This is a genomic window from Streptomyces sp. DH10, from assembly GCF_029813805.1.
GTDB lineage: Bacteria > Actinomycetota > Actinomycetes > Streptomycetales > Streptomycetaceae > Streptomyces > Streptomyces coeruleofuscus.
In genome coordinates this window covers 458,025-512,411 of sequence record NZ_JARVKU010000005.1, presented here as the reverse complement: position 1 = coordinate 512,411, position 54,387 = coordinate 458,025, and the positions used below count along the sequence as shown (strand labels likewise).

Here is a 54,387-nt window from a genome sequence, read left to right as displayed (position 1 = left end):
GGCACGCACAGTGCCGGGCCGGCCCCTTTTTCTGGCCGAATGACCGAGGCGCGGGCCCGTGTACCCGGGGCAGAGTGGAGCGACTTCCCACCGATCCCCCAGGAGTACGAGATGCAGCGCGGTTTCCTCGCCGGTGCCGTCGGCGGTGTGGTCGCCATGGCCGCCGGGGGCGGGGTCCTCACCCATCTCCTGGCCGGCGAGGACGTGCAGCACACCACGATCGACGCCGTCCCCCGCCGGTTCTACGTGAAGGTGGACGGCCACCCGGCGGTGGAGAGGACGATCCTTCAGGCCCGTATCGAGGGCTGGTACCACCCGCTGCCGTGGGTCGGCGAGGACATCGGCGAGGTGTCCTGTCCGGCGCATCTGAAGGCGGTTGTCGGTGCGAGCGGGACGTGCACGGCGCGGGCCGGGGGCGAGCGGGTCTCGATTCCCGTCCGCGTGACCAGGGTCGAGGGCGACCCCGTGACACCGCGGGTGACCTGGAAGTTCGAGCGCTGACACATACCCACCGACGTGACGACGCACCGACCGGGCGGAGGCCCGGTCGGTTACGGGCGTCGCCCCTCAGCGCGTACTGCCGGCCATCTCCCGGACAGGCGTGTCGAGGGCGTCCAGGCTGCGCAGGATGTCCTCCACCCGCTGCTTGGCGTCGCCGAAGAGCATCTGGCTGTTCTCCCGGAAGAACAGCGGGTTCTGCACACCGGCGTACCCGGCGGCCATCGACCGCTTGAAGACGACCACGTTGGCCGCCTCCCACACGTGCAGCACCGGCATCCCGGCGATGGGGCTGGCCGGGTTGTCGGTGGCGGCCGGGTTGACCGTGTCGTTGGCGCCGATGACCAGCACGACCGAGGTGGCGGCGAAGTCGTCGTTGATCTCGTCCATTTCCAGGACGATGTCGTACGGCACGTTCGCCTCGGCGAGCAGCACGTTCATGTGCCCGGGCAGCCGGCCGGCGACCGGGTGGATGCCGAAGCGCACCTCGACGCCCCGCTCGCGCAGCTTGCGCGCCAGCTCGGCGACCGGGTACTGGGCCTGGGCGACGGCCATGCCGTAGCCCGGCGTGATGATCACCGAGGAGGCGTCGCGCAGGAGTTCCGCGGTCTCCTCCGCGCTGATCTCCCGGTGCTCCCCGTGCTCGCCGTCGTCGGCCGCCGCGGCCGGCGTCCCGAAGCCGCCCGCGATCACCGAGATGAAGGAGCGGTTCATCGCCTTGCACATGATGTACGACAGGTAAGCACCCGAGGAGCCGACCAGCGCACCGGTGACGATGAGCAGGTTGTTGGCGAGCAGGAAGCCCGAGGCGGCGGCGGCCCAGCCGGAGTAGCTGTTGAGCATGGAGACGACCACCGGCATGTCACCGCCGCCGATGGAGGCGACCAGGTGCGCGCCCAGGGCGAGGGCGATGACGGTGACCGCGACGAGCAGGCCGATGTGGGGGCGTGCCACGAACGCGGCGGTGAGCGCGACGAACGCGACCAGGGCGCCCACGTTGAGGACGTGCTTGCCGGGCAGCGTGAGCGGGCGGGAGTTGATGCGTGCCGAGAGCTTCAGGTACGCGACGACGGAACCCGTGAAGGTGACGGCGCCGATGAACACCCCGATGAACACCTCGGCGTGGTGGATGCCGAGCAGCGAACCGGTGAGCTCCTCACCGCCGTGGCTCGAGGCGTCGACGTCGAGGTAGCCGTTCCAGCCGACGAACGCGGCGGCGAGCCCGACGAGGCTGTGCATGATGGCGATCAGCTCCGGCATGCCGGTCATCTCGACCACCCGGGCCCGCCACAGCCCGATGCCCGCGCCGACGGCCGTGGCGACCGCGATCAGCACGAGTCCGGTGGCGGTGATGCTCTTCGAGGCGAGACCGACGGTGGCCGCCAGGGCGACGACCATGCCCGCGATGCCCCAGACGACTCCCGAGCGGGAGGTCCGGTGCTGCGAGAGCCCGGCGAGGCTGAGGATGAACAGCAACGCGGCGACGACGTAGGCGGCTTCTGAGGCCGTGACTGTGGTCATCCGTGATCAGCCCTTCGAGAACATGCCGAGCATCCGGCGGGTGACGGCGAATCCGCCGAAGATGTTGATGCTCGCCAGCAGGATCGCGGCGAACGACAGCACGGTGACGGCGGTGTTCCCGTGCCCGATCTGGAGCAGCGCGCCGACCACGACGATCCCGGAGATGGCGTTGGTGACCGACATCAGCGGGGTGTGCAGGGCGTGGTGCACGTTGCCGATGACGTAGAAGCCGATGACGATCGCCAGCACGAACACCGTGAAGTGGCCGATGAGCTGGCTCGGCGAGAAGGCCGTCACCAGGAACAGCGCGAGCGCCCCGGCACCGACGAGGGCGTACGACGACCACGCGGGGCGTGCGGGCTTCGCCGGCGGCGTGGCGGGCGCCGCCGGTTCGGTACCGCCGGCGGGAGCCGGTGCGGGGGCGGCGGACACCTGGACCGGGGGCGGCGGCCAGGTCTTCTCGCCGTCGCGGACCACGGTCATCGACCGCTGCACCACGTCGTCGAAGTCGAGGACGAGACGGCCGTCCTTGCCCGGCGTGAGCAGCTTCATCAGGTTGACGACGTTGGTGCCGTACAGCTGCGAGGCCTGGGCCGGAAGCCTGCCGGGCAGGTCGGTGTAGCCGATGATCGTCACGTCGTTGTCGGTGACGACCGCCTTCCCGGCGACCGTGCCCTCGACGTTGCCGCCCTGGGCCGCCGCCATGTCGACGATCACGCTGCCGGACTTCATCCGCGCCACGTCCTCGGCGGTGATCAGCCTCGGCGCGGGGCGGCCCGGGATCAGCGCGGTGGTGATGATGATGTCGACGTCGGCGGCCTGCTCGGCGTACAGCTGCGCGGCGAGCCGGTCGTAGTCCTCCGAGGTGGCCCTGGCGTAGCCGTCGGTGCTCACCTCCTGCTCGACGCCCACCGTCAGGAACTCCCCGCCCAGCGAGCGGACCTGCTCGGCGACCTCGGGCCGGGGGTCGGTGGCGCGGACCACGGCACCGAGGCTGCGGGCGGCGCCGATCGCGGCGAGTCCGGCCACCCCGGCCCCGGCCACCAGCACCTTGGCGGGCGGCACCTTGCCGGCGGCGGTCACCTGGCCGGTGAAGAAACGGCCGAAGGCGTGCGCGGCCTCGACCACGGCCCGGTATCCGGCGATGTTCGCCATCGAACTGAGCACGTCCAGGGACTGGGCGCGCGAGATGCGCGGCACGGCGTCCATGGCGAGCACGGTGATCGGCCGCCGCGCCAGTTCGTCGACCAGTTCCGGGTGCAGCGCGGGGCCGATGAGCGCGATCAGCGTCGCCCCGTCCCGCAGCCGGCCGATCTCCTCGCCGGAGGGGCCGTTCACCTTGAGCACGATCTCCGCCTGCCACGGGTCGCCGAGCCGGGCGCCCGCCTCCTCGTAGGCCGCGTCGGAGAAGCGGGACGAGGCTCCCGCCCCCGGTTCGACCACCACCTCGTAGCCGAGCGCGGCGAGTCTCCCCACGGTGGCCGGCGTCGCCGCCACCCTGGTCTCGCCCGCAGTGGACTCGGCGGGTATGCCGATCCGCTGGGGTTCCGGTTCCGCTGGGACCATCGTCTGCCTCTCCGTCGTTCGGGTGCCTGTCCTCCTTGGTGCCCGCATCCTGCACCCTCGACGCGGCATAGGTGGCGGGCCGTGGTCACATGGCCGAGGAGGCCGTCCTCACATCGCCGGGGGCTTGCCGTGAGGCGCTTTCGGAGGTATCGCTGTGCCGGCAGGGACGGAGGAGACCGGCGGGGCAGGAAGAGTCTTGTGGTGCGTCCTGCCGCCGCCGGGCGCAGACTGAGTGCGTGAGCAGCACGCGCCCGGGGCGCGGCGGGCCCGCGTCCCCCTCCCGAACGATGTCGCAGCAGACCGTGGCGCTGGCGGCGATGATGTTCGCCGTCGCCATGACCTTCATCGACCAGACCATCGTGTCCATCGCGGCACCGGACATCGTCCGGGAACTGGATCTGTCGTCGTCCGGCATGCAGTGGGTGGTGAACGCCTACCTGCTCTCCCTCGCTGCGTTCTTCGCCCTGGGCGGTCGTCTCGCGGACCTCTACGGGCCTCGCCGGATCGTCGTCATCGGCACGCTGGTGTTCGTCGTGTCGTCGGTGCTGTGCGGCTGCGTCCCCGACGGCGGTGCCGCGCAGACCTGGCTGATCGTGTTCCGCGCCACCCAGGGGCTCGGGGCCGCCCTGCTCTTCCCCGCGGCACTCGCCGTGGTGGTGGCGGTGTTCCCGGTCGAGCGGCGCGGACGCGCCCTAGCCCTGTTCTTCGGCGTCTCCGGCGCCCTGACGGCCCTCGGCCCGCTGCTGGGCGGCTGGCTCACCGGCTGGACGTGGCGGGCCGTGTTCTGGGTCAACGTGCCGGTGGCGATCGTGGCGCTGGTCCTCACGGCCCTGGCGCACCTCTCCGACCGGCGGCGGTCCGGGACCATGGACGTCCGTGGCGCCGCCCTGATCGCGGTCGGCATGGGCCTGAGCGTCCTCGGCTTCCAGCAGGCCTGGTCCTGGGGCTGGGACAGCTGGGCGACCTGGGTGTGCGTCGCGGGCGGCCTCGCGGTGCTCCATGGGTTCGTCCGGTTCGAGCGCCGGGTCCGGCATCCGCTGATCGATCTGCGGGTCTTCCGGGACAAGGCGTTCACCGTGGACGCGGCGGTGCTGTTCTTCGCGATGCTCGCGTTCGTCCCGGTGTTCTTCTTCATCTCGGTGTACGCCCAGGTCTCCCTGAGCGCCTCGCCGAACCAGGCGGCCCTGTTCCTGCTGTACTTCTTCGCGGGCTTCGCGATCGCCTCACAGTGGGGCGGCCGGATTCTCGACAAGCAGGGCGCGCGTCCGGCCCTGAAGCTGGGCACCGCGGTGGGGTGTACCGGGTTCGCCCTGTGGGCGAACAAGCTCACCGACCTGTCCATGCACGACCAATGGCCCTACGCGGCCCTGGCCGGGGCGGGGATCGGCTTCGTCCTCGCGCCCGCCTCGACGGACGCCGTCAACCGGGCCATCGGCGCCTCGTACGGCGAGGTCACCGGCATCACCCAGACCGTGCGCAACTACGCGGCGAGCGTGGGCCTGGCCGTCTACGGCACCGTCCTGACGCACGTCACGACCGACAAGGTGGTGCAGACCCTGCGATCCCGCGGCATGCCCGCCGGTGACGCGGACACCGTGGCCCGGGACATCACCGAGTCGGTCACGGGCAACGGCGACTCGCGGCCGCCCGCCGGCACCGGCCCCGCCGCCGAGGCGACACGGGACGCCATGAGCGCGGTCCGCATGGACTTCGCCGAGGCCAACCAGTGGGTGTTCTACGGCATGGCCATCGCCCTGGGCATCGGCTTCCTGTGCGCCCTGCGCCACCCGGGCGGCCGGGTGGCCACGGCGGCGGAGCAGGGCGAGCCGGTCGGACGGACACGCTGACCGCCGTACGGCGAACTCGTCAGGTGAACAGGTCGGTCGTGCGCTTCTGGATCTCCTGCGGGGTCAGCTCCTCGATCGTCTGGGAGATCATCCAGAGATGGCCGAACGGATCGGCCAGACGGCCGCCGCGCTGCCCGTAGTGCTGGTCGGCGACCGGATACACCACCCTCGCCCCGCCCCGCAGCATGGCCTCGGCCACGGCGTCGGCATCGGACACGTCCAGGGCCATGATCACCGGGCTGCCGCCGAGCGAGTCCGGCGCCGGGTCGCTCTCGTCGGCGTCCTTGACCGCGATCACCGCGTCGCCGAGCCGCAGCATGGCGTGCACGATCTTCCCGTCGGGGCCCGTGTACCGCTCGATCTCCTCGGCGCCGAACGCGGTCCGGTAGAAGTCGATCGCCCGGGGCCCGTCGGAGACCACGAGGCGGGCGTAGAGCCGGGTGAGGGACAGAGTGCCGTTTGTGTTCGTCATGCCTTCACGATGGCCGGATCAGGGCGGCCGTGGATTGTAGAAAACGGTCGGCCGGGCTGGACCCGTCACCCGCCGAGCGGAACGTGGTTGCGTTCCCGGGGCGAGCGCGGCGCGTACGCGGTCGGGGTGATCCCGGCGAGCGCGCGGAACTCGTGGATCAGATGGGCCTGGTCGTGGTAGCCGCACTCGGCGGCGAGGACCGCCCAGTCCGGCTCCCCGGACCCGGCGTTCACCCGGCCCAGCAGCCGCTGGAAGCGCCGTACCCGCGCATACCGTTTCGGCGGGAGTCCCAGCTGTTCGGTGCACCGGCGGGCCAGCCGCCGGGAGGTCCAGCCGAGCCGGTCGGCGACCTCGCCCACCGGCGTTCCGCGGTCGAGCAGCGCCGAGGCGAGACGGATCGCCGGGTCGGGCTCCAGGGGACGTTCCCACCGCCGCTGCAGGACCGTCTCCAGCTCCCGCAGGCATGCCTGGGGGCCACCGGCGGCCATGGCCTCCAGCAGCCGCTCGCGCAGCACCGCACCGTCCGTGCCCCACAGCTCGTCGAGCCCGGCGAGCCGGTCACGGAGCGCGCTGACCGGCACGGAGAGGAACGGATACGCCCCCGCGGGACGGAACGCCACCCACAGGACCGAGCGCTGCTGCGCCGGGTCGATCACCGCCGGCCCCGTGTACGGCCCCTGGAGAGCCGCTCCCCGGGTCCGCCGGTCCGACGAGCCCAGGGTGTCCCCGTCGAGGTTCACCAGCAGCTGCGCCCCGCCCGTCGGCAGGGACAGCTCGGCGGAGTGCGCGAACCGTCCCTCGGCATAGCCGAGCGCACCGATCAGCGGCGCGAGTGCCGGCGCCGACGGCCGGACCGTGAGCGAGACGGGAATCTCCTCCGCCGTGCGAGCCATACGCCCAGCCTAGGATCCCCGCTACACCGCCAGCCACACCGCCTGGTCGGGCCCCAGCAGGCCGTCTTGAAGCGGCCCGCTGGTCAGGAGGAGCTCGGAGTGTGCGGGCAGCTTGCACGGCTCCGTCGAGAGGTTGACCAGGCATGCGAAGCCCGGCTCGCGGCTGAAGGACAGCACCCCCTCCGGGGCGTCCTGCCAGGTCATCGTGCCGTCGCCCAGCGCGGGGTGTTCGCGGCGGATGCGCAGGGCCGTGCGGTAGAGCTCCAGCATGGAGGCGGGGTCGCCGGTCTGGGCCTCGACGCTGAGTGCGGCCCAGTCGGCGGGCTGGGGGAGCCAGGGATCGGCCGTGGTGTCGTCGGGGCTGAAGCCGTAGGGAGCGGCCTGGCCCGACCAGGGGATGGGCACGCGGCAGCCGTCACGGCCGCGGTCGGTGTGGCCGGAGCGTTCCCAGATCGGGTCCTGGAGGGCGGATTCGGGCAAGTCCTCGACCTCGGGGAGGCCGAGTTCCTCGCCCTGGTAGACGTAGGCGCCGCCGGGCAGGGCGAGCATCAGCAGGGCGGCGGCCCGGGCACGCCGGGTGCCGAGCTCCAGGTCGAGGGAGCCGTCGGGCTCGAACCGGGCGTTGGCCATCCAGCTCCGCGCGGCGGTACGGCCGTAGCGGCTGGGGTGGCGCATGACGTCGTGGTTGGACAGCACCCAGGTGGCGGGGGCGCCGACGGAACCCAGCATGGCGAGGGAGTCGTCGACGACCGCGCGCAGGTCCTTGGCGTCCCAGCCGCACATGAGGAAGTCGAAGTTGAAGGCGGTGTGCAGGCCGTCCCGGCGGACGTACGCCGCCAGCCGTTCCGGTGTGTCCGCCCAGGCCTCGGCGACGAAGGAACGGTCGCCGGGGAACTCGTCGGCGACCTTGCGCCAGGCCCGGTATATCTCGTGCACCTCGTCCCGGTCCCAGTGCGGGTGGTCGAGGTGCCGGCGGATGGGCCCGTCCGCCTCGTCCCGGCCGGTGAGCGGGCCCGTCACCGCGGGTACGGCGCGGGGCGGCAGGTCGGGCAGCTCAGGGTGTTTGACCAGGCCGTGGGCGACGTCGATGCGGAAGCCGTCGACGCCCCGGCTGAACCAGAACCGCAGGATCGACTCGAACTCGGCGCGGACTTCGGGGTGTCGCCAGTTGAGGTCGGGCTGCTCGGGTGCGAACAGGTGCAGGTACCACTCGCCGTCGGGCAGCCGGGTCCAGGCCGGGCCGCCGAAGCAGGACACCCAGTCGTTCGGGGGTTCGGCGCCGTCGGGTCCGCGGCCGGGGCGGAAGACGTAGCGCTCGCGTTCCGGGCTGCCCGGTCCGGCCGTCAACGCCGCCTGGAACCAGGTGTGCTGGTCGGAGGTGTGGTTGGGCACGATGTCGGGGATGACGCGGATCCCGTGCTCGTGCGCATCGGTGATGAGCCGCTCGGCATCGGCCAGGGTGCCGAAGCGCGGGTCGATGGCGCGGAAGTCGGCGACGTCGTAACCGTGGTCGGCCATGGGGGACTTGTACCAGGGGTTGATCCAGATGGCGTCCACGCCGAGGGACTTCAGATACGGCAGCCGGGAACGGATGCCGGCGATGTCGCCGACGCCGTCGCCGTTTTCGTCGGCGAAGCTGCGGATGTAGACCTGGTAGATGACGGCACTGCGCCACCAGGGTGCGGTGAAAGACACCTGCTGTGACTCCTTCTGCGGGGGCGGGTCTACTTCGCGGCGCCGGCCGTGAGCCCGGCGACGATGCGGCGCTGGAACAGCAGCACCATCACGACCAGCGGGATGGTCACCACGACGCCCGCGGCCATCTGGCTGCCGAACGGCGTCTGGTACGTCGTCGCCCCCGAGAACTTGGAGATGGCGACGGTCGCGGTCTGCATGCTGGGCTTGTTGGTCATCGACAGGGCGATGAGGAACTCGTTCCAGGCGGCGATGAAGGTGATGATCGCGGTGGTGAAGATGCCCGGCGCGGCGAGCGGGACGATGACCTTGCGGAAGGCCTGGCCACGGGTGCAGCCGTCGACCATCGCGGCGTGTTCCAGCTCGTCCGGCATCTGCCGGAAGAACGTGGTCAGGTTCCACACCGCCAGCGGCAGCGTGAAGGACATGCTGGGCACGATCATGGACTGGTAGGTGTTGATCCAGCCGATGTCGGTGAACAGCTTCAGCAGCGGGACGACGATCGACACCACCGGGAACATCGAGGTGGCGATGATCAGCGTGAGGATCAGCCGCTTGAAACGGAAGTCCAGCCGGGCCATCGCGTAGGCGGTGAACGTGGCCAGCAGCAGCGACAACGCGGTCGTGATGCCGGCCACGACGAGGCTGTTGAGCAGCGCCCTGGTGAAGCCCTGTCCCGGGCTGAACACCGACCGGTAGTTCTCGAACGACACCGAGGAGGGGAACAGGGAGGTGCTGAAGATGTCGCCGGTGTCGCGGAGGCTGGAGACCAGCATCCAGTAGAAGGGGGCCAGGCAGTAGGCCACCACCACGGCGATGCCCAGATGGGGCAGCCACTGCCGCCACTTGGCCGTGAGGGTCATGCCGTCACCTCCCGTACGCGGCGGCGCGGCACCCTGACCGCGTGGCTCCTGCGCTTCTTCGTCCCGTCGGCGCCCCCGATGAGGTCGGCGCCGAGCAGCCGGACGAAGGCGAGCGCGATGAGGAAGACGTAGAGGAAGAGGAGGACCGCGTACGCGGAGGCCGGTCCGAAGCGGACGTTGGACGCCTCGTTCTGCGCGAGCATCGACAGCGTCTCGACGGAGCCCTTCTGGGCGCCGATGAGGATGTAGGGCAGGTCGAACATCCGCAGCGCGTCCAGGCAGCGGAACAGCACCGCCACCATCAGCGCGGGTTTCACCAGCGGCAGGGTGATGCGCCGGAACTGCTGGAGGGCGCTCGCCCCGTCGAGCCGGGCCGCCTCGTAGACCTCCTTCGGGATCACCTGGAGGCCGGCCAGGACCAGCAGGCCGATGAAGGGGGCGGTCTTCCACACGTCGGCGATGACGACCGCGATCTTGGCGGAGAAGCCGTCGGCGGTCCACAGGACCTGGTGGCCGATGAGGACGTTGGCGATTCCGTCCGCGTTGAAGATCCACTTCCAGAGCAGTCCGGAGATGGCCGTGGGGATCGCCCAGGGGACGAGGATGCCGGCCCGCACGACGGACCGGCCCCGGAAGGCCCGGTGCATGACGATCGCCATGGCGACGCCGATCACGGTCTCCAGCGACACCGTGACGACGGTGAAGAAGGTGGTGTTCCAGAAGGCGTTCCAGAAGCGGCCGCCGGCCTGGGTGAAGATGTCGGTGTAGTTCTTCAGCCCGACGAACGGCTCGCTGTTGCTGATGAATCCGGTCTTCGGGTCCAGCCCCTTCGGCCCGTACAGGGACTCGTCGAGTGCCATGAGCGTCGGGTAGAGCACGACGACCGTCAGCACCAGCAGGGTCGGGGAGACCAGGAGCGCGGCCAGGCGGCCGGTGCCCGCGGTGGCCCGGGAGGGTGGATGACGCCGGGGGCGCTCGGGGGCCGGGGGCCGCCCGGGGCGGCGGCGGGCCGCCGTCCCGGGCGCGTGCGGGGCGGTGTCGGGCGGGATCGCGGTGCCGGCCATGACCCGCGGCCTCACTGTGCCGTCAGCTTCTGGAGGTCCCCCTGGAGGTCCTTCAGCGCCTGTGCGCTGCTCTTCTTGCCGGTGAGCGCGGCGTAGACCTCGTTCTGGATCGCGGCGGTCACGTCGCCGTACTGCACGACGCGCGGGCGCGGCACGGCCTTCGTGATCGACTGCTTGAGGTCGGGCAGGTACGGATACTGCTTGTCCAGCGCCGCGTTGTCGTAGAGGTCGGCGTAGGGCGGGGCGAGGGAGGCGTTCTTGAGGAAGTAGGTCGCGCTCTCCTGGCTGGTGAAGAACTTCATGAAGTCCAGCGCCGTGGCCTTGTTCCTGGCGAAGGACGACAGGGCCAGGTTGGAGCCGCCGAGGCTGGAGGCGCCGGGGCCGTTCAGGCCGGGCAGGGGTGCGACGGCGAACTTGCCCTTGACGGGGCTCTTCTGAGCGAGGGAGTACACGTAGGGCCAGTTGTTCAGGAAGATCAGTTTGCCTGCCTGGAACGCCTGGCGGCCGTCCTCCTCCTGGTAGGTGATGGCCTCCTTGGGGATGGTCTTGTCCTTGAAGGAGTGGACGAGGAAGTCCAGGCCCTTCCTGGCCTGCGGGGTGTCGACGTCGGGCTTGCCGCTCGCGTCGACGATCTGGCCGCCGGCGGAGTTGACGGCCTCGGCGAAGTTCACCGTGAGGCCCTCGTACTTCTGGAACTGCCCGGCGTAGCAGGACATGTCCTTGGCTGCGGGCAGCTTCCTCACCTTGGCGCAGGCGGCGGTCATCTGGGCCCAGGTGGTGGGCGGTCGGGTGACGCCGGCCTTCTTCAGCAGGTCGGTGCGGTAGAACAGCAGGCCGCCGTTGGAGCTGCCTGGGACGGCGTAGAGCTTGCCGCGGTACTTGGCCGTCTCCACCACCGGCTGGAGCATCTTGCCGAGCGGGAACTGATCCGCGGGCAGCGGCTCGATCCACTGGTGGGCGGCGAACTCCGACGTCCACACGACGTCGGTGGCGAGCACCGTGTAGGCGTCGGACTTCGTCTCCGCGTTCTGGATCATCTGCTGGCGCTGCGAGTCGGCGTCCGTCGGCAGCTGGATGAAGGTGACCTTCTCCTTGGGGTGCGCCTTGTTCCAGCGGCCGATGATCGTCTGGACGGTGCCGGTGGTGTCCTTGCCGGCGACGTACGTGATGGGGCCGCGGCCCTTGAACGACGCCGCCGCGGCCGGCGCGGACTGTCCGGAGCCGCTGCCGCCGGACGAGCCGCAGGCGGTGAGGAGGAGTCCGGCGGCGGTGAGCGCTGCGGAACACTGAATCGCTCTGGCGGTGCTGGTCTTCACTGTCTCTCCTGGTCGTGACGTACCGAAGTCGTGTCTGTTCCCCCGGAAAGGCTTTGGTCATGAGATTGCGTTGCCACGGCATTCCACTGATAAAAACCGCAGTTCACAGCAGGTAGGAGGCGTCCATCCGAGGCGACTTCGAACCTGTCGAGACAACGTTTGCACGCTAGGAGCGCTCTGGCGGGAAGTCAATGCGTCATACCGTGGTAAGAAGGCAAGAAGTTGGTGAGACAGCGCTGTCACCAACTGCCGGTGAGGGCGGTGTCCCTGTTAGCGTCCGGCGCATGCCACCAGGTCAGCGGCACCCCACGATGGCTGACGTCGCCGTACGGGCCGGGGTCTCCACCTCCACGGTCTCGCGCACCCTGCGCGGCCTGTCCACGGTCTCGCCGGAGGTCCGCGCCCGCGTCGAACGGGCCGCCCGGGAGCTGAACTTCGCGGTGTCGCGCCACGCCGCCAGCCTCGTGACGGGCAGGACGTGCAGCGTCGCGGTGCTCGTGCCCACGCTCAGTTCGTGGTTCGTGGGCTCGGCCCTGTCGGGTCTCGCGCTCGTCCTGCGGGCGGCCGGCATGGAACTGACGGTCTATGTGATCCCCGGCATGGCCGAGCGCACGGCGTTCTTCGAGCATCTCCCCGCGCGGCGCAACGCCGACGCGCTGCTGGTGTTCTCCTTCGACCTCACCGAGGAGGAGACCGCCCGGCTGGACGGCATCGGCATGCCGGTCGTGTACGTCAGCCAGCACGTCGACGGACGCCCGAGCGTCTACGTCGACGACGTGGCCGGTGCCCTGCGCGGCACCCGGCACCTGCTCAACCTCGGCCACCGCCGGATCGCCTACGTGCGGACGGTGGGCACCGGCGGCTTCTCCTTCAGCTCGCAGGAACGGCTGGTCGGTTACCGGCAGGCGCTGGCCGAGGCCGGCCTGCCCCTGGACGACGAGCTCGTGGTCGCCACCCCGGCGGGCGACAAGCGCGGCGCCGCCGAGGCGGTCGGCAGACTGCTGGGGCTGCGGGAGCCGCCCACGGCGGTCTTCGCCGAGCAGGACGAGGTGGCCGTCGCCGTCATCTGGACACTGCGCGCGACGCGCGTCGAGGTGCCCGGGCAGGTGTCCGTCGTCGGCTTCGACGACCAGCCGGTGGCCCAGTGGTTCGATCTGACCACCGTGGCCCAGTCACCGTCGGCCATCGGCCGGGAGGCCGGCGCGCTGGCGCTGGCGCTCGTCAACGATCCCGGCGGGGACCGCCGACGGCACGTCGTGCTGCCGACCCACGTGATCCCCCGGACGACCACGGCCCCGCCGCCCGCCCCACGGGGCACAGCCGAGGAGCCGTCCCGGCTGCCGTCGGCTGACGGAAATCGCCGTGCCCGCCGGACACCCCGAACCTAGACTCGGCCGAAAAGGACGAGGGGGCGGTTGCGCATGACCACCGGAGAGAACACCGTCGGGGACGTCTTCAGCGCGGGAGCGGAGGAGTTCCACAGCTGGTCCCGGGTGCTGTGGGACCCGGTCGGCGAGGCGACGGCGGAGGTGGCCGCCCTGACCGGCGGCGAGTCGGTGCTGGACGCCTGCTGCGGGGCCGGGGCGTCGGCGCTGCCGGCCGCGCGGGCCGTGGGGTCGGCGGGCCGGGTGGACGCCGTGGACCTCGCGGACGGGCTGCTGGCGATCGGGGAGCGCCGGGCGCGCGAGGAGGGCCTGGCGAACATCCGCTTCCACCGCCACGAGGTCACCTCGTGGCCCGTGCCCGGCCCCGGCTACGACGTCGTGCAGTGCGGGCTCGGGGTGTTCTTCTTCCCGGACATGGACCGGGACTCGGCCGCGCTGACGCGGATGCTGCGTCCCGGGGGCCGGTTCGTCGTGACGGTCTGGGAGAAGGGCGCGCTCGGCGGCTGGCAGGCGGCGCTCCGGGGCGCGGTCCTGACGCAGCGCGATCTGCCCCGCCCGCCGCAGATGGAGCAGCTGGCCCGGATCGACACCGCCGGCACCCTCGCGGCGTGGCTGACGGACCTGGGCGGGAGCGAACCCCGGGTCGTCCAGCGGCACTTCGACGCCCCGCTGTCCCCGGAAACGGGCTGGGAGCTGGCCATTGGCAGCGGGGCGCGCCGGATGCTGGACGGGCTGTCACCGGCCGCCGTCGAGCGGGTGCGCGCCGAATTCACCGCCCGGCTCACCGCCGACTCCGTCACCGACCTCGACGTACGCGTCCTGACGGGCACGGCCCGCTTCCCCGGCTGACCGGCCGGCCGGGCGGGGCGGCGGGCAGGAGGCCGGAGCCGGGCCGCGCCCGCAGGGGCCCCACACGCCGCTCTCCGCGGCGAGTCGACGCCCCACCGCCCACGAAGGCGGGCTGGACACCGGCCGTCGGCAGCGGGGCGCGCCGGATGCTGGACGGGCTGTCACCGGCCGCCGTCGAGCGGGTGCGCGCCGAGTTCACCGCCCGGCTCACCGCGGACTCCGTCACCGACCTCGACGTACGCGTCCTGACGGGCACGGCCCGCTTCCCCGGCTGACCGGCCGGCCGGGCGGGGCGGCGGGCAGGAGGCCGGGGCCGGGCCGTGCCCGCAGGGGCTGCACACTCCGCTCAGTTCGAGGGTGTGCTCCAGTTCCGTGAAGCCCGTGGTCTCGGCGAGCCGGGCGGCCCACTCCTCCACGGCCTCCGCGTCCACGGGCCGGCTGCGGCCGCAGCGGCGGCAGATGAGGTAGTGGCGGTGCTCGCCGGCCGGCCGTCCCAGGTAGAGCCGCTCACCGCCCTCGTCGCGCACGACGTCGACCAACCCGGCGCGGTCCAGCTCGCGCAGGGTGCGGTAGACGGTGGTGAGCCCGACGGTGCTGCCGGAGTCGGCCAGCAGCGCGTGCAGTTCCTGCGCGGAGACGAACTCGCGGCAGCGGCCCAGCGCGCCGAGCACGGCCCGACGCTGCCACGTACTGCGCAGGCCCGGCGGGTGGATGCGCTCCACGGCCGCGCTCTCCTCCGCTTCGCCCACCACTGGACTCCTCGCTCGACCGGCGCGTTCGTCGGCCCCCATGCTAGATGAACATGGTTTTCACGTCGATGACCGGCCCGGGCTGTCCGCGCGTCACGCCTGCGCAAACCGTTGACGGAGGTAAGGGCCCCACTTATCTTCTGATCGAATTCACGAACTGCGTTCGAAATAACGGACGCAGGCTCGGACAGAGGCGGCGGCGACGCTGCACTCCCCCCTGATCCGGAGAACTCCCTTGAGACGTAAGAGACGCACTGCGCCGCGGCTGCTCCTGGCCGTCCTCGTCGCCCTCGCCGCCTGCCTCCTGGGGACCGGCGCGCCCGCGCAGGCCGCCGTGCCCGACTCCCCCGGTGTCACCTACACCAACCCGATCGCCGAGAAGCGGGCCGACCCGCACATCTTCAAGCACACCGACGGCTACTACTACTTCACCGCGACCGTCCCCGAGTACGACCGCATCGTGCTGCGCCGGGCGACCACCATCCAGGGGCTCAAGTCGGCGCCCGAGACGACCATCTGGACCAAGCACGCCAGTGGCGTGATGGGGGCTCACATCTGGGCGCCGGAGATCCACTTCATCGACGGCAAGTGGTACGTGTACTTCGCGGCGGGCGCCACGAACGACATCTGGGCGATCCGCATGTACGTCCTGGAGGGCACGGGCGCCAACCCGCTCACCGCCGCCTGGACCGAGAAGGGGCAGATCAAGACGCAGTGGGAGAGCTTCTCCCTGGACGCCACCACCTTCGTCGTGAACGGCGTGCGCTACCTGGCCTGGGCGCAGCGCGACCCGTCCGTGAACAACAACACCGACGTCTACCTCGCGAGGATGGCCAACCCCTGGACGATCACCGGCACCCCGGTGATGCTGTCGCGGCCCACCTACTCCTGGGAGACCGTCGGCTACAAGGTCAACGAGGGCCCGGCGGTGATCCAGCGCGGCGGCAAGGTGTTCATGACGTACTCCGCCAGCGCCACCGACAGCAACTACTGCCTGGGCATGCTCACCGCCTCCGCGAGCGCGAACCTGCTCAGCCAGGCGTCGTGGAGCAAGAGCCCCACGCCGGTGTTCACGAGCAGCGCCGCGACCAGCCAGTACGGCCCGGGCCACAACTCCTTCACCGTGTCCGAGGACGGGAAGAGCGACATCCTCGTCTACCACGACCGCAGCTACAAGGACATCAGCGGCGACCCGCTGAACGACCCCAACCGCCGCACCCGTGTGCAGAAGGTCTACTGGAACGCCGACGGCACACCGAACTTCGGCATCCCCGTGGCCGACGGCGTCACCCCGCAGCGCTTCTCCTCGTACAACTTCCCGGACCGGTTCGTACGCCACTACGACTACCGGGCCCGGATCGAGGCGAACGTCACCAAGCTCGCCGACTCACAGTTCCGGGTCGCGCCCGGACTGGCAGGCAGCGGCACCGTCTCGCTGGAGTCGGCGAACTTCCCCGGGTACTACCTGCGGCACAGGAACTTCGAGGTGTGGCTGGAGAAGAACGACGGCAGCGCGCAGTTCGCGTCCGACGCCACCTTCCACCGGCGTGCCGGGCTGGCCGACCCGGCGGGCGTCTCCTACGAGTCGTACAACTACCCGGGGCGATACGTCCGCCACTGGGAGTACCTGCTGAACGTGCAGGCGCCGAGCACAGCGACCGACCGGGCGGACGCCACCTTCTACGCCCAGTGACCGTGGCGCGGTCGCCCGTAATGCCCTGATTGTCTTCCCGGTGGGCGGGCACTCAGGGCGTGTGCACACACAAGACGGCATGCGACCGCGCAAGGTTCTGCTGACCGGGTGGTTCAGCTTCCGGGACGGGGAGGCGACCGCCGGGGACGTGCTGGCCCTGCGCCGGGTGGAGGACGTACTGCTCGGCACGGGCATCGCCTACGACGTCGCCTGGAGTCCCGGCTTCCGCCCGGAGGCACTGCATCTGGACCGGCTGTGGCCGGAGGACTACTCCCACCTGGTGTTCGTGTGCGGCCCGCTGCACGGGCCGCAGATCGAGGAGCTGCACCGGCGGTTCGCGCACTGTGTGCGAATCGCCGTCGGCACGTCGGTGATCGACCCCGCCAGCCCGGCCGTGACCGGCTTCCACCGGGTGCTGCCCCGGGACGCGCCGGACAGCGAGCCGGTGGAGGACCTCGCGGCCCGCGCCCCGGACGCGCCCGCCCGGCCGGTCGTCGGGGTGATCCTGACGCACGGGCAGCACGAGTACGGGGAGCTGCGACGGCACGGGCAGGTCGCGGAGGAGGTGACACGCTGGCTGGCCGGGAAGGACTGCGGCCGGCTGGAGCTGGAGACGCGGCTCGACACGCACGACTGGCATCTCAGTGCCACCCCCGCGCAGCTCCAGTCCGTGCTGGCCCGGCTGGACCTCGTCGTCACCGACCGGCTGCACGGGCTGGTCATCGCGCTGCGGGTCGGCACCCCGGTGCTGGCCGTCGACCCGGTCGAAGGCGGCGCGAAGATGACCGCGCAGGCCCGGGCCTGCGGCTGGCCCGCGCTGGTGCCCGCCGAGCGGCTGGACGTGCGGCAGCTGGACCGCTGGTGGGACTGGTGTCTGACCGGCGGCCGGGTGACCGCACGGCAGATCCGGGACGGGTTCCGTGAGGGAACCGTGCCGGACAGCGCGGACCGGCTCGTCGAGGCGCTGGCACGACCGGTCCCCGGTTAACTCCGGGACCTCACGGGGCACCCGCTTGTACATCCCCGCCGTAGTCCTCCGCCGCACGTCCCCCTCGGGGCGCAAGACGGTCCGGCCGCCCGGAAGGAGAAAGCGCGTGTCCATCGGCCGACTTCCCGAGAACGAGCAGCGCATCCTCGACGAGATGGAACGCGCGCTGCGCCGCGACCGCCGCCTCGACCGCCGGCTGCGCACCCTGCGCCTGAGCCGCCGCCCCGACCCCGCCCGGCTGCTGGCCCGCCTCGGCTCCTACCGCCCCCGCGTCTGGACCGTGGCGGTCCTGCTCGCGGTGTCGGTCGGGCTGATGGTGGCCGGAATGGTCACCTCCGAGCCGGGGGTGATCTGGGCGTTCGCCCTCATATGGCCGCCGACGCTGTTCGCCGTGTTCCGGCTGATGTGCCGGTGGTGCGGAGGCTGAGCGTCCGCCGCTGATCCCAGGACCGGACCCGCACCTGCCGGTGCGGGTTCAGCCCGTGTAGCGGCGGGCTTTCGAGGCACGCTGGGCCGGTTCCAGCAGGCGCAGGCGGGACTCGACCTCGTGCGGCAGGACGCGGCGTTCGCGCAGGACCCAGGGGAGGGCGGCGGCGGCCTCGGCGAAGGCGCGCAGGGAGGCGGTGTCCCGCGGCACCGTGCGGGCCAGGTCGACGGTCCGGCGCAGGGCGGGGCCGGGCGGGCGGCGCAGCCAGGTGAACCACAGGGTGTTGCGGATGCCGTGGGAGCGGCGCAGGGTGGCGTCCCGGGCCACGGACGGGTGGTGGTGCACGACCAGGTCGTCGGCGTACGTCAGCCACCATCCGTCGGCCGCCAGGTCCGCGGCGAGCAGTTCCTCCTCGCCGCCCAGCCACAGCCGCGGATGGAAACCGCCCGCCGCCCGGAAGGCGTCGGTGCGCAGCACGGTCGCGGCGGCCAGAAACGAGCCGAGGGCCGGTCCGGGCAGCCAGTCGGGCCCGGGGACGGGCGAGTCGCGCAGTTCCTCGACGATCGGGTCGTCGGTGCCGTCCGGTTCGACGACGATCCGGGCCGTGACCGAGCCCAGCGCCGGATAACGGTCGAGCAGGTCGGCGGCCCCCGTCAGCGATCCCGGTGCCCACCAGGAGTCGTCGTCGCAGAAGGCGATGTAGGGCGTGCCGACCTGCCGGATCGCCAGGTTGCGGCCCACGGCGCCGAGGTTGCGCTCGGACCGCAGCAGCCGGACCCACGGGTGATGGCGGGCGACCGCGTCGGCGGTGCCGTCCGTGGAGCCGTTGTCGGTGACGATCACCGGTGGGTTCTCCGGCAGTTGTGCGAGGTGGTCGAGCGTGCGCAGCAGCTCCCGGCGCCGGTTGTGGGTGATGACGACGACGGTCGTACGGCTGTCGGTCATGCGGCGACTCCCTCCAGCAGACGCGCGGCCCGCTCCACGTGCGGCGGCAGGGGTTTGCGTGCGCGCAGGGCGGCGGGCAGCCGGGCGAGGGTCCCACGCAGGGCCTGCCGGGCGTGGTCGTCGTGCCGGGCCTCGGCAGCGAGGGCGCCGGTGCGGGCGAGCGCGTACGGCATGGGGCGGCGCAGCCAAGCGGTGAGGAGTTCGTTGCGGCGCTGGACGACCGGGCGGCCGGCGCGGGGCGAGGGAGCGGGGTGGTGGTGGGCGACGACGTCCGGGCAGTGGGTGACGCCCCAGCCGCGGGCGGCCATGTCGTAGGCGAGGAGGGTCTCCTCACCGCCGAAGAACAGCAGCCGGTGGAAGCCGCCCGCATCGAGATAGGCGCTGCGGCGCACGACGGAGGCGCAGGCGAGGAAGCCCAGGACCTGGGTGCCGGGCAGGTCGGCGGCCCGCCCCAGGGGCGAGGCGGCGAGCACCTCGTTGAGCGGGTCGGAGTGCGCGGTGGGGCCGACGAGGGTGCGGGCGGCGATGAGGCCGAGCCGCGGATGCTCCTCGAACAAGCGGGCGGCCCTGGTCAGGGCGCCGGGCGCCCACCAGGAGTCGTCGTCGCTGAACGCCACGTAGGGGGTGTCCAGGGCGCGGGCACCGTGGTTGCGCGCCAGGGCGCCGTGGTTGAACGGCAGCGCCAGGACCTGGACCTGCGGGAAGTCGCGGGCGAGCATGACGCGCGTGTCGTCCGTCGAGGCGTTGTCCGCGACAAGGATCCGGGGTCGTTCGGGGAGCGCGACGAGGTGGCTCAGAGCCTCGGCGAGGGCGGCGCAGCGGTTGCGCGTGGCGATGACGATGCCGACGGGCGTGGCGTCCGGGTACGGGATGGTCATCGTGCGGTGCCCCTCATGGGTGTCGTGTGCCGGGAAGTTCGTCGACGGCGCGCAGGACGTCGTCGGGGGTGATGCGCAGCAGCGCGGGGTCGGGGTGGCGACCGTGCGGGTCGCCCTCCGGGCCGTACCACAGCGCGCGGTGGCGCGGGTCGGCCGGCGGACCCCAGCGACTCGGCGCGACCGGGCCGAAGAGGGTGACGGAGCATGTGGCGTGGGCGACCGCGAGGTGGGCGATGCCGGTGTCGCCGCTGATCACGGCGTACGCGTCGGCGACGAGGGCGGTCAGCCGGCCGAACGGGAGGCCTCCGCCGAACACGTCGGTGTCGGGCAGGCCGGCCTGCTTGGCGAGCCGGGCCACGAGGTCGCTCTCGTCGGCGCCGCCGGTCACGACGACCCGCAGGCCGCGGGCGCGCAGCCGGTCCGCGACGGCCGCGTACCGCTCGACGGGCCAGCAGCGGGCGGGTGACCCGGCGCCGGGGTGCAGCACGACCGCGCCGGGTGCCGGGGAGGCGGTGCGCGGGCGGGGCAGGTGCAGGTCGCCCGGGTCGGCGTCGATGCCGTACGCCTGGAGCAGCCGGCACCAGCGGTCGCGTTCGTGTTCCTCCGCGTACCAGGGCGGGCCGTCGATCTCGGGCGTGTCCGGGTGGGCGAAGGCGAGCAGCTTCAGCGGGCGCAGCCCCATGAGCAGCCGGTGGCTGGGCGGTCCGTTGCCGTGCAGGTCGACGGCGACGTCCGGCGGCGGACCGCTCCAGTCGAGCGAGCGCGGCACACCCCGCCCCGGCGCGGAGGCGGGCAGCAGCCGGTCCACGGCCCCGGTCGCCTCAGCGACCGGTTCGAGCTCGGCGGGGGCGGCCAGCACGAGTTCATGGTCCGGGTAGGCCCGCCGCAGCGCGCGCAGGGCCGGGACCCCGGCGAGGAGGTCGCCGAGGCCCAGGGCGCGCAGGACCAGGAGGCGGGGGGACTTCGGTTCGGGTGCCGTGTCCGGTGTCATGCCAGCAGACTGCCTCGTGCCCTCCGCGTCCGCCCCCGCGGTCCCGCTCATCGGGTGCGTCATCGTGCTCCTTCCGCCGCCCGTTCCATGAGGGCCGTCGAGGAGCGGCCGTCGAGGTAGGGCAGGAGGACCGCCTGGCCGCCCCACTCCTGGAGGAGGGAGGCTTCCGGGAGGTCGGCGGCCGCGTAGTCGCCGCCCTTGACCCAGACGTCGGGGCGCAGGTCGGCCAGGAGCCGCTCGGGGGTGTCCTCGTCGAAGACGGCGACCGCGTCGACGCAGGCCAGCGCGCGCAGGACCCGGACCCGGTCGGCGAGCGGGTTGACCGGGCGGCCGCCGCCCTTGCGGCGCCGTACCGACTCGTCCGAGTTGACGCACACCACGAGGCAGTCGCCGAGCCGCCGGGCGGCCTGGAGCAGGCCGACGTGTCCGGCGTGCAGCAGGTCGAAGCAGCCGCCGGCGGCGACGACCGTGCCGTGGGCGGCGCGGATCCGGGCGGCCAGCGCGTGCGGGTCGCCATCGTCGGGCGGCGGTGCCGGTTCGGCGTCCGCGCTCGGTACGGCGGCCGCGCCGCCTTGTGCGACGAATCCGCTCGCCGCGGCGACGGCGCCCTCGACGGCCTCGGCCACCAGGACGCCGTCGGCGAGCAGCCCGGCGGCCGTCGCGGCGAACCGGTCGCCGGCTCCGCAGCTGTCGCCGGGGTGTGCGGCGGGCGCGGGGACGAGCAGCGGGTGCTCACCGTAGGACAGCAGGGCGCCGCGGGAACCGAGGGTGACCGCGACGGCGGCGGCCCGCCAGTGCCGTACGAGGGCTGCGGCGCTGTGGGCGGCGGCGTGCAGGTCCCGGCGCGCGGTGCCGTCCTGCGGGGCGAGACCGTGGGCCTCCTTCTCGGCCGGTGTCACCAGCCGGGTGCCGGGCACGGGCGCACCGCCGCGCGGGTGCGGGTCCCAGACCAGCGGCGGGCGGGCGGCGAGGACGTCGCGGAGGGCGTCGGCGGTGCCGCGGCCGTAGTCGGAGACCAGGACGGCGGGTGCGGAGCGGACGGCTTCGCGGGCGGCGTCGGTGGCCTCGCGGGTGCGGCCCGCGCCGCGGTCCAGACGGACCACCGGGCGGTCCTGCGCGAGGACGCGGGTCTTCTCGGACAGGGGGCCGGTCAGGGGCAGCGGGACGAGGGTGAGCCAGGGTTCCAGGAGGCGGCGCAGTGCGCGGCTGGCCGGGTCGTCGCCCACTCCCGCCACCAGCGTGACGTCACGGCCGTCACGCGCCGCGAGGTAGGCGGCGAGTGCCGCGCCGCCGGGCCTGGTCCGCTCCCCGCAGTCGTCGACGACCGGCACGGGCGCGTCGGGCGCGAGCCGTTCGACGCGGCCGGTCACGTCCCGGTCCAGCAGCGCGTCACCGACGACGAGGAGCGGTGCCTTGCCGTTCATGTCACCTCCTGCCGTCGCCGTCGCCGTCGCGCCGCGTTCCGCGTTCCACCGCCGCGTCGAACGCCGCGCACACCATGTGCACCGCCACGAGGTGGAGTTCCTGCACGGTGGCCCCGGTCGGCGCCTCGACGCACAGGGACTCGTCGCTGCCCGCCATGAGCGGGTTGGGCGCGGGGCCGGTGAGGGCCCACACCCGCATGCCGGCCGCGCGGGCGGCGTCCGCGGCGGACAGCAGGTTGGCGCTGGCGCCGGACGTGGACAGCAGCATCAGGACGTCGCCGGGGCGGCCGTGGGCGCGCACCTGGCGGGCGAACACCTCGTCCACGCCGTAGTCGTTGGCGATGGCGGTGGTGCTGGAGGTGTCGGCGTGCAGGGCGATCGCGGAGAAGGCGGGCCGGTCGTCGCGGTAGCGGCCGACGAGTTCGGCGGTCAGGTGCTGGGCCTGGGCCGCGCTGCCGCCGTTGCCCGCGGCCAGCAGCCGGCCGCCGCCGGTGAGCACGGCCGCCAGGTGCTCGCCCCACCGCTCGGTGATGTGGGCCGAGGCGCGGAACGCGGTCAGGGCGTCCTGGAGTTCGTCGCAGTGCCCGGTGACGGGCGGGTGCACGGTCATCACGCCACCTCCTTCTGCTGTGCGTGTCCGGCGAGGACCTGGCGGTGGACCTGCTCGACGCCGTCGGCGACGCGCCGCCAGGTGTAGTGGGCGAGGACGCGTTCGCGGCCGGCGCCGCCGTAGCGGCGGCGCAGTGCGTCGTCGATGAGGAGTTCGCGTGCGGCGGCCGCGATCGACTCGGGGTCCTGCGGCGGGACGAGCCGGCCCGTGGTGCCCTCGGCGACGCTGTCGCGGTGGCCGCCGACGTCGGTGGCGACGACGGGCACGCCGCAGGCCATCGCCTCCAGCGGCACGATGCCGAACGGCTCGTAGACCGGGGTGCACAGCACCAGGTCCGCGCTGCCGATCAGGGCGGGCATGGCGGCCGGGTCGACCGCGCCGAGCAGCCGGACCCGGTCGGCCACGCCGGTGCTCCGCGCGAGTCGCCGCAGCCGCCGCGCTTCGGAGTCGTCGGCGAGCCGGTCGGCGGCGGGTCCGCCCGCGATGAGGAGTTCGGCGTCCGGGATCCCGGCGAGGGCCCGTACGGCCTGGTCGTAGCCCTTGCGCGGGACGAGGCGGCCGCAGGCGAGCAGCCGGTGCCGCTCGCGGCGCGCCGGGACGCCTTCGGACCGTACGCCGGGCCGGAAGTGCTCGGCGTCCACCCCGCAGGGCACCACGGACACCTGCCGGCGCGGCACGCCCAGCTCGGCCAGTTCGTGCACCTCGTCGGTGCAGGTGGCCAGGACGCGGGCGCAGCCGCGACCGATCTGCCGCTCGACGCCGACGCGTTCGGGCGGGCTGGTGTCGAGCCGGCCCTGGTGGCGGCGCTTGACGGTGCCGAGGGCGTGGAAGGTCTGCACGACGGGCACGCCGTGCGGGTGGGCGCCGATCCGGGAGGCCATGCCGGACATCCAGAAGTGGGCGTGCACCACGTCCGGCGGCTCGTCGGCCCAGGCGCGCGCCAGCCAGGCGCCGAAGCCGGGCATGTACGGGAACAGTTCGTCCTTGGGGACGGGCTCGGCCGGTCCGGCGGGCACGTGCTCGACGACGGCGCCGCCGGGCAGCGGCACCCGGTCGGGCAGGTCGGGCGCGTCGCGGCGGGTGTAGACCGTCACGTCGTGGCCGCGCCGGGCCAGTTCCTCGCTCAGGCGGGCCACGTACACGTTCTGGCCGCCTGCGTCGACGCCGCCGAGCGCGGCCAGGGGGCTCGCGTGCTCGGACACCATGGCGATCCTCATCGGGCCACCTCCTTCAGCAGCCGCTCCCAGTCGTCCAGGAAGCGGGACAGCCCGTAGCGGGCGAGCGCAGCCGCCCGTGCTCCCTCGCCGACCATGCGCGCGTGCAGCGGGTCGGCGACGAAGTCCCGTACGGCGCGGGCCAGTTCGTCGATCCGGTTGGAGACCACTCCGGCGCCGTCCGGTACGGCCTCGGTGACCTCGGTGGTGGCGAGCGCGACCACGGGCATGCCCAGGTGCATCGCCTCCAGCAGGGACAGGCCCAGGGAGGTCCAGCGGACGGGGTGGACGTAGACGCGTCGCCGTGCCATGGCGGAGTGGAGTTCGGCCTGGGTGAGTTCGTGGGAGCGGCAGCGCTCGGCGGGGATGCCGAGGTGGCCGGCGAGGCCCTCGGTGCCCATGCCGAAGACGTCCAGCGGGGCCGCTTCGGCGAAGTGCGGCAACAGGTCGGTGCCGGTGGTACGGCCGCGCCGCAGCGGCTCGTTGACGGCGACGGCGGCGCGTTCGAGCTCCCCGGTCCACAGCGGCCCGGGGTCGACGATGCCGTGCTCGATGACGGTGCCGGGCGTCGGACCCGCGTCCCACATCAGCCGGTTGAAGTGCGTGACGTGGACGAGGGTGACGCCGGGGATGTCCGCTGCCGGGTGGCGGGTGTCGGGCACGTCGCCGTGCGGGGCGTTGTGCTCCAGGTACACCAGCGGCGGGCGGCGGCCCAGCCACCGGTCGACGAGGGCGAGTTCGTGCGGGCGTTGCAGCACGACGACGTCGATCTCCTCGTCCCGCAGCCGCTCCGGCGGCACTTCGACGACCGAGTCGGGCCAGTCCCAGGTGCGGGCCCGGCCGAGCCCGTCGGGGCCCCGGTCGGGCGTGACGGGCACGACGTAGGTGTGCGGACCCTGCACGAACGCGGTGGTCCACGACCCGTGCACGTGCCAGAGCAGGATCCTCATGCCGCCTCCCCCATCAGCTTCTCGACGGCGTTCACGACGTCGTGCGCGGTGACCGTGTCCAGGCAGGGATGGCCCGGGACGGGGCATTCCCGTGCCCTGCTGCCGGCGCACGGGGCGTCCTGGTCGCCGAGCAGCACGTACGGGACGCCGTAGGGCCGCCAGCGCTCGGCCGGGACGACCGGGGCGAACAGGGACACGACCGGGGTGCCGACGGCGGCGGCGAGATGGGCGGGGCCGGTGTTGCCGGTGACGACGGCGCCGGCGCCCGCGAGGACGCCGGCCAGTTCCGCGGCCTCGGTGCGGCCGCCGAGGTCGAGGGCGTGCGAGCCGGCGACGTACGAGGTCAGGTCCCTCTCCCCCGCGCCACCGGTGACCACCACGCGGTGCCCGGCGGCCGCCAGATCGCGCGCCGCCTCGGCGCAGCGGTCGGGACTCCAGGCGCGGGCGGGGACGCTGGCGCCGGGGTGCAGGACGACGTACGGCTCCGGGCCGGTGAGCCCGGCGGTGTCGGGCGGCGGGAGCACCCGGGGCCGGCCGTCGTCGGCCGCCGGGAACCCGGCGGCCTCGGCGAGGTCGAGCGCGGCCTCGACCTCGTGGGCGTGCGACGCGCGGTGGTGGCGTACGTCGAGGAGGGAGCCGGGGTAGTCCTCGCTGTCGGCGGCGATGAAGTCCACGCCGGCCAGGCGCAGCAGCAGGGCGGTCGGCAGGGGCGACTGGTGGAAGGAGGTGAGGACGAGCGCGGTGTCGGCGTCGATGGTGTCGACGAGCAGCTCGACCTCGCCGCGGCCGACGGGCGGGGGCGTGAGGCCCACCCAGGGCGCGTCCCACACGAGGACGTCGTCGACACCCGGCAGCAGCCGGGCGGCGGGCGCGCCGCGCGGTCCGCACAGCAGGGTGACGGTGTCGGCGCGAGCGGCGACCGCGCGGATCGCGGGTCCGGCGAGCAGGACGTCGCCGAAGCTGTCGAGTCGGGTGACGAGTGCCTTCACGCGTCCCTCCCCTGCCCCGGACCGGCGGTGTAGGCCTCCTGGATCGGGCGTTCGTCGGCGAGGACGCGGCCCTTGGGCGGTCCGTCCAGTACGGCGCGGACGGCGGTCAGCAGGTCCGGGGCGACGTGGTCCGCGTCCGCGGTCTCCTCGGGCCGGGTCTGTCCGTTGGGGACGAGGATGCCGTGGGCACCGGCGCGTCGGGCGGCCTCCACGTCGGCGCCGATGTCGCCGATGACGACGAGGTCGGCGGGGTTGGTGCAGATCCGCCCGGCCGCCCACAGCACCATGCCGGGCTGGGGCTTGCGGCAGTGGCAGCCGTCGTCGGGTCCGTGCGGGCAGACGGCGAACACCTCGAAGGGGCCGAGGAGTTCGTCGACGCGGTGGTTGACGCGGCGGACGTCGGCCTCGGTGAGCAGTCCGCGCGCGACACCGGACTGGTTGGTGACGACGCCGGTGCGGATGCCGTGTTCGCGCAGCAGGGCGAGCGCCTCGCGGGCGCCCTCGACGGGGCGTACTCGGTCGGGGTCGGCGTTGTAGGGGACGTCGTGGACGAGGGTGCCGTCGCGGTCGAACAGCACGGCCTTGACCGGGCTCATCGCGCCACCTCCTGCCAGGAGGGGGCGTGGCGGTGGCGCAGGGCGCCCGTCAGCCGGTGCCAGGTCGCGGCGGGCGGGATGAGCACGCTGGTCGCCAGCATGGTCGTCACCTCGTCGCGGGTGCGCGGGCCGGGGGCGATGCGGGCCCGGGCGAACTCCGCGGTGCCGGCCGCCCAGCCGAGCGCGCAGGCCGCGGCGGCCCGGCCGTGTCCGGTGGCGGCGAGGGCGCACGCGGCGACGCCCGCGGTGGTGATCGCCGCGTGCTTGCGGATCCGGCCGCGCGGCGCGACGGCCTTGTCCCACCAGTCGGGTCCGTGCAGCTGCCGCATGAGGGCGTCGTCGGCGTTGCCGCGCTGCTGGCGCACGGACACCCAGCGGTCGGCGGGGCGCACGGGGTGGCGGGTGGTGCGGCGGCCCTGCCGGATGCGCCAGCCCGCGTCGAGGAGTCGCAGCGCGAGGTCGGCGTCCTCGCGGAAGGCGCGCCGGAAGCGTTCGTCGAAGCCGCCGGCCTGCTTGAGCGCGTCGGTGCGGTAGGCCATGTCGGCGGTGATCCAGTGGGCGCGGGCGAGTCCGGCGGTGCCGCGTTCCCAGTCGGTGGGGCGGCGTTCGCCGGGCAGCGGGACGGTGATGTCGCCCTGGACGCCCGCGATGTCGGGGGACGCCTCGGCGAGGTCCTGGGCCAGTTGGTCGCCCCAGTGCGGACCGACCTGGACGTCGTCGTCGAGGAACACCGTCCACGGCGCGGTCACGGCCCGCAGCCCGGTGTTGCGGGCGGCGGCGGGTCCGCGTCCGCCGCCGGTGAGCACGGTGGTGCGTTCCCGCAGGTCGCCGAGGACGCTCAACGGGTGGTCCAGCGTTCCGGGTTCGGGGTCGGGCCGGTCGTCGACGAGGACGATCCGCTCGGGGCGCGGCCCGGTCGCGGCGGCGAGCGCGGCGAGACAGTCGGCGAGGGTGTCCCGTACGAGGGTGGGGATGACGACGGCGTAGGAGGTCATGCCGCTGCCCTCCCCGCGTCGAACATCCGCCCCCGGCGGACCGCGTACGGGCCGATGGCCAGCAGGTCGACGGGCGCTGAGCCGAAGCACTCCAGGGCGTCGCGCGGGTCGTCGACCATGGGCCGGCCGGCGGTGTTGAGGCTGGTGTTGACGACGACGGGGAGTCCGGTGCGCCGTTCGAAGGCGCTCAGCATCCGCGCCACCAGCGGTTCTCGCCGTTCCTCGACGGTCTGGATGCGGGCGGTGCCGTCGACGTGCACGACGGCCGGGACGCGGTCGCGCCACTCCTGGGCGACGTCGTGCACGAACAGCATGTAGGGGCTGGGCAGCGGGCCGCCGGAGAACAGGTCGGCGGCGCGGTCGGCGAGGACCATCGGGGCGACGGGCCGGAACTCCTCGCGGCCCTTGACGTGGTTGAGGCGTTCCAGGTTCTCGGCGCGGCCGGGGTGGGCGAGCAGGGAGCGGTGCCCGAGGGCGCGCGGCCCGTACTCGCTGCGGCCCTGGAACCAGGCGACGACGCCGTCCCGGGCCAGTTCCTCGGCGACGGTCTCGGCGATGTCGTCGGGCTTCTCGTAGGGGATCGCCGCCGTGTCGAGCCAGGCGCGCAGTTCGTCGTCGCTCCAGCCGCGGCCGAGGTCGGCGCCGGGCATGGGGTCCGGCTGTCCGGTCTGCGTCGCAGCGAGGTGCAGGGCTCCGCCGAGCGCGGTCCCGGCGTCCCCGGCGGCGGGCTGCACCCACACGTCCCGGTACGGGCCCTTGGCCACGATCTTCGAGTTGGCGACGCAGTTGAGGGCGACGCCCCCGGCCATCGTGAGTGCCTCGCCCCCGGCCTCGCGGTGCAGCCAGTGCACGAGCTCCAGCAGGACCTCCTCCAGGACGGCCTGGGTGCTCGCGGCGAGGTCGGCGTGGTCCTGGTTCCAGGGTTCGCCCTTGGCGCGGGGCGGGGCGAAGGACGCCCAGTCGACGCCGTGGGCGCGGAAGCCGCCCTCGCCGGTGGGGTGGACGTACTGCCGCAGCTGCGGCAGGAAGCGCGGGGTGCCGTAGGAGGCGAGGGCCATCACCTTGTACTCGTCGCTGCTGCGCAGGAACCCGAGGTGTTCGGTGAGGTCCTCGTAGACCAGGCCGAGGGAGTCGGGCAGCGCCTGCGAGGCGAGGGTGTCGAGCTTGCCGTCGCGGTAGCGGCCGGCCAGGTGGGAGGCGGCCTCGCCGCGGCCGTCCAGGACGAGGACGGCGCTGTCGGGGTGCGGGGAGGCGGGGCCGGCGGAGGCGGCGTGCGCGACGTGGTGGGGGACGAAGACGACCCGCTCGGGGTCGAGGCGGGGCAGGGCCTCGGCGAGGAACTCGGGGGCGCGGCGCGCGTACTCCAGGCGCAGCGGGTCCCAGGGGTCGTTCAGGCCCATGTCGCGGGCGGGCCGGGCGAGCTTCGGGTCGAAGGAGTAGGTGACGGCGTCCAGGTCGCCGGGCCGTAGGCCCGCCTGCTCCAGGCACCAGCGGGCGGACAGCTCGGGCAATTCCCACGCGGAGAACGGCAGCGGGCGCTTGCCGTGCTTGCGCCGGCTGAAGCGCTCCTCCTCGGCGGCCGCCACCGTGTGGCCGTCGACGACGAGAGCTGCGGCCGGGTCGTGAAACAGGGCGTTGATACCAAGGATGCGCATGTGCTCCGTCCCGAGCTGTGTGGCGTACTCCGGCGTCTCGCCGGGTGCCGCACGGGCGGTTGTCTCAAACACTTGGAGACAGCTCACCGCTCAGTGGGCTGACTTTTCACCGTATGCAGTGCTAAAACACCGCACTGTGACCGCGCTCAGGCGGCCACGGAGCGCGAGAACCAGCCAATGGTCCGTTCGAGTCCCTCGCCCCAGCCGACGCGGGGCTGCCAGCCGAGCCGTTCCCGGGCGAGCCGGGTGTCGGGGCGGCGCCGGGCGGGGTCGTCGACGGGGCGGTCCACGAACCGGATCCGGGAGGCGGAGCCGGTGATCTCCACGATGCGGCGGGCCAGCTCCAGCATCGTGATCTCGTCGCCGCCGCCGATGTTCACGGGCCCGGTCTCGGCGGAGGCGGCCAGGGCGAGCACGCCGTCCACGGTGTCGTCGACGTAAGCCAGCGAGCGCGTCTGCCCGCCGTCGCCGGCGACGGTCAGGGGCATGCCGTCCAGGGCCTGCGCGATGAAGGTGGGGACGGCGCGGCCGTCGCCGGTGCGCATGCGGGGGCCGTAGGTGTTGAAGATGCGGACGATGGCGGTGTCGGTGCCGTGCACGCCCCGGTGGGCGGTGGCCAGGGCCTCGGCGAAGCGCTTGGACTCGTCGTAGACGCTGCGCGGGCCGACCGGGTTGACGTTGCCCCAGTAGCCCTCGTGCTGCGGGTGCTCCAGCGGGTCGCCGTAGACCTCGGAGGTGGAGGCGAGGACGAACCGGGCGCCGTCGGCGTGGGCCCGTTCCAGCGCGAGGCGGGTGCCGGTGCTGCCGACGTCGAGGGTCTCCAGCGGCAGCCGCAGGTAGTCGGCGGGCGAGGCGGGACACGCGAAGTGCAGGACGAGGTCGAACCGGCCGGGCAGCGCCTGCCAGGCCGCCGGGTCGGTGGCGTCACCGCGGACGAAGCGGAAGCCGGGCCGCTGCTCCAGGTCGACCACGTTGGCACGGGAGCCGGTGGCCAGGTTGTCCAGGCACACGACCTCCGTGCCGGAGTCGGCCAGCCGTGCGCACAGATGGGACCCCACGAATCCGGCGCCGCCGGTCACCAGCGCCCGGCGCCAGGCACGTCCGCTCACGGGACTCTCCTTCCACTGGCTTTCACTTGCGTGTCGGCGCGGGTAACCAGACGAGGAGTCAGAACACTATAAACCGGACGTATACACAGTGTGTATAGTCCCGGCATGCCTTCTCTGACCAAGAAGATGAAGAAAACGGGGATCGCGTTCCGCACCGCCGGAACGCTCGCGGCGACCGCCGCCCTGACACTGTCCCTGAGCGGCTGCTCAGGGCCCGACACCACGGCCCCCAGCGCCGTCCGCGCCCAGGCAGCGACGGACGTCCGGGCGGCCCGCTTCGGCACCGTCGACTGCCGCGAGGTGAAGTGCATCGCGCTCACCTTCGACGCGGGGCCGAGCGAGCACTCCGCACGCCTGCTGGACATCCTGAAGGAGAAGCAGGTCCCGGCGACCTTCTTCCTCCTGGGCAAGCGGCACATCGAGAAGTACCCGGAGCTGGTACGACGGATGGCGGACGAGGGCCACGAGGTGGCCAGCCACACCTGGGACCACAAGATCCTGACCCGGCTCAGACCCGAGGAGATACGCGAGGAACTGGAACGCCCCAACCAGGAGATAGAACGCCTCACCGGCCGGCGCCCGACCCTGATGCGCCCGCCGCAGGGCCGCACCGACGACACCGTCCACGAGATCTGCCGCGAGCTGGGCCTCGCCGAGGTGCTGTGGAGCGTGACGGCGAAGGACTACAAGACGACCGACTCGGACCTGATCACCCGCCGCGTCCTCGCCCAGGCCTCCCGGGACGGGATCATCCTGCTGCACGACATCTACGACGGCACGGTGCCGGCCGTGCCGGGGATCATCGACGCGCTCAAGGAACGGGGCTATGTGTTCGTGACGGTGCCGCAGCTGCTGGCACCCGGGAAGGCGGAGCCGGGGAAGGTGTACCGATAACCCTCCGTGAGTTCCCTACCATCGTGCCGTGGTGAACATCCTGCTCGAGCGCACGGTCCCGCTTCCCCTCGACGAGGCGTGGCGGCGGATCACGCTGTGGCCGCGGCACGGTGAGGTGGTGCCGCTGACGGCGGTCAGGGTGGATCCGCCCGGGCCCACCCGCGTGGGCACGGTGATCGTGGCCCGCTCGGGTGCCGGGGCGCTGGCCTTCGACGACCCGATGGCGGTCACGGTGTGGCAGCCGCCGGAGGACGGGGCGCCGGGGATGTGCCGCCTGGAGAAGCGGGGCCGGGTGGTGCTGGGCTGGGCGGAGCTGGAAGTGCGGCCGGGGCCCGGAGGACGTACCCGTGTGGTCTGGCGGGAGGAGATCCGGGTCCGGCTGCTGCCGTCGCTCTTCGACGGCGTACTGCGGCACTCGGCGCGTTATGTGTTCGGCCGCGCGCTCAACCGTTTGCTCAGACGTCCGTGACGCCCCGGTGGCCGGCCGGCCCGATGTCAGGCCACCGACCCGATCCGCCCCACCGCCTTCGGCTCCGGCTCGTGGTGGATCGGCGTGTGGGCCCCGGTCAGCGAGACCCCGCTGCCGCCGCGCCTGGCCGCGACGATCTCCGAGGCGATCGACAGGGCCGTCTCCTCGGGCGTCCGGGCCCCGAGGTCCAGGCCGATCGGGGAGTGCAGCCGGCTCAACTCCAGCTCGGTGACGCCGACGTCACGCAGGCGCGTGTTGCGGTCCAGGTGGGTGCGCCGGGAGCCCATGGCACCGACGTACGCCACCGGCAGGCGCAGCGCCAGCTTCAGCAGGGGCACGTCGAACTTGGCGTCGTGGGTCAGCACGCACAGGACGGTGCGCGCGTCGACGTCCGTGCGCTCCAGGTAGCGGTGGGGCCACTCCACGACGATCTCGTCGGCCTCGGGGATGCGCGCCCGGGTCGCGAAGACGGGGCGCGCGTCGCACACCGTGACGTGATAGCCGAGGAACTTGCCGACGCGGACCAGGGCGGAGGCGAAGTCGATCGCGCCGAAGACGATCATCCGGGGCGGGGGGACGGATGACTCGACCAGGACCGTGAGCGGCGCTCCGCAGCGTGAGCCCTGCTCTCCGATCTCCAGGGTGCCGGTGCGGCCGGCGTCCAGGAAAGCGCCCGCCTCGGCGGCGACCGTGCGGTCCAGTTCCGGATGGCCGCCGAAGCCGCCGCCGAAGGAGCCGTCGGGGCGGACCAGCAGGGCCCGGCCCGTCAGTTCGCGCGGTCCCGACACGATCCGCGCCACCGCCGCCGCCTCCCCGGACGCGGCGGCGGCGAGCGCGGACGCGGCCACCGGGCGGACCGGATCGCCGGCCCGGACCGGAGTGACCAGGATGTCGATGACGCCGCCGCAGGTCAGGCCCACGGCGAAGGCGTCGTCGTCGCTGTAACCGAAGCGCTCCAGGACGGTTTCGCCATCCCGCAGCGCCTGCTCGCACAGCTCGTACACCGCACCCTCCACGCAGCCGCCGGAGACCGAGCCGATCGCCGTGCCCTCGGCGTCCACCGCGAGCGCGGCGCCGGGCTGCCGGGGCGCGCTGCCGCCGACGGCCACCACGGTGGCCACGGCGAAGTCACGGCCCTGCTCGACCCACCGGTTCAGCTCCTCGGCGATGTCCAGCATCTGTCTCGGTCTCCTTAAGGCTGCGGGGCCGGCGCCGGGCGTCAGTGGACGCCCAGCCAGCTCTCGATCGGGTTGAGGGCGAAGTAGACGAGGAACACCGCCGTCAGGATCCACATGAAGGCGCCGATCTCGCGCACCTTGCCCTGGGCGGTCTTGATGGCGACGTAGGAGATGACGCCCGCGGCGACACCGGTGGTGATGGTGTACGTGAACGGCATCAGGACGACCGTCAGGAACACCGGGACGGCGGTGGCCCGGTCGGCCCAGTCCACGTGCCGGGCGTTCATCAGCATCATCGCGCCGATGACGACGAGGGCGGCGGACGCGACCTCCTGCGGCACGATCGCCGTGAGCGGTGTGAAGAACAGGCAGGCCGCGAAGAAGGCACCGGTGACGACCGAGGCGAGGCCGGTGCGCGCACCCTCGCCGACCCCCGTGGCGGACTCGATGAACACGGTCTGGCCGGAGCCGCCGGACACGCCTCCGATCGCACCGCCGGCGCCGTCGATGAACAGCGCCTTGGACAGGCCCGGCATCCGGCCCTTGTCGTCGGCGAGCTTGGCCTCGGTGCCGACGCCGATGATGGTCGCCATCGCGTCGAAGAACCCGGCCAGCACCAGCGTGAACACGATCATGCCGACGGTCATCGCGCCGACCTCGCCCCAGCCGCCGAACTGCACGTCCCCGAAGAGCGAGAAGTCGGGCATGGACACCGCGCCGCCGTGCAGTTCGGGGGCGCCGGCCGCCCACTGCCTGGGGTCGATGACACCCACGGCGTTCAGGATCGCGGCGACGACCGTGCCGCTGACGATGCCGATGAGGATGGCGCCCGGGACGCTCCGGGCCTGGAGCATGAAGATCAGCAGCAGGGTGCCGGCGAAGAGCAGCACCGGCCAGCCGGCCAGTTCGCCCGCCGGGCCGAGCGTGACGGGAGTGGCCTTCCCCTGGTGCACGAAGCCGGACTTGTAGAAGCCGATCAGGGCGATGAACAGGCCGATGCCCATGGTGATGCCGTGCTTGAGCGCGAGCGGGATCGCGTTCATGATCATCTCGCGCAGACCGGTGACGACCAGCAGCATGATGACCACGCCGTACATCACGCACATGCCCATCGCCTGCGGCCAGGTCATCTCGGGCGCGACCTGGGAGGCGAGGACCCCGGAGACGGACAGACCCGCGGCGAGGGCGAGCGGCACCTTGCCGACGAGACCCATCAGCAGGGTGGTGAGGGCCGCCGCGAACGCGGTCGCGGTGATCAGGCCCTGCTGCGCGAGGGTGTTCCCCGCCGCGTCCTTGCCGGACAGGATCAGGGGGTTGAGCAGGAGGATGTACGCCATCGCCATGAAGGTGGTGACGCCGCCGCGCACTTCGCGCGCGACCGTGGACCCTCTGTGCGATATGTGGAAGTACCGGTCGAGCCAGGACCGTCCGGCCGGGACGCGGGTGCCTTCGCCCGCGTCTTCGGCTGTGGTCCTCGGCTCTACTGACTGCTGGGTCATGTGGGCCTACTCCCAAGTTTCATAGGGGGTTGGGATGCACGACCCGGGGGACGGCCCGAGACGAACGAAGGGGGTCCGGGGGACGCGGTCCCCCGGACGGAACTCTCCTGCTCAGGCCTCGGAGAGTGACGTACCCGTCAGGTGCTCGGGCCGTACCGGAGTCCGGTTCAGCTCGAGCCCGGTCGCGTTCCGGATGGCCGCGAGGACCGCCGGGGTCGACGACAGGGTGGGCGCCTCGCCGATGCCGCGCAGCCCGTACGGGGCGTGGTCGTCGGCGAGTTCGAGCACGTCGACCGGGATGGTCGGCGTGTCGAGGATGGTCGGGATCAGGTAGTCCGTGAAGGAGGGGTTCTTCACCTTCGCCGTCTTCGGGTCGACGATGATCTCCTCCATGACGGCCACGCCCAGGCCCTGTACGGTGCCGCCCTGGATCTGGCCGAGCACGGACAGCGGGTTGAGCGCCTTGCCGACGTCCTGGGCGCAGGCCAGCTCGATGACCTTCACCAGGCCGAGCTCGGTGTCGACCTCGACGACGGCGCGGTGCGCGGCGAAGGAGTACTGGACGTGCCCGTTGCCCTGGCCGGTGCGCAGGTCGAAGGGCTCGGTCGGGCGGTGCCGCCACTCCTCCTCGACCTCGACGGCTTCCTCGCCGAGGACGTCCGCCAGGTCGGCCAGCACCTCGCCGCCGTCGGTGACGACCTTGCCGCCCTCCAGGAGCAGTTCGGCCGTCGCCCAGGCCGGGTGGTACGACCCGAACTTGCGGCGGCCGATCTCCAGCACCTTCTCGCGGACCAGCTCACAGGCGTTCTTCACGGCACCGCCGGTGACGTACGTCTGCCGGGATGCCGACGTCGAACCGGCGCTGCCCACCCGGGTGTCGGCGGGGTTGATGGTCACCTGCGTGACGCCCAGTTCGGTGCGGGCGATCTGCGCGTGGACCGTGACACCGCCCTGCCCGACCTCGGCCATGGCCGTGTGGACGGTGACGACGGGCTCGCCGCCCACGGCCTCCATCCGGACCTTCGCGGTCGAGTAGTCGTCGAACCCCTCGGAGAAGCCCACGTTCTTGATGCCGACCGCGTAGCCGACACCGCGTACGACGCCTTCGCCGTGCGTGGTGTTGGACAGGCCGCCCGGCAGCTCCCGCAGGTCGGCGCCCTCGCTGGACTCCCACTGGCGCTCCGGCGGCATCGGCATCGCCTTGACGCGGCGCAGGAGTTCGGCGACCGGGGCCGGCGAGTCGACCGGCTGCCCGGTCGGCATGAGCGTGCCCTGCTCCATGGCGTTGAGCTGCCGGAACTCCACCGGGTCCATGCCGAGCCTCTTCGCCAGCTTGTCCATCTGCGCCTCGTAGGCGAAGCACGCCTGGACCGCGCCGAAGCCGCGCATGGCGCCGCAGGGCGGGTTGTTGGTGTAGAGGGCGATGGCCTCGATGTCCACGTCGTCGATCACGTACGGGCCGACCGACAGGGAGGAGGCGTTGCCGACGACGGCCGGGGAGGCGGAGGCGTAGGCGCCGCCGTCCAGGACGATCCGGCACTTCATGTGCGTGAGCTTGCCGTCCTTGGTGGCCCCGTGCTCGTAGTAGAGCTTGGCGGGGTGGCGGTGGACGTGCCCGAAGAAGGACTCGAACCGGTTGTAGACGATCTTGACCGGCTTGCCGGTGCGCAGCGCCAGCAGGCAGGCGTGGATCTGCATGGACAGGTCCTCGCGGCCGCCGAACGCGCCGCCGACGCCGGACAGCGTCATCCGCACCTTGTCCTCGGGCAGGCCGAGCACGGGCGCGATCTGGCGCAGGTCGCTGTGCAGCCACTGGGTGGCGATGTAGAGGTGGACGCCGCCGTCCTCCTCCGGTACGGCGAGACCGGACTCGGGGCCGAGGAAGGCCTGGTCCTGCATGCCGAAGGTGTACTCGCCCTCGACGATCACGTCGGCCCGCTCGCGGGCCTGAGCCACGTCCCCGCGGACGATCGGCTGGCGGTGGACGATGTTGGGGTGCGGTACGTGCCCGGCGTGGTGGTCGTCGCGGCCCTCGTGGATCAGGATCGCGTCCGGCGCGGTGGCCGACGCCTCGTCGGTGATGACGGGCAGTTCGCGGTAGTCGACCTTGATCTTGGCGGCGGCGCGGCGCGCGGTCTCCGGGTGGTCGGCGGCGACGATCGCGACCGGCTCGCCGTGGTGACGGACCTTGCCGTGGGCGAGGACCGGGGTGTCCTGGATCTCCAGCCCGTAGTTCTTCACGTCGGTCGGCAGGTCGTCGTACGTCAGCACGGCGTAGACGCCCGGCGTGGCCAGGGCCTCGCCGGTGTCGATGGACACGATCTCGGCGTGGGCGACGGTCGATCGGAGGATCTGGCCCCAGAGCATGTCCTCGTGCCACATGTCGGACGAGTACGCGAACTCGCCGGTGACCTTGAGGGTGCCGTCCGGGCGGAGCGTGGACTCGCCGATGCCGCCCTTGGTCTGGGATCCCTGGGTGATCTTCGTGGGGGTTCCGCTGGGGGAAGCCATGATCAGACCGCCTCTCCCTGCCGGGCGGCCGCGAGGCGGACCGCGTCCATGATCTTCTCGTAGCCGGTGCAGCGGCACAGGTTGCCCGACAGGGCCTCGCGGATGTCCGCGTCGGTCGGGGTCGGGTTGCGCTCCAGCATCTCGTCGGCGGCGACCAGCAGACCGGGCGTGCAGAAGCCGCACTGAACGGCACCGGCGTCGATGAACGCCTGCTGGACCGGGGACAGCTCGGTGCCCTCGCCGGTGTGCGAGTCGCCCTTGGCCTGCCACTGCTGGGCGTTCTGCAACGACGTACCGCATGCGTCACTCGCGCAGGAGCGCTGCTTGGCGTAGTCGGCCAGCCCCTCGACGGTGACGACCTCGCGGCCCTCCACCTGTCCGGCGGCGACCAGGCACGAGCACACCGGCACGCCGTCCAGCCGGACCGTGCACGAGCCGCACTCGCCCTGCTCGCAGGCGTTCTTCGAACCCGGCAGGCCGAGCCGCTCCCGCAGCACGTACAGCAGGGACTCGCCCTCCCACACGTCGTCGGCTTCCTGCGGACGGCCGTTGACCGTGAAGTTGACGCGCATTACGCAGCTCCCTCGGTGGTGCGGCGGGTGCCGCGGTAGGACTCCCAGGTCCAGGTCAGCGTGCGGCGGGCCATGACGCCGACCGCGTGGCGGCGGTAGCTCGCGGTGCCCCGGACGTCGTCGATCGGGTTGCAGGAGGCGGAGCACAGGTCCGCGAACTGCTTGGCGACGGACGGGGTGATGATCTTCCCGTTGTCCCAGAAGCCGCCCTCCTCCAGAGCGGCGTTCAGGAACTCCTCGGCGGCCTTGGCCCGAATGGGGGTCGGGGCGGCCGAACCGATGCCGGTCCGCACGGTCCGCGTCTCGGGGTGCAGTGCCAGCCCGAAGGCGCACACGGCGATGACCATCGCGTTCCGGGTCCCCACCTTGGAGAACTGCTGCGGCCCGTCGGCCTTCTTCACGTGCACGGCGCGGATCAGCTCGTCCGCGGCCAGCGCGTTGCGCTTGACGCCCTTGTAGAACTCGTCGATGGGGATGCGCCGTGACCCGCGCACCGACTCGACCTCGACCTCGGCGTCCGCGGCGAGCAGGGCGGGGTGGGCGTCGCCGGCCGGGGAGGCGGTGCCGAGGTTGCCGCCGACGCCGCCGCGGTTGCGGATCTGCGGGGAGGCGACCGTGTGCGAGGCCAGGGCGAGCCCCGGCAGCTCGGCGCGCAGGTTCTCCATGATCGTCGTGTAGGGCACGGAGGCGCCCAGCCGCACGCTCTCCTCGCCGACCTCCCACTCGGAGAGATCGCCGATGCGGTTCAGGTCCATGAGGTACTCGGGCCGGCGGTGGTCGAAGTTGATCTCGACCATCACGTCGGTGCCACCCGCGATCGGCACAGCGGTGGGATGCTCGGCTTTCGCGGCGAGCGCCTCCTCCCAGCTGGCGGGGCGAAGGAAGTCCATGACCGGCTCTCTTCTTCGTCTTCGTGTGGGGCGTTCAGATTGAGCCAATCCGTGTGCGGCGGTCCCGGCTCGTTCATGTGCTGTTAACGCGTAGTGGACCCAGTACACAGGGCGGTGCTCCGGCGGGGTCAGTCACGGAAACCATGAAGGAGTTGGCTGGCCAGGACGGGCATCTTGTAGATTCGTATGAACGGAGGCCATCAGAAACCTCCTCGTCTTCCTGTGGAAACGCGCGACACAGCCGCGTGACCTGGGACACAGCCGGACCATGCCCGGAGGGCGACGAACCTTCGCCCGCCAGCCCACCGAACAGACGTTCACCGCATACCCCACCAAGATCCACCATAGATTTCGAGACAAAGAACGGCGGCGACGAGAATGCGGCTGCGCGCACTGCTGGACACCGACGCGCTGGGCCTCAAGCTGCTCGGCGGCGAGGACGAGCTGGACCGCACCGTGCGCGGTGTGATGACCACCGACCTGCGCGACCCCAGCCGCTACCTCTCGGGCGGCGAGCTGGTGCTCACGGGCCTGGCCTGGCGCCGGGACGCCGCGGACTCGGAACCGTTCGTCCGGATCCTGGTGCAGGAGGGGGTCACGGCCCTCGCCGCGGGCGAGGCCGAGCTCGGCGACGTACCGGACGACCTGGTCGCGGCCTGCGCCCGCCACCGCCTCCCGCTCTTCGCGGTGCACGAGTCGGTGGCGTTCGCGACGATCACCGAGCACGTCGTACGGCAGGTCTCCGGTGAGCGCGCCGGAGACCTCGCGGCCGTGGTCGACCGGCACCGCCGGATGATGACGTCGGGCCCGGCGGGCGGCGGCCCGGACGTCGTCCTGGACCTGCTGGGCTCCGACCTGGACCTGCGCGCCTGGGTCCTCTCCCCCACCGGCCGCCTGATCGCGGGCCCGAAGGCGTCGGGCCCCACCCTCCCGGCCGAGGCCTGCGGCCGGCTGGCGGCGGAACACCTCACGGCCACCCGCACGGGCCGCCGCGCCCCGCACCGCGTGCTCCTGGGCGGCACCACCTACTCCCTCTTCCCGATCCGCTCGACGGGCCGCTCCCCGCAGACCGCCCGGGACGCCCGCGAGACCGTGCTGTCCGACTGGCTGCTGGCCGTCGAGGCGGACGCCGGGGACTGGGCGGAGGAGCGCCTCGACCTGCTCTACGGCGTCACCCAGCTGATCGCGGTCGAGCGGGACCGCCGCGAGGCCGCCCGCACGGTCCGCCGCAACCTCGCCCAGGAGGTCCTGGAACTGGTCCAGACGGGCGCCGCCCCCGGCGAGATCGCCGCCCGCCTCCGGGTGGCCGCCCCGGTCCTGCTGCCCGGCCTCGGGGCCGCGCCGCACTGGCAGGTGGTCGTGGCCCGCGTCGACTGGGACGGCGCCGGGATCGAGGGCGGCCCGGTCGCCCAGGCCCTGCTGGAGGAGATCCTCGTCGATCCCCTCTCGGCGGGCCCGGAGCCGTCCGACCGCATCGCCGTGGCCCACACCGGCGACGAGGCCATCGCCCTCGTCCCGCTCCCGGCCGTCTCGACGGAGCACGACGGCTCGGAGACCGGCGTCCTCGCGGACGCGCTCCTGGAGTCCGTACGGGACCCCCTGACGGCCGGCCTGAACGACGACGGCCGCCTCACCCTGGGCGTCAGCGCGGCCGTGCACTCGGCGGAGGGCCTGCGCGGCGCGCTGGAGGAGGCCCGCCACGCCCGCCGGGTGGCGGCGGCCCGCCCCGGCCGGGTCTGCGCGGCGGGCCACCAGGAACTGGCCTCCCACGTCCTCCTGCTGCCCTTCGTCCCGGACGACGTCCGCCGCGCCTTCACGGCCCGTCTCCTGGACCCCCTCCGCGACTACGACCGCCGTCACAGAGCCGAACTGATCCCCACCCTGGAGGCGTTCCTGGCCTGCGACGGCTCCTGGACCCGCTGCGCCGCCCGGCTCCACCTCCACGTCAACACGCTGCGCTACCGGGTGGGCCGCATCGAGCAGTTGACGAGCCGCGACCTGTCGCGCCTGGAGGACAAGCTCGACTTCTTCCTGGCGCTGCGGATGAGCTGAGACACGGGGCGCCCAGGAGTCCCACGACTTTGTGAAATCCTTCACCCACCCTCTTGGCCCGGCGCCGCGATTCGTGCTGAGATGCCGCCACCACTCAACAGCTCGATGGCGTGCTCGGGGAGGGCAACGTGGCGCATACCGCCATGTCTGGTAACGGAACGACCGCCGGTGACGATCCCCTCCAGACCGCGGTATGGCGGCTGCGCTCACGCGCGTGCTGGGCCGACGCGGCCGCCCTGCTGCTGCCGGACACCCCCGCGGCGGCGCTGCAACGCGCGTCGCTGCTGGTGGAACGGTGTCTGTACACGGAGCAGGGCTGGGAGGAGGCCGAGGACGCCCTGCGCACCGCCGAGGCGCTCGCCCACAGCGACGACGAGCGGGGCGCGGCCGCTTGTGAACGCGGGTACTTGGCCTACGCCGCGACGGTGCTCGCGGTGCGCGACCGGGCCGACGAGGCGCGGGCGGCGCTGGGGCGGGCGGCGGCGCTGATCCCTCCGGGGGCTGAGCAGCGGGCCCTGCTGGACTTCCGTCGCGGGCTGCTCGCGGAGAACCTCGCGCGCTCCCCGCAGGCGGCGCGGGCCGCGTACCGCCGCGCGCACGCGGGGGCGACGGCGCAGTCCGACCCGTTGCTGCTGTCCTTCACGTGGCGGCACCTGGCCGGACTCGCGCTGTGGGACGGGGAGTTGGCGGAGGCCCGGCACGGGTTCACGGAGTCGCTGCGGATCCGTGAGGAGCTGGGTTATCTCGTCGGTACGGCGCCGGCGCTGGTGTCGCTCGCCGAGACGGAGACCGAGCCGGAGGCGTCCCGGCTGCGGGAGGAGGCTCGGCGGTTGTTCCGGTTGCTCGGCGGCGTGCCGACGTGGCTGGCACGGCAGTTGGCTCCGCCGGCGGCGGGGGCGGCGACGGCCTGACGGCGCTGAAGGTCCCCGGCGTTGCCGCTGAGGCCGGGTGGGTGCGCGGCTCGGCGCGACGAGGCGCCGCCGGTGGCTGCCGGGGCAGGGTGGATCCGCAACCCGGCGGAGCGGGGTGCCGCTTCTTTGGGACGGGTGCCGCCCTGGGGGCACCCCCAGGCCCTTAAGGCACTGGGGGAGGCACGACTGCCCGCAGCCAAGTTCCGAGGACGGGCACCCCCGGCGCGGCCCCGGCCCACAGTCACCGCGTAGGCGCAGGGCCCCCACCCCGCTCAGGCCGCGCCGGCGAAGTGCTCCCCCACCAGCGCCCGCACGACATCCAGATCCCGGGCGATCAACGCGTCCAGCAGCGCCGTGTGTTCATGCGCGTCCGCCACCAGATCGGCCCGCCCCCGCATCCCCGGCCCGCTCCCCACCAGCGGCCACTGCGCCCGCCGGTGCAGGTCCTCCGCGATCTGGACCAGCTGCTGGTTCCCGGAGAGGGACAGCACGGCCCGGTGGAACCCCCGGTCGGATTCCGCGTAGGTCGCGTGGCAGCCGGAGGACGCCGCGCGGACCGTCGCCTCGGCGAGGGGACGCAGCTCGGCCCAGCGCTCCGCCGGCACCGTCCGGGCCAGCCGCAGCATCACCGGCACCTCGATCAGCGCCCGCACCTCGGCCAGCTCCGCCAGCTCCCGCGCCCCCCGCTCGACCACCCGGAACCCACGGTTCGGAACGACCTCGACGGCACCCTCGATGGCCAGCTGCTGCATCGCTTCGCGCACCGGTGTCGCGGAGACCCCGAACCGCTCGCCCAGCACCGGCGCCGAGTACACCTCCCCGGGCCGGAGGTCCCCGGCCACCAGCGCGGCCCGCAGCGCGTCCACGATCTGCCCGCGCACCGAGGACCGCTGAACGACGGCCCGGCCCCGCGGAGCGGACGGCAGGGCGGGCTCACTGTGCGTGTGCTCCCCCCGGACCACCTCGGAAGCCCCGCCGCCCCCGGGCCTCACCCGGCCCGCATCGGCCGCCCCAGGCTGCTGCGGCACCCGCACCTGCCCGCCCGGCACCCCCGCCCTCGGCACCTCCGCCCCGGCGGAGCCCTGCGCGCCCTGCTTCACGGCTCGGCTCCTCCTCCGGATGTATCGGTACTTGGGGTCATTACGGCGGGTTGTTACTCGTCCGTCAAGCACCATAAGCGCACCGGCCGCCAGTTCAAATCCCGGCGATCTTGGGTAAGGTAAGCCTTACTTTCAAGCGACCCGTTCAACAGACCGTTCAACAGACGCGGACCGGTGATCCCATGCCCCTGCCCCCTTCGGCCCTCTCCGGCGCGTACGCCCGTCTGGCCGAGGTCCTCCCGGGGCTGGCCATCACCGAACTGACCGCCGGGGACGAGACCCCCCGCGGCGGCAACTGGACCACCGCCGCCGCTCTCGCGGAAGCCGGCCCCGGCCTCGACGCCTTCCTGTCCTGGGACGACGCCCAGATCCGCCGGGACTACGACCGGCAGGCACGCCCCGACGTGATCGCCAGCTTCGGCCTGCACCGGTACGCCTGGCCGGCCTGCCTCCTGATCACCGTCCCCTGGTTCCTGCACCGCCGCGTACCCCGCTACCCCGTGACGCACGTCTCCTACGACCGCACGGCCCCCGACCACCCCGTCGGCCACCTGGCCGTCCGCCCGGCCGGGTTCGCCTGCCTGCCGGGCGACGAGGCCGCCGCTCTGCCCGGCGCCCGGGTCGTCCCGGACGAGGAGGCGCTGCGTGCCGAGGTGCGGTCGGCGGTCGCCGAGCACATGGAGCCGGTCCTGGCCGGTTTCGGCCCCAGGATGCGGCGCCGCGGCCGGGCCCTGTGGGGTATGGCGACGGATGAGATCGTCGAGGGACTCTGGTACGTCGCCCAGTTGCTCGGCGAGATGGAGGAGCGGCGTGCGATGCGCGAGCTGGAGCTGCTCCTGCCGGGCGCGACCAAGCCGTACGTGGGCACCGCGGCCTTCCGCGAGCTGACCGGCCCCGGCGGCGAGCCGCTGCGCACCCGGGACCGCGCGAGCTGCTGCATGTTCTACACCCTGCGCCCCGAGGACACCTGCGCCACCTGTCCGCGCACCTGTGACGCCGACAGGGTCAACAAGCTGCTGGCCACGGCCGGTTGAGGCACCCCGGGCAGACGCGGACGGAGCGCGCCGCCGTCGCCTCGTAAGATCATCACGGAACCGGCCACCCACACGCGCGCAGCCGATTCACACTTCCTCACCCGTCACGGAAACCTTCCGGAGAACCACCCGTGCGGGTAGTTCTTTTCGAACTCAACTCTCGCCCGTCAAGCGGCAGTTCGAGCAGAATGCCGCCCTGGGCAATCCCTTGCACTTCCTTGGCGGCCTCTTGCCCCGAAACCCCCTGAGGGCCGGTGGGATTGGGCCACTATGGCGGGCGTTACGCCCTATCCCAATGCAAGGGACCACCCAGATGAGACTGACCGACATATCGCTGAACTGGCTGCTTCCGGGCGCCGTGCTTCTCCTGGGCATGCTGGCGGCGGTGGCGGTGCTCGCGCGCGGCAAGCGCTCCTCGGTCAAAGACACGAGCGCGGACGATTCCTGGGAGCGCAGCGAGGAACGCCGCAGACGCAAGGAAGCCGTCTACGGCACCCTCTCCTACCTCCTCCTGTTCTGCTGTGCGGCCGTCGCCGCCCTGCTCTCCTTCCACGGCCTGGTCGGCTTCGGCGAGCAGAACCTCGGACTGTCCGGCGGCTGGCAGTACCTCGTCCCGTTCGGTCTGGACGGTGCGGCGATGTTCTGCTCCGTCCTCGCGGTGCGCGAGGCCAGCCACGGTGACGCCGCGCTCGGCTCCCGGATACTGGTCTGGACGTTCGCCTTCGCCGCGGCCTGGTTCAACTGGGTGCACGCGCCCAGGGGCGTCGGCCACGACGGCGCCCCCCACTTCTTCGCCGGCATGTCCCTCTCGGCGGCGGTCCTCTTCGACCGCGCGCTGAAGCAGACCCGCCGGGCCGCCCTGCGGGAGCAGGGCCTGGTGCCCCGCCCGCTGCCGCAGATCCGCATGGTCCGCTGGCTGCGGGCCCCCCGGGAGACCTACCGCGCCTGGTCGCTGATGCTCCTGGAGGGTGTGCGCAGCCTGGACGAGGCCGTCGACGAGGTGCGCGACGACAAGCGCAAGAAGGAAGAGGCCCGGCAGCGGCGCCGCGACCAGCAGCGTGTGGAGCGGGCCCAGCTGAAGGCGATCAGCCGCGGCCACCGCGGTCACTTCGGCCGTGGCGGCGGACGCCAGTTGGAGATGCAGGTGGAACGCGGCTCCTCGCAGGTCACCGCGGAGCCTGCCATATCCGCGCCGGAGCCCCTGCCCGTGCGCTCGCGTCCCTCCCTTCAGCCGGTGCGCAAAGGAGCTGACCCGGTGGCCGTCGACCTCACCGCCGAGGACGACACCATGGCGCTGCCGCGCCTCGACTCCCTGGAGCGCAAGCTCAAGGACCTGGAGCAGCAGTTCGGCTGACCGAGCCGCACAGAACAGAGGAGGGGGCGTGGCCTGCGGGCCGCGCCCCTTCTGCGTTCACGCCGCCTCGGCCTCCAGTTCGAACCAGACGGCCTTGCCCACACCGTGCGCCCTGACCCCCCAGGCGTCCGCCAGGGACTGCACCAGGAACAGGCCCCTGCCGTTCGTACCGTCGTCGGCGACCGGTACGCGCAGCCGGGGTCTGCGGGCCACGAAGTCCCGTACCTCCACCCGTAGTCCACGGGGTCCGACGGTGGCCGTCAGGACCGCGTCGTGGTCGGTGTGGACGATCGCGTTGGTGACGAGTTCGCTGGTCAGCAATTCCGCCACGTCGGATCGCGCGGTCCTCCCCCACTGCCCGAGCAGCTCCCGCAGCGCCTTGCGTGCCTCGGGTACGGCCCGCAGGTCCGCCCGCCCGAGTCTGCGCCTCAACTGAGGCGCCGGCACCTGCTCCGTGACGTCTTCGGCCTTGTCCTCCACCGTCTTCGCCGAGAACGCCCCGATCGTTATGGGACCGCCTCCTCGTGCCTGCCTCTCCATGACCCCCGCCCGCGCGCCGATGTCGGTTCCCCTCCTGCTCGAACACGTTCACGGGGATCCATGCCCCGTCGGACACGCGGCAGTCATGTCGAATCGTCGACGACCGGATGTTCGGCCATGTGGCCAGGAGCGGTGGGCCGGGCGGAGGGGCCCTGAGCGGTAAGACGGCGGAGGGAAGGGGGACAAGAGGGTAGCCGGAAGACGTCCCGCGCCGGATCCTGACCGCCGGAGATCGGACGAACTGCCGATGGCCGGCTGCCGATCCTTCCGTACGCGGCAAGGGCGCGAGTCGACTGGCCGCCGTGCGCGGCGGTCCGCTGAAGTTGGCCGAAGTACGACGGTCTTCCGGGGTTCCCGGCCGGTACGGGGGCGTCCTTCCCACCCCCGTGGCGGGAGGACGCCCCCGGTCCTTCTCCGGTGGCCGCCCGGTCAGTACAGCTTGTTGACGGCGGTGGTCGTCGTCTTCTTGAAGGCGGCCACGGGCGCGTCGTCGAAGTCGCCCATCTGCCCCCACTGCACGACGGTGACGGTCCTGCCGTCCCGCCCGACGGACAGCAGTGAGATGTCCGTGGCCCCCCAGGACGTCTCGGTGTGCAGTCCGCGGACGCGGGCGCCCTCCTCGACCGGCAGGGAGCCGTAGTCGCGGCCCTCGGCCTCGACGTCCGGGGAGGACTCCTCGATGCGGTCGGCGCAGGTGCGGATCAGGTCGTCGTAGTGCTTCGCCAGGGCCTTGGCCTGGGCGGCCGTGCCCGTCACGACGGTCAACTGCACGGCGCTGGTTTCCAGGTCGGTCCGGAACTCCCGGTGCCGGTAGTCGTAGTCGAGCACGCCCTCCGTGCTCACGCAGGAGCCGAGTTCCTCCGGGAACCCGTCGGTGACCGGGCCGGCCGTCCAGTCCGAGGTCGGGTGCGGCGGCAGCTGGGACGCCGACAGGAACTTCGGTGCGGCGGCCTTCGGCGCGGCACCGGCGGCCGGTGCCGTGAGGACCGTGCCCGTGGCGAGGGCGGCGACGGTCAGGGCGGTGAGAGCGCTTGCTCGGATGCGCATGGGCATGGGTGTTCCCCCGTGGACGAGTGCGTGGACGTGGATGCCGCGGCGAGGCCGGCTGGTCGGCCCGGGCCTGGTCGGTGCGACACCAAGAGCATCAGCGGTCCCACCGCCCGGAGGCAACAGCTCGCCGCCGATCCGGCGCGGTGGAACCATCCCAGCCCGTCTGACGTGCAGGTACATGGGGTGCCTGGGATGCCGTTCCGGGCCGGGCCGAGCTGAAAAGGACGGGGGAACGGTGTCGGTACAGGACGGCGTCGACGACGTCGGGGAGTTCGCGGCGCTGCTGAGGACGCTGAAGGAGCGCACGGACCGCAGTTACGGTTCACTGGCCCGGCGCCTGGCCATGAACACCTCGACCCTGCACCGCTACTGCGCGGGCGAGGCGGTCCCGCTCGACTTCGCGCCCGTGGAGCGCTTCGCCGCCCTGTGCGGGGCGTCAGCGGAGGAACGTCTGGAGCTGCACCGCCGCTGGCTCCTCGCGGTGGCGGCGCGGCAGCGTCCTCGGCCGGCGAGCGCTGCCGGAACGGCGGAGACGGGCACGGACACGGATACGGGCGCCGGAACCGGCACCGGTGCCGGTGCCGGTGCCGGTGCCGGTGCCGGTGCCGGTGCCGGTGCCGGTGCCGGTGCCGGTGCCGGTGCCGGTGCCGGCACCGAAACCGACACCGAAACCGGCATCGACACGGTGGACGGCCCTGTCGAAAGCCCCGCGGAAGCGGACTCACCCCCTGGCCTCCCCTGGTACCGCCGCAGACGCGTCGCGGTCGGACTGGCCGCCGCCTGCGCGGTGTTAGCGGCGCTCGGGAGCCTCGCCGCGCTGCCGGACGGGCGGCGTGCGTCCGCCGGCGACCGGCCCGGCACCGCCGCTCCGGCCCCGTCCGGTACGGCGAAGACGGAAGCCCCGGACGGGAAGAGCCCCTCCCCTGCCCCGAGCGGCACCTCCCCCGCTCCACGGCGGTCTTCACCCTCAGCCACCCCGAAGCGGCTGAAGCCCTCCCCGTCACCCTCCGTCCGCACCACCCCGCCCGCCGGCGGAACCGCCTCCGCCCCGCCCCTCACCTGGTCCGCCGACTCCCAGGCGTGGAAGCTCGGCTGTGGTCACGACTACGTCGTCGCCAAGCCGCCTGAGCAGGTGCCCCCGCCGCCCGTCCCGCAGGACGCCGGGGTCTGGGCGGCGACGCAGAGCGCGGTGCACGGCGGCGAGACGCTCGTGCGGCTGTCCGTGCAGGGGCGGACCGACACGGCCGTCGTGCTGGAGGCGATGCGCGTACGCGTGGTGGGGCGCTCGGCACCCGCGCCGGGCAACGCCTATGCCATGGACCAGGGTTGCGGCGGTTCGATCACCCCGCGCTCCTTCGACGTGAACCTGGACAAGGACCGCCCCATCGCCCGCGCGGTGGCCGGGAGCGACGCGGGTACGCCGATCCCGGCGGTGCGCATGCCCTACCGGGTCTCCGCCCGCGACCCCGAGGTGCTGCTGGTCAACGCCAGGACCCAGGGATGCGACTGCCGCTGGTACCTGGAGCTCGACTGGTCCTCCCAGGGCCGCACGGGCACGGTCCGGATCGACGACGCCGGCCGCCCGTTCCGGACCAGCGGCATCAAGGGCCTGCCCCGCTACACGTACGACACCTCCGAACGCCGGTGGGCGCCCTACGGCTAGAGCCGGGGCACGTTGCGCAGGTTGGAGCGGGCCATCTGGACCATGCGGCCGACCCCGCCGTCCAGCACCATCTTGGAGGCGGACAGGGCGAACCCGGTCACCATCTCCGCCTTGATCTTGGGCGGGATGGACAGGGCGTTGGGGTCGGTGACGACGTCGACGAGGGCCGGGCCCTTGTGCCTGAAGGCGTCCTTCAGGGCCCCGGCGAGGTCCTTGGGCTTCTCGACGCGTACGCCGTAGGCACCGCAGGCCTGGGCGACCGCGGCGAAGTCGGGGTTCTTGTTGGTGGTGCCGTAGGACGGGAGCCCGGCGACCAGCATCTCCAACTCGACCATGCCGAGGGAGGAGTTGTTGAAGAGGACGACCTTGACCGGGAGGTCGTACTGCACCAGCGTCAGGAAGTCGCCCATCAGCATGGAGAACCCGCCGTCGCCGGACATCGAGACGACCTGCCGCTCGCGGTCGGTGAACTGCGCGCCGATCGCCATGGGCAGCGCGTTGGCCATGGAGCCGTGGGAGAAGGAACCGATGACACGGCGGCGGCCGTTGGGTGAGATGTAGCGGGCGGCCCAGACGTTGCACATGCCGGTGTCGACGGTGAACACGGCGTCGTCGGAGGCGACTTCGTCGAGCACGGACGCCACGTACTCGGGGTGGATCGGCGTGTGCTTCTCGACGTTGCGGGTGTACGCCTTCACCACCCCCTCCAGCGCGTCCGCGTGCTTCTTCAGCATCCGTTCGAGGAAGCGGCGGTTCTTCTTCTCCTCCACCCGCGGGATGAGGCAGCGCAGCGTCTCGCGCACGTCACCCCACACCGCGAGGTCCAGTTTCGAGCGGCGGCCGAGGTGTTCGGGCCGGACGTCGACCTGGGCGATCTTCACGTCGTCGGGGAGGAAGGCGTTGTACGGGAAGTCGGTGCCGAGCAGGATCAGCAGGTCGCACTCGTGGGTGGCCTCGTAGGCGGCGCCATAGCCGAGCAGCCCGCTCATCCCTACATCGAACGGGTTGTCGTACTGGATCCACTCCTTGCCGCGCAGCGCGTGCCCCACCGGGGACTTGATCTTCCCGGCGAACTCCATGACCTCGGCGTGCGCGCCGGCCGTGCCGCTGCCGCAGAACAGGGTGACCTTGTCGGCCTCGTCGATCATCTCGACGAGCCGGTCGATCTCGGCGTCGCCGGGACGGACCGTCGGCCGGGACGTGACGAGGGCGGTCTCGGCGGCCTGCTCCGGGGCGGGCTCGGCGGCGATGTCGCCGGGCAGGGAGACGACGCTGACGCCGGAACGGCCGACGGCGTTCTGGATGGCCGTCTGGAGCAGCCGGGGCATCTGCTTCGGACTGGAGATCAGCTCGCTGTAGTGGCTGCACTCGGCGAACAGCCGGTCGGGGTGGGTCTCCTGGAAGTAGCCGAGGCCGATCTCGCTGGACGGGATGTGCGAGGCGAGGGCGAGGACCGGGGCCATGGAGCGGTGGGCGTCGTAGAGGCCGTTGATGAGGTGGAGGTTGCCGGGCCCGCAGGAGCCGGCGCAGGCGGCGAGGTTTCCGGTGATCTGCGCTTCCGCCCCGGCGGCGAAGGCGGCGGTCTCCTCGTGCCGGACGTGGATCCAGTCGATGGCGGAGTTGCGGCGGACGGCGTCGACGATGGGGTTGAGGCTGTCGCCGACGACTCCGTAGAGGCGTTTGACTCCGGCGCGGGTCAGGATGTCGACGAACTGTTCCGCGACGTTCTGTTTGGCCATGGTTCTCGTCTGCCCCTTCGGTCTCCTGGGATCCCTCCGGGTTCCATCAAGTCACACGAGACGCCGTCACGCCTCCCAAACGGCCGCGGCCGTACGGTCGTCCGCATAACCCTTCACCCGTACTTGGGAGTCCGCGAGGAACGCGGCGAGACCGGGCGGCTCGGGGCGGGACCACCGCTCGGCGAGGTAGTCGCCCAGTTCGGGTTCGCCGCGCAGCGGGTCGGCGAGGCCGCCGCTGCACACGAGGAGCGTGTCGCCCGGGCGGGCGACGGAGGTACGGAAGCGGAAGGGTTCGCGGGGTGGTTCCGGGGCCGGTTCGTAGGGGCTGGGCGGGGTCGGGATGCCCAGGTCCATGGTGAGCCGGTCTCCGTCGGGCGTCTCGGAGGGGGGTGATCCGAACCCCACGACGGGTTCGCCCTTGATCTCGGCGACCTGGGGTTCTATGTCCTGCCACTCGCCGCCCCGCAGCCGGAACAGCCCGCCGGGCCCGACACCGAAGAAGACGCGCGTACGGCACTCGGGATCGGCCGGCAGCAGCAGACAGCGCAGGCCGGCCGCGTACTCCTCCGGGGCGACGCCCTGTTCGGCGGCGCTGGCGCGTAGCTTGCCGAGACTGCGGTCGGTGAGGCGGTGCAGTCCGGACTTCAGGTCGCCGCGCCGCCCCGCCCTTATGTCCTCCACGAGCCGCGCGTGACTGCGTCCGACGGCCCGCCCGATCCAGTGACAGGCCTCGGCGGCGGCCCGGTGCGCCCCCGGCGTGGCCCGGGCCCCGGTCGCCATCGCCACCAGCAGCAGCGCCTGCTCGCCCGTGCCGAACCGCGCGGTCAGCAGCGAGTCCCGCCGCGGCTCGCCCCGGTACCGCGCGGAGTCCCCCCGCACGGACACGGCCCGCACCGTGCAGGCCCCGTACCGGGCCCCGTCGAGCACGGTGTCCGCGACGAGGTCGTCCAGATCATCGGGATCGGCGAGCGGAAGCGCCGTGGGTTCCGCGTCGTAGGTGGGCGGCCGCGAGCCGACGTGGCCGCGGGGCCCCGGGGAGGACACGGGGCGCTCGAAGGCCGGTTCGGGTGGGTCGGGTGGAGGGTCCGCGGGTGGTGGTGGCGTGGGCGGGGAGTCGGCGGAGGGGGACGACGTGGGCGGAGGGCCGGCGGGGCGTGGCGGTGCGGGCGGCGGGTCGGCGGGGCGTGGTGGTGCGGGCGGCGAGTCGGTCGGGGCGGGGGGTGCGGTACCGCCGGGCCCGGGCTCGGCCGTGGGGCCCCTGGGCGGGGCGCCCGCCGTGGTGGAACGGGCCGCCTCGGGGCCCGGCCAGAAGGGAGGCGCCGGGGGTGGCGGGGGGACCGTCGGCGGGGCGGGGGGCGTCCGCTCCGGCCCCTGCCGTTTCGCCGCGGCCGGGAAGGTCACCGGGCCCGTGGGGCGCGCGGGCGGTGGTTCCCAGGGTGCGCGCTGCGGTGACGGGTCCGGGGCACGTGGGGCGTCCATGACGTCGTCGGCCCCGGACCGAGGCGCCGGCACCACCGGGTCCGAGACGGCCCTCTCCCCCGGCCCGGCTCCCGGAACACCCCTGCCGCCCACCGCCCCGGCCGCCGAGGCGAAGCGGTCGTCGAGGGAATCGGGTACGGGTGCGGGGCCCGTGTCGCCGGTGGAGTCGTCGTACAACTGCCCCCACCAGTCGTCCTCGGGACCGGTGGGCCTTCCCCCCTGCTGGCTCATGCCCCTGATTGTCCACCGCAAGGGCCGGATGAAAACGGGGGTTGGGAAAATACCGGCCTTCCACGACCCCGTGAAACGGCACGTCGAGTGAGCCGTAGAACGGTCATGCGATATGCGGGCTCCTGAGGGCGTATCGGCGGCCGCGACCGGCTGACCTGCGAGTCTGGACCATGTCCACGCTTCTGACCTGCGCCTTCTCCCGTGTTCCGGCAGGCTGGTCAGATGGGAGTGTGGGACCTCCTGCTGGTCGGGCTGGTCATCCTGCTCGGTCTGTACGGAGTACTGCTGCCCGCGGTGCCCGGATCATTGCTGGTGTGGGCCGCGGTCATGTGGTGGGCCCTGAAGGATCCGCAGCCCGTCGCATGGTGGGTGCTGGTGGGAGCCACGGTCCTGATGTTCGTCTCCCAGGGCGTGCGCTGGGCCCTGCCGCCCCGGCGGCTGCGGGCGAGCGGCGCCACCCACCGCATGTTGGCGTACGCCGGAGCGGGATCCACCCTCGGCTTCGTCCTGCTCCCGGTGCTCGGCGCGATCCCCGGCTTTCTGGCCGGTATCTACCTCGCCGAACGCCTCCGCCTCGGCCGCCACGCCGAGGCCGTCGCGGCCCTGCGCACGGCGATGCGCGCGGGCGGCTCCAGCGTGCTGGTGGAACTGTTCACCTGCCAGTTGATCGCTGCGGCCTGGGTGGGTGCCGTTCTCGGGGCGTGAGCCCCGAGACCCCCCGAGAACGGCCCCCGGCGCACCTCGGCGCCTACAGCACACCCTCGTGCGTCAGCAGCCGTACCTTGCGCTCCAGGCCGCCCGCGTAGCCGGTCAGGGTCCCGTCGGCGCCGATCACCCGGTGACACGGGCGGACGACCAGCAGCGGATTGGCGCCGATCGCCCCGCCCACGGCCCGTACGGCCGCCCTGGACGCTCCGATGCGCGCGGCGATCTCGCCGTACGTCACGGTCGAGCCGTACGGGACGTCGTCCAGCGCGGCCCACACCTTCTCCCGGAAGACGGAGCCGTCGGTGCGCCACGTCAGCCGGAACTCCTTCAGCTCCCCGGCGAAATAGGCGGCGAGCTGCTCCCCGGCCTCGCGGAAGGGCCCCGGGTCCTGCCGCCAGTCGTCCCGCACCACGCGTCCGCCCTTCTGCCCGGGCACGGACAGCGAGGTCAGCGCGCCGTCCAGGTCGGCGGTCAGGAGCAGCGGCCCGAGCGGGGAGGCCACGTCGGTCCAGTACGTCGAGGTCATCACAACTCCCACTTCCCTGCTGCGCGCAGGTGGTTCAAGGCGTACGAGCGCCAGGGGCGCCAGCTGTCGGGGACGTCGGCGCCGGGTGGGGCCACGTCCGGGTCGCCGAGGGCGCGGGTGCGGATCTCGGCGATGGTGCGGGCGTCCAGGCCGGGCACGGCGCGCAGGGCGTCCTGCGCGTCGTCCCGGTCGGCACCGGGGTCCAGGCGTACGGCGTGGTCGGCGAGGGCGGCGGTGAGCGCGCCGAGGGTGCCGCCGGGTTCGGCGCCGGCGAGGACGGCCGGCTCGGGGAAGAGGTGGGTGAGGCTGCCGCAGGGGGCGTCGAGGGCCTTGCCGTAGCGCCGTACGAGCCGTTCCGCCTCCGTCCGGCCGACCAGTGCGCGTACCGCGAGTTCCTCCGGGTCGGCGGTGCCCGGCGAGCGCAGGCCGGGCCGGGCGGTGACCAGGGGGGCGAGCACCGGGTCGGCGCCGAGGCGCTCGTCGACGGCGTAGGGGTCGGAGTCGAGGTCGAACTGCCGCCGCAGCCGCTGCACGGCGGTGGTGAGGTCGCGGGGGTCGGTGAGGTGCAGCCGGGCGTCGAGCCAGCCGCCCGGGTGGGCACCGGATCCGGTCCGGGCGGTGCCGGGGCGTTCGTCGACGGCGACGATGCCGGTGCCGTACGGGAGGCGGAGCGTGCGCCGGTAGGTACGCGCGCCGGGCGGGCCGCCGACCTCCTCGATGCCGGGCACCGCCTCGCGTTCCAGCAGGTCGAAGACGGGGCCGGCCTGGTACGGGCCGCGATGGGCGAGCCGTAGCGGGATCCCGGCGTCCGGGGTGGCCGTACGGCGGGCCCGGCCGCCCTTCGGCGCTGCGGCGGCGCGCAGCTCGCTCGGCGTCGACGCGTACACGGCCCGGATGGTGTCGTTGAACTGCCGGACGCTTGCGAAGCCCGACGCGAACGCGATCTCGGTGATCGGCAGGTCGGTGGTCTGCACGAGGACGCGCGCGGTGTGGGCGCGCTGGGCCCGGGCGAGGGCGACCGGCCCGGCGCCGAGCTCCGCGGTGAGCTGCCGCTGCACCTGCCGCGCGCTGTAGCCGAGCCGTCCGGCGAGCCCGGCGACACCCTCCCGGTCGACCACGCCGTCGGCGATCAGCCGCATGGCCCGGCCCACCACGTCCGCGCGGACGTTCCACTCGGCGGAGCCGGGCACGGCGTCCGGACGGCACCGCCGGCAGGCCCGGAAGCCCGAGCCCTGGGCGGCGGCGGCCGTGGCGAAGAACCGTACGTTGGCCCGCTTCGGGGTGACCGCGGGGCAGCTCGGCCGGCAGTAGATGCCGGTCGTCTCGACGGCGAAGAAGAAGGCGCCGTCGAAACGCCCGTCACGACTGCGTACGGCTTCGTACCGGGGGTCTCCCCCCGCGTCTGCGTCCCTGGTGTCGTCGTCCCTCACGCCGTCCAGTCTCCGCCGTCGGCGGGGTTGCCGCTGGCGGAAATCGGACACGGCGCTTCGAGCACGGCGCTGCGGACACCGGGCGGCTAGGAACGCCAGTGCGCTCCGCGCTTCGCCTCCATCGCGGCTTTCCCGATCGCGCCCTTGCGCTTCCAGTCCTTGCGGATCTCCGCCCGGAGCCGGGCGTCCGTCTTGGCGACGATGCGCTGGTTCTCCCGCAGGAGCTTGCGGTAGCTGAGCAGCCGCCGCTCCGGCAGGTCGCCGTCCTCGACGGCGGCCAGCACGGCACACCCCGGCTCCGCCTCGTGGGCGCAGTCGTGGAAGCGGCACCGCCCGGCCAGTTCCTCGATCTCGGAGAACACCTGCCCGACGCCG

49 protein-coding genes (1 of these 49 cut by a window edge) are annotated in these 54,387 nt (G+C 72.9%); 15 read left to right on the top strand and 34 right to left on the bottom strand.

What is annotated here, in order from left to right; genetic code table 11:
* Positions 1–111: 111 nt before the first annotated feature.
* A complete protein-coding gene (locus QC385_RS14070; RefSeq protein ID WP_279541640.1) occupies positions 112–501 on the top strand; it encodes a DUF4333 domain-containing protein in 390 nt (129 codons plus the stop codon).
* Between the two features lie 66 nt (positions 502–567).
* On the opposite strand, the gene pntB is transcribed toward QC385_RS14070, so the two are convergent.
* Together pntB and QC385_RS14060 are read right to left on the bottom strand one after the other, a co-directional pair.
* The gene (gene pntB / locus QC385_RS14065; protein ID WP_279541639.1) at positions 568–2,019 is read right to left on the bottom strand and encodes a Re/Si-specific NAD(P)(+) transhydrogenase subunit beta; all 1,452 of its coding nucleotides are present in this window, start codon (positions 2,017–2,019) and stop codon (positions 568–570) included.
* A gap of 6 nt (positions 2,020–2,025) precedes the next feature.
* Entirely contained in the window at positions 2,026–3,585 is a 1,560-nt protein-coding gene (locus tag QC385_RS14060; RefSeq protein ID WP_279541638.1) for a Re/Si-specific NAD(P)(+) transhydrogenase subunit alpha, read from the bottom strand.
* A gap of 287 nt (positions 3,586–3,872) precedes the next feature.
* On the opposite strand from QC385_RS14060, the gene QC385_RS14055 reads away from it, so the two are divergent.
* Positions 3,873–5,432 (top strand): MFS transporter, encoded by a 1,560-nt coding sequence (locus QC385_RS14055; RefSeq protein ID WP_279541658.1) that lies wholly within the window; start codon positions 3,873–3,875, stop codon positions 5,430–5,432.
* A gap of 19 nt (positions 5,433–5,451) precedes the next feature.
* Here the strand turns inward: QC385_RS14055 and QC385_RS14050 are convergent, their stop codons facing one another.
* The 6 genes from QC385_RS14050 to QC385_RS14025 form a co-directional block, all read right to left on the bottom strand.
* The gene (locus QC385_RS14050) at positions 5,452–5,904 is read right to left on the bottom strand and encodes a VOC family protein (RefSeq protein WP_279541637.1); all 453 of its coding nucleotides are present in this window, start codon (positions 5,902–5,904) and stop codon (positions 5,452–5,454) included.
* Between the two features lie 65 nt (positions 5,905–5,969).
* Positions 5,970–6,797 carry an AraC family transcriptional regulator gene (locus QC385_RS14045; RefSeq protein ID WP_279541636.1) on the bottom strand — a complete coding sequence of 276 codons (828 nt, stop codon included), beginning with the start codon at positions 6,795–6,797 and terminating at the stop codon, positions 5,970–5,972.
* Between the two features lie 21 nt (positions 6,798–6,818).
* Entirely contained in the window at positions 6,819–8,492 is a 1,674-nt protein-coding gene (locus QC385_RS14040) for a glycoside hydrolase family 13 protein (protein ID WP_279541635.1), read from the bottom strand.
* Between the two features lie 29 nt (positions 8,493–8,521).
* A complete protein-coding gene (locus QC385_RS14035) occupies positions 8,522–9,355 on the bottom strand; it encodes a carbohydrate ABC transporter permease (protein ID WP_279541634.1) in 834 nt (277 codons plus the stop codon).
* Complete coding sequence (locus QC385_RS14030) at positions 9,352–10,419, bottom strand: carbohydrate ABC transporter permease (RefSeq protein ID WP_279541633.1); 1,068 nt, start codon at positions 10,417–10,419, stop codon at positions 9,352–9,354. Before QC385_RS14030 ends, QC385_RS14035 begins: the two co-directional genes overlap by 4 nt.
* An 11-nt stretch (positions 10,420–10,430) precedes the next feature.
* A complete protein-coding gene (locus QC385_RS14025; RefSeq protein ID WP_279541632.1) occupies positions 10,431–11,735 on the bottom strand; it encodes an ABC transporter substrate-binding protein in 1,305 nt (434 codons plus the stop codon).
* A gap of 284 nt (positions 11,736–12,019) precedes the next feature.
* Between QC385_RS14025 and QC385_RS14020 the strand changes: the two genes are divergently transcribed.
* Together QC385_RS14020 and QC385_RS14015 are read left to right on the top strand one after the other, a co-directional pair.
* Positions 12,020–13,123, top strand: coding sequence for a LacI family DNA-binding transcriptional regulator (locus tag QC385_RS14020; protein ID WP_443032896.1), 1,104 nt, complete (start codon positions 12,020–12,022; stop codon positions 13,121–13,123).
* Positions 13,124–13,156: 33 nt separating this feature from the next.
* The gene (locus QC385_RS14015; RefSeq protein WP_279541631.1) at positions 13,157–13,969 is read left to right on the top strand and encodes a class I SAM-dependent methyltransferase; all 813 of its coding nucleotides are present in this window, start codon (positions 13,157–13,159) and stop codon (positions 13,967–13,969) included.
* Between the two features lie 161 nt (positions 13,970–14,130).
* On the opposite strand, the gene QC385_RS44000 is transcribed toward QC385_RS14015, so the two are convergent.
* The gene (locus QC385_RS44000; protein ID WP_336621283.1) at positions 14,131–14,718 is read right to left on the bottom strand and encodes a Fur family transcriptional regulator; all 588 of its coding nucleotides are present in this window, start codon (positions 14,716–14,718) and stop codon (positions 14,131–14,133) included.
* A gap of 271 nt (positions 14,719–14,989) precedes the next feature.
* On the opposite strand from QC385_RS44000, the gene QC385_RS14005 reads away from it, so the two are divergent.
* From QC385_RS14005 to QC385_RS13995, 3 genes are all read left to right on the top strand, one after another.
* Positions 14,990–16,411, top strand: coding sequence for a family 43 glycosylhydrolase (locus tag QC385_RS14005; protein WP_279541656.1), 1,422 nt, complete (start codon positions 14,990–14,992; stop codon positions 16,409–16,411).
* A 79-nt stretch (positions 16,412–16,490) separates the two neighbouring features.
* On the top strand, positions 16,491–17,399 hold the full coding sequence (locus tag QC385_RS14000) for a polysaccharide pyruvyl transferase family protein (RefSeq protein WP_279541630.1): 909 nt from the start codon (positions 16,491–16,493) through the stop codon (positions 17,397–17,399).
* 106 nt (positions 17,400–17,505) lie between these two features.
* Positions 17,506–17,826 (top strand): DUF3040 domain-containing protein, encoded by a 321-nt coding sequence (locus QC385_RS13995; RefSeq protein WP_279541629.1) that lies wholly within the window; start codon positions 17,506–17,508, stop codon positions 17,824–17,826.
* Positions 17,827–17,874: 48 nt separating this feature from the next.
* On the opposite strand, the gene QC385_RS13990 is transcribed toward QC385_RS13995, so the two are convergent.
* From QC385_RS13990 to QC385_RS13935, 12 genes are all read right to left on the bottom strand, one after another.
* A complete protein-coding gene (locus QC385_RS13990) occupies positions 17,875–18,771 on the bottom strand; it encodes a glycosyltransferase family 2 protein (protein ID WP_279541628.1) in 897 nt (298 codons plus the stop codon).
* Positions 18,768–19,649: a glycosyltransferase family 2 protein gene (locus QC385_RS13985; RefSeq protein ID WP_279541627.1), complete on the bottom strand. Its 882-nt coding sequence runs from the start codon at positions 19,647–19,649 to the stop codon at positions 18,768–18,770. The genes QC385_RS13990 and QC385_RS13985 overlap by 4 nt, the downstream gene beginning before the upstream one ends.
* Before the next feature lie 13 nt (positions 19,650–19,662).
* On the bottom strand, positions 19,663–20,640 hold the full coding sequence (locus QC385_RS13980; protein WP_279541626.1) for a glycosyltransferase family 9 protein: 978 nt from the start codon (positions 20,638–20,640) through the stop codon (positions 19,663–19,665).
* Positions 20,641–20,699: 59 nt separating this feature from the next.
* Positions 20,700–22,064, bottom strand: coding sequence for a D-glycero-beta-D-manno-heptose 1-phosphate adenylyltransferase (gene rfaE2, locus QC385_RS13975; RefSeq protein WP_279541625.1), 1,365 nt, complete (start codon positions 22,062–22,064; stop codon positions 20,700–20,702).
* A gap of 1 nt (position 22,065) precedes the next feature.
* Positions 22,066–22,674 carry a D-sedoheptulose-7-phosphate isomerase gene (locus tag QC385_RS13970; protein WP_279541624.1) on the bottom strand — a complete coding sequence of 203 codons (609 nt, stop codon included), beginning with the start codon at positions 22,672–22,674 and terminating at the stop codon, positions 22,066–22,068.
* A complete protein-coding gene (locus QC385_RS13965; RefSeq protein ID WP_279541623.1) occupies positions 22,674–23,891 on the bottom strand; it encodes a glycosyltransferase in 1,218 nt (405 codons plus the stop codon). The genes QC385_RS13970 and QC385_RS13965 overlap by 1 nt, the downstream gene beginning before the upstream one ends.
* Complete coding sequence (locus QC385_RS13960) at positions 23,888–24,838, bottom strand: glycosyltransferase (protein ID WP_279541622.1); 951 nt, start codon at positions 24,836–24,838, stop codon at positions 23,888–23,890. Before QC385_RS13960 ends, QC385_RS13965 begins: the two co-directional genes overlap by 4 nt.
* Complete coding sequence (locus QC385_RS13955; RefSeq protein ID WP_279541621.1) at positions 24,835–25,827, bottom strand: glycosyltransferase family 9 protein; 993 nt, start codon at positions 25,825–25,827, stop codon at positions 24,835–24,837. Before QC385_RS13955 ends, QC385_RS13960 begins: the two co-directional genes overlap by 4 nt.
* The gene (locus QC385_RS13950) at positions 25,824–26,423 is read right to left on the bottom strand and encodes a D-glycero-alpha-D-manno-heptose-1,7-bisphosphate 7-phosphatase (protein ID WP_279541620.1); all 600 of its coding nucleotides are present in this window, start codon (positions 26,421–26,423) and stop codon (positions 25,824–25,826) included. The genes QC385_RS13955 and QC385_RS13950 overlap by 4 nt, the downstream gene beginning before the upstream one ends.
* Positions 26,420–27,418 carry a glycosyltransferase gene (locus QC385_RS13945; RefSeq protein WP_279541619.1) on the bottom strand — a complete coding sequence of 333 codons (999 nt, stop codon included), beginning with the start codon at positions 27,416–27,418 and terminating at the stop codon, positions 26,420–26,422. The genes QC385_RS13950 and QC385_RS13945 overlap by 4 nt, the downstream gene beginning before the upstream one ends.
* A complete protein-coding gene (locus tag QC385_RS13940; RefSeq protein ID WP_279541655.1) occupies positions 27,415–29,073 on the bottom strand; it encodes a carbamoyltransferase family protein in 1,659 nt (552 codons plus the stop codon). Before QC385_RS13940 ends, QC385_RS13945 begins: the two co-directional genes overlap by 4 nt.
* A gap of 146 nt (positions 29,074–29,219) precedes the next feature.
* On the bottom strand, positions 29,220–30,182 hold the full coding sequence (locus QC385_RS13935; RefSeq protein WP_279541618.1) for an NAD-dependent epimerase/dehydratase family protein: 963 nt from the start codon (positions 30,180–30,182) through the stop codon (positions 29,220–29,222).
* Positions 30,183–30,308: 126 nt separating this feature from the next.
* On the opposite strand from QC385_RS13935, the gene QC385_RS13930 reads away from it, so the two are divergent.
* Together QC385_RS13930 and QC385_RS13925 are read left to right on the top strand one after the other, a co-directional pair.
* Positions 30,309–31,076, top strand: coding sequence for a polysaccharide deacetylase family protein (locus tag QC385_RS13930; protein WP_279541654.1), 768 nt, complete (start codon positions 30,309–30,311; stop codon positions 31,074–31,076).
* 28 nt (positions 31,077–31,104) lie between these two features.
* On the top strand, positions 31,105–31,545 hold the full coding sequence (locus tag QC385_RS13925) for an SRPBCC family protein (RefSeq protein ID WP_279541617.1): 441 nt from the start codon (positions 31,105–31,107) through the stop codon (positions 31,543–31,545).
* 26 nt (positions 31,546–31,571) lie between these two features.
* On the opposite strand, the gene QC385_RS13920 is transcribed toward QC385_RS13925, so the two are convergent.
* From QC385_RS13920 to QC385_RS13900, 5 genes are all read right to left on the bottom strand, one after another.
* Positions 31,572–32,723 carry an XdhC family protein gene (locus tag QC385_RS13920; RefSeq protein ID WP_279541616.1) on the bottom strand — a complete coding sequence of 384 codons (1,152 nt, stop codon included), beginning with the start codon at positions 32,721–32,723 and terminating at the stop codon, positions 31,572–31,574.
* A gap of 41 nt (positions 32,724–32,764) precedes the next feature.
* The gene (locus tag QC385_RS13915) at positions 32,765–34,222 is read right to left on the bottom strand and encodes an NCS2 family permease (protein WP_279541615.1); all 1,458 of its coding nucleotides are present in this window, start codon (positions 34,220–34,222) and stop codon (positions 32,765–32,767) included.
* Positions 34,223–34,333: 111 nt separating this feature from the next.
* Positions 34,334–36,733 (bottom strand): xanthine dehydrogenase family protein molybdopterin-binding subunit, encoded by a 2,400-nt coding sequence (locus QC385_RS13910; RefSeq protein ID WP_279541614.1) that lies wholly within the window; start codon positions 36,731–36,733, stop codon positions 34,334–34,336.
* A 2-nt stretch (positions 36,734–36,735) separates the two neighbouring features.
* Positions 36,736–37,305, bottom strand: coding sequence for a (2Fe-2S)-binding protein (locus QC385_RS13905; RefSeq protein ID WP_279541613.1), 570 nt, complete (start codon positions 37,303–37,305; stop codon positions 36,736–36,738).
* On the bottom strand, positions 37,305–38,195 hold the full coding sequence (locus QC385_RS13900) for an FAD binding domain-containing protein (protein WP_279541612.1): 891 nt from the start codon (positions 38,193–38,195) through the stop codon (positions 37,305–37,307). The genes QC385_RS13905 and QC385_RS13900 overlap by 1 nt, the downstream gene beginning before the upstream one ends.
* A gap of 378 nt (positions 38,196–38,573) precedes the next feature.
* Here QC385_RS13900 and QC385_RS13895 point away from each other — a divergent pair, with 378 nt between their 5' ends.
* Both QC385_RS13895 and QC385_RS13890 read left to right on the top strand, forming a co-directional pair.
* Positions 38,574–40,247, top strand: a complete 1,674-nt coding sequence (locus QC385_RS13895; RefSeq protein WP_279541611.1) for a PucR family transcriptional regulator — start codon at positions 38,574–38,576, stop codon at positions 40,245–40,247.
* A gap of 128 nt (positions 40,248–40,375) precedes the next feature.
* Positions 40,376–41,158 carry a hypothetical protein gene (locus QC385_RS13890; protein ID WP_279541610.1) on the top strand — a complete coding sequence of 261 codons (783 nt, stop codon included), beginning with the start codon at positions 40,376–40,378 and terminating at the stop codon, positions 41,156–41,158.
* Positions 41,159–41,430: 272 nt separating this feature from the next.
* On the opposite strand, the gene QC385_RS13885 is transcribed toward QC385_RS13890, so the two are convergent.
* Positions 41,431–42,258 carry a GntR family transcriptional regulator gene (locus QC385_RS13885; protein WP_279541609.1) on the bottom strand — a complete coding sequence of 276 codons (828 nt, stop codon included), beginning with the start codon at positions 42,256–42,258 and terminating at the stop codon, positions 41,431–41,433.
* Between the two features lie 182 nt (positions 42,259–42,440).
* Between QC385_RS13885 and QC385_RS13880 the strand changes: the two genes are divergently transcribed.
* Positions 42,441–43,292 carry a (2Fe-2S)-binding protein gene (locus tag QC385_RS13880; protein ID WP_279541608.1) on the top strand — a complete coding sequence of 284 codons (852 nt, stop codon included), beginning with the start codon at positions 42,441–42,443 and terminating at the stop codon, positions 43,290–43,292.
* 313 nt (positions 43,293–43,605) lie between these two features.
* Positions 43,606–44,646, top strand: a complete 1,041-nt coding sequence (locus QC385_RS13875; protein ID WP_279541607.1) for a DUF2637 domain-containing protein — start codon at positions 43,606–43,608, stop codon at positions 44,644–44,646.
* A gap of 57 nt (positions 44,647–44,703) precedes the next feature.
* On the opposite strand, the gene QC385_RS13870 is transcribed toward QC385_RS13875, so the two are convergent.
* Together QC385_RS13870 and QC385_RS13865 are read right to left on the bottom strand one after the other, a co-directional pair.
* Entirely contained in the window at positions 44,704–45,186 is a 483-nt protein-coding gene (locus QC385_RS13870; RefSeq protein WP_279541606.1) for an ATP-binding protein, read from the bottom strand.
* Positions 45,187–45,615: 429 nt separating this feature from the next.
* On the bottom strand, positions 45,616–46,239 hold the full coding sequence (locus QC385_RS13865; RefSeq protein ID WP_279541605.1) for a hypothetical protein: 624 nt from the start codon (positions 46,237–46,239) through the stop codon (positions 45,616–45,618).
* A gap of 232 nt (positions 46,240–46,471) precedes the next feature.
* Here QC385_RS13865 and QC385_RS13860 point away from each other — a divergent pair, with 232 nt between their 5' ends.
* Positions 46,472–47,899 carry a helix-turn-helix domain-containing protein gene (locus tag QC385_RS13860; protein ID WP_279541604.1) on the top strand — a complete coding sequence of 476 codons (1,428 nt, stop codon included), beginning with the start codon at positions 46,472–46,474 and terminating at the stop codon, positions 47,897–47,899.
* Here the strand turns inward: QC385_RS13860 and QC385_RS13855 are convergent.
* Positions 47,896–49,638 (bottom strand): pyruvate dehydrogenase, encoded by a 1,743-nt coding sequence (locus QC385_RS13855; protein ID WP_279541603.1) that lies wholly within the window; start codon positions 49,636–49,638, stop codon positions 47,896–47,898. The genes QC385_RS13860 and QC385_RS13855 overlap by 4 nt on opposite strands.
* Positions 49,639–49,704: 66 nt before the next feature.
* Positions 49,705–51,348, bottom strand: coding sequence for a protein phosphatase 2C domain-containing protein (locus tag QC385_RS13850; protein ID WP_279541602.1), 1,644 nt, complete (start codon positions 51,346–51,348; stop codon positions 49,705–49,707).
* A 222-nt stretch (positions 51,349–51,570) separates the two neighbouring features.
* On the opposite strand from QC385_RS13850, the gene QC385_RS13845 reads away from it, so the two are divergent.
* On the top strand, positions 51,571–52,053 hold the full coding sequence (locus tag QC385_RS13845; RefSeq protein ID WP_279541601.1) for a DUF456 domain-containing protein: 483 nt from the start codon (positions 51,571–51,573) through the stop codon (positions 52,051–52,053).
* Positions 52,054–52,096: 43 nt separating this feature from the next.
* Here QC385_RS13845 and QC385_RS13840 read toward each other — a convergent pair whose 3' ends face one another.
* The 3 genes from QC385_RS13840 to rsgA all read right to left on the bottom strand — a co-directional run.
* Positions 52,097–52,582, bottom strand: a complete 486-nt coding sequence (locus tag QC385_RS13840; RefSeq protein ID WP_279541600.1) for a methylated-DNA--[protein]-cysteine S-methyltransferase — start codon at positions 52,580–52,582, stop codon at positions 52,097–52,099.
* Complete coding sequence (locus QC385_RS13835) at positions 52,582–54,012, bottom strand: DNA-3-methyladenine glycosylase 2 family protein (protein WP_279541599.1); 1,431 nt, start codon at positions 54,010–54,012, stop codon at positions 52,582–52,584. The genes QC385_RS13840 and QC385_RS13835 overlap by 1 nt, the downstream gene beginning before the upstream one ends.
* An 86-nt stretch (positions 54,013–54,098) precedes the next feature.
* Positions 54,099–54,387: the final stretch of a ribosome small subunit-dependent GTPase A gene (gene rsgA, locus QC385_RS13830; protein ID WP_279541598.1), read on the bottom strand. 818 nt of this gene lie beyond the right edge of the window; the window shows 289 of its 1,107 coding nt (coding positions 819–1,107); its start codon lies beyond the right edge, outside the window; its stop codon occupies positions 54,099–54,101.

What these genes read in the sequence shown, in the direction of transcription:
- QC385_RS14070 (WP_279541640.1), top strand. Translation starts at nt 112, where the DNA reads ATGCAGCGCGGTTTCCTCGCCGGTGCCGTCGGCGGTGTGGTCGCCATG.
- pntB (WP_279541639.1), bottom strand. Translation starts at nt 2,019, where the DNA reads ATGACCACAGTCACGGCCTCAGAAGCCGCCTACGTCGTCGCCGCGTTG.
- QC385_RS14060 (WP_279541638.1), bottom strand. Translation starts at nt 3,585, where the DNA reads ATGGTCCCAGCGGAACCGGAACCCCAGCGGATCGGCATACCCGCCGAG.
- QC385_RS14055 (WP_279541658.1), top strand. Translation starts at nt 3,873, where the DNA reads ATGTCGCAGCAGACCGTGGCGCTGGCGGCGATGATGTTCGCCGTCGCC.
- QC385_RS14050 (WP_279541637.1), bottom strand. Translation starts at nt 5,904, where the DNA reads ATGACGAACACAAACGGCACTCTGTCCCTCACCCGGCTCTACGCCCGC.
- QC385_RS14045 (WP_279541636.1), bottom strand. Translation starts at nt 6,797, where the DNA reads ATGGCTCGCACGGCGGAGGAGATTCCCGTCTCGCTCACGGTCCGGCCG.
- QC385_RS14035 (WP_279541634.1), bottom strand. Translation starts at nt 9,355, where the DNA reads ATGACCCTCACGGCCAAGTGGCGGCAGTGGCTGCCCCATCTGGGCATC.
- QC385_RS14030 (WP_279541633.1), bottom strand. Translation starts at nt 10,419, where the DNA reads ATGGCCGGCACCGCGATCCCGCCCGACACCGCCCCGCACGCGCCCGGG.
- QC385_RS14020 (WP_443032896.1), top strand. Translation starts at nt 12,020, where the DNA reads ATGCCACCAGGTCAGCGGCACCCCACGATGGCTGACGTCGCCGTACGG.
- QC385_RS14015 (WP_279541631.1), top strand. Translation starts at nt 13,157, where the DNA reads ATGACCACCGGAGAGAACACCGTCGGGGACGTCTTCAGCGCGGGAGCG.
- QC385_RS14000 (WP_279541630.1), top strand. Translation starts at nt 16,491, where the DNA reads ATGCGACCGCGCAAGGTTCTGCTGACCGGGTGGTTCAGCTTCCGGGAC.
- QC385_RS13990 (WP_279541628.1), bottom strand. Translation starts at nt 18,771, where the DNA reads ATGACCGACAGCCGTACGACCGTCGTCGTCATCACCCACAACCGGCGC.
- QC385_RS13985 (WP_279541627.1), bottom strand. Translation starts at nt 19,649, where the DNA reads ATGACCATCCCGTACCCGGACGCCACGCCCGTCGGCATCGTCATCGCC.
- QC385_RS13980 (WP_279541626.1), bottom strand. Translation starts at nt 20,640, where the DNA reads ATGACACCGGACACGGCACCCGAACCGAAGTCCCCCCGCCTCCTGGTC.
- rfaE2 (WP_279541625.1), bottom strand. Translation starts at nt 22,064, where the DNA reads ATGAACGGCAAGGCACCGCTCCTCGTCGTCGGTGACGCGCTGCTGGAC.
- QC385_RS13970 (WP_279541624.1), bottom strand. Translation starts at nt 22,674, where the DNA reads ATGACCGTGCACCCGCCCGTCACCGGGCACTGCGACGAACTCCAGGAC.
- QC385_RS13965 (WP_279541623.1), bottom strand. Translation starts at nt 23,891, where the DNA reads ATGAGGATCGCCATGGTGTCCGAGCACGCGAGCCCCCTGGCCGCGCTC.
- QC385_RS13960 (WP_279541622.1), bottom strand. Translation starts at nt 24,838, where the DNA reads ATGAGGATCCTGCTCTGGCACGTGCACGGGTCGTGGACCACCGCGTTC.
- QC385_RS13950 (WP_279541620.1), bottom strand. Translation starts at nt 26,423, where the DNA reads ATGAGCCCGGTCAAGGCCGTGCTGTTCGACCGCGACGGCACCCTCGTC.
- QC385_RS13945 (WP_279541619.1), bottom strand. Translation starts at nt 27,418, where the DNA reads ATGACCTCCTACGCCGTCGTCATCCCCACCCTCGTACGGGACACCCTC.
- QC385_RS13940 (WP_279541655.1), bottom strand. Translation starts at nt 29,073, where the DNA reads ATGCGCATCCTTGGTATCAACGCCCTGTTTCACGACCCGGCCGCAGCT.
- QC385_RS13930 (WP_279541654.1), top strand. Translation starts at nt 30,309, where the DNA reads ATGAAGAAAACGGGGATCGCGTTCCGCACCGCCGGAACGCTCGCGGCG.
- QC385_RS13920 (WP_279541616.1), bottom strand. Translation starts at nt 32,723, where the DNA reads ATGCTGGACATCGCCGAGGAGCTGAACCGGTGGGTCGAGCAGGGCCGT.
- QC385_RS13915 (WP_279541615.1), bottom strand. Translation starts at nt 34,222, where the DNA reads ATGACCCAGCAGTCAGTAGAGCCGAGGACCACAGCCGAAGACGCGGGC.
- QC385_RS13910 (WP_279541614.1), bottom strand. Translation starts at nt 36,733, where the DNA reads ATGGCTTCCCCCAGCGGAACCCCCACGAAGATCACCCAGGGATCCCAG.
- QC385_RS13905 (WP_279541613.1), bottom strand. Translation starts at nt 37,305, where the DNA reads ATGCGCGTCAACTTCACGGTCAACGGCCGTCCGCAGGAAGCCGACGAC.
- QC385_RS13900 (WP_279541612.1), bottom strand. Translation starts at nt 38,195, where the DNA reads ATGGACTTCCTTCGCCCCGCCAGCTGGGAGGAGGCGCTCGCCGCGAAA.
- QC385_RS13895 (WP_279541611.1), top strand. Translation starts at nt 38,574, where the DNA reads ATGCGGCTGCGCGCACTGCTGGACACCGACGCGCTGGGCCTCAAGCTG.
- QC385_RS13880 (WP_279541608.1), top strand. Translation starts at nt 42,441, where the DNA reads ATGCCCCTGCCCCCTTCGGCCCTCTCCGGCGCGTACGCCCGTCTGGCC.
- QC385_RS13875 (WP_279541607.1), top strand. Translation starts at nt 43,606, where the DNA reads ATGAGACTGACCGACATATCGCTGAACTGGCTGCTTCCGGGCGCCGTG.
- QC385_RS13870 (WP_279541606.1), bottom strand. Translation starts at nt 45,186, where the DNA reads ATGGAGAGGCAGGCACGAGGAGGCGGTCCCATAACGATCGGGGCGTTC.
- QC385_RS13865 (WP_279541605.1), bottom strand. Translation starts at nt 46,239, where the DNA reads ATGCCCATGCGCATCCGAGCAAGCGCTCTCACCGCCCTGACCGTCGCC.
- QC385_RS13855 (WP_279541603.1), bottom strand. Translation starts at nt 49,638, where the DNA reads ATGGCCAAACAGAACGTCGCGGAACAGTTCGTCGACATCCTGACCCGC.
- QC385_RS13850 (WP_279541602.1), bottom strand. Translation starts at nt 51,348, where the DNA reads ATGAGCCAGCAGGGGGGAAGGCCCACCGGTCCCGAGGACGACTGGTGG.
- QC385_RS13845 (WP_279541601.1), top strand. Translation starts at nt 51,571, where the DNA reads ATGGGAGTGTGGGACCTCCTGCTGGTCGGGCTGGTCATCCTGCTCGGT.
- QC385_RS13840 (WP_279541600.1), bottom strand. Translation starts at nt 52,582, where the DNA reads ATGACCTCGACGTACTGGACCGACGTGGCCTCCCCGCTCGGGCCGCTG.